The sequence below is a fragment of the Streptomyces sp. NPDC086989 genome, assembly GCF_044745505.1.
In the GTDB taxonomy this organism is placed as follows: domain Bacteria; phylum Actinomycetota; class Actinomycetes; order Streptomycetales; family Streptomycetaceae; genus Streptomyces.
This window is the reverse complement of sequence record NZ_JBIVAL010000023.1, coordinates 1-53,711: the sequence shown is the minus strand read 5'-3', so window position 1 is coordinate 53,711 and position 53,711 is coordinate 1. Positions and strand designations below refer to the sequence as shown.

Here is a 53,711-nt window from a genome sequence, read left to right as displayed (position 1 = left end):
TGGCATGACACCAGCATATAGTCTCTCGATCATTGAGATACTTCAGCATTGAGTAAATGGAGTGATTGTCCGTGACGCGCACGACGCGCTGGGCCCGCTGGCTGCTACCCGTATTGCTGTTGGTGGTGTGGCTGGGCATTGGCGGGACGCTGGGCCCTTACGCGGGAAAGCTCGGAGAGGTCGCCACCAACGACCAGGCGGCGTTCCTGCCGCAGAGTGCCGAGTCCACCCGGGTCCTTGCGGCCAGGAAGGCCTTCGAACGCTCCGAGTCGGTACCCGCGATCATCGTCTGGCAGACATCCGACGCCGGCGCGGTCAGTGAGACGCAGCAACGGGATGCGACCACGGCCGTCGCAGCGCTGGCCAGCAGGAACGGCATCGCAGGAACGCCCTCACCCGCCCTGCGCTCGGAAGACGGCACGGCCCTCGAGGCCGTCGTGCCTCTGGCCCCCGACCTCGGTGAGGAACTGCCGAGCGTCCTGGACGACGTGCGCGCGGCAGCCGAGGCGGTCCCGGCGCTGACCGCGCAGATCGCCGGACCCGCAGCCACCCAGTCCGACCTCGCGGACGCGTTCGCCGGCATCGACGGACTCCTGCTGGGCGTCGCGCTCGGGGCAGTCCTGCTGATCCTGCTCCTCGTCTACCGCAGTCTGCTGCTGCCCTTCGTGATCATCATCAGCGCCGTGTTCGCACTCGGACTCGCCTGCGCCGTCGTCTACGCCTTGGCCGCCCGCGGTGTCGTCCGCGTCGACGGCCAGGTCCAGGGCATCCTCTCCATCCTGGTCATCGGAGCGGCGACCGACTACGCGCTGCTGCTCGCCGCCCGGTTCAGGGAAGAACTTGCGGCCCGGGGCGACCGGATGGCCGCTGCCGCAGCCTCGGTGCGACGCTCCGCCGGGGCGATCACGGCCAGCGCCGCGACCGTGGCCCTCGGCCTCCTCGCGCTCCTCGCGAGCGACCTGACCAACAACAGAGCCCTGGGTCCCGTCGGCGCCATCGGCATCCTCTGCGCGCTCCTGGCCACCCTGACCTTCCTGCCCGCCGTCCTGGCCCTCCTCGGCCGCCTCGCGTTCTGGCCGGCCACCCCCAAGCCCGCCGAGGCCACAGCGGAAGGCCACCGGCTCTGGCGCCGCATCGCCGGCCTCATCGACCGAGGCCCCCGCCGGATCTGGGTCTCGACGACGCTGCTCATGCTGATCCTCGCAGCCTTCGCCCCCGGCCTGTCCTCCCACGGCGTTCCCCTCGACGAGATCTTCGTCAAGGACGCACCCTCCGTCGCCGCCCAGGAAACGCTGGGCAGGCACTTCCCCGGCGGCTCGGGTCAACCCGCCGTGATCATCGCTGACGCCTCCAAGGCCCAGCAGGTGCAGGACGCCGTCCAGAACACGGGCGGTGTCGCCTCCGCCACCGCCGTCACCGCCTCCGGCCGCCCCGGCGGTGAGCCGCTGATCGTCGACGGCCGCATCCGCATCGACGCCACCCTCACTGCGCCTTCCGACAGCGACGAGGCGAAAGCCACCATCCGGAAACTGCGCGCAACCACCCACGCCGTCCCCGGCGCCGACGCCCTCGTCGGCGGCTACAGTGCCCAGACCTACGACACCGAGCAGACGGCGGCCCGCGACCGCACCGTCATCGTCCCCGTCGTCCTCGCCATCATCCTGTTCATCCTCGTCCTGCTCCTGCGCTCCCTGCTGATTCCCGTCCTGCTGGTGGCAACCGTCGCCCTGAACTTCCTGGCCACCCTCGGCGTCTCCGCACTGGTCTTCCAACACCTGCTCGGCTTCAGCGGCACCGACGCCTCCGTCCCCCTCTACGGATTCGTCTTCCTCGTCGCCCTCGGCGTCGACTACAACATCTTCCTCATGTCCCGCGTCCGCGAAGAGTCGCTCACCCATGGCGTCCGCCTCGGCGCGCTGCGCGGCCTGACCACGACGGGTGGCGTCATCACCTCGGCCGGCGTAGTCCTGGCCGCCACCTTCGCAGCCCTGATGGTCATCCCGCTCGCCTTCCTCGTCCAGATCGCCTTCATCGTCGCCTTCGGTGTCCTCCTGGACACCCTGGTCGTCCGCTCGCTCCTGGTCCCCGCCCTCGTCCTCGACATCGGGCCCCGCAGCTGGTGGCCCAGCACACTCTCCCGCCCGAACCCTGCCGGGAGCACCGACGGGCACGCCTGACCCTGACTCGACCGGCAAGCAGCATCGCGCTGGAGTCGGCGGCCGCAGGCGACGGATCGGGGGCTCCCGCGCAGGCGGGAGCCCCCGCACCCGGCCGTCGGCGGATGTCCCGAATACCCCAAGGGGCGGGCAGCGTGTCCGCTGCGACAGCCTTGTTCCCACCCTCGCCTCCATCGAGACGACCACCGCCGCAACGCTCACCTCACTCGTCGAAGACGCCCACCAGCGCCCTGCGATACGGGGAGAACCTGCCTGCCGCGCGGGCCGGCACTGGCAGCGGCGCAGGGCGTGAAACGGCAACCGCCCCGCGACGAGTTCCCGGCGCTCCGGGTTCAGCGTCCGGCCGCGCGGGCTTTGCCTCGCGCCGGAAAGCTGACGCGAAGTCCTTCGAACGCGCCGGGCACGACCACCTCGACCAGGCCACGAAGCCCACGCCCTCGTGACCACCTTCGAGCGCGACGGCAGCCCGGCGTCGCGGCGAACGCGGATCTCACCGACGCCATGGAGGACGCCGAGCGGGCCGTCGACGCGGCGGCGCGCAGCGGCAGGTGACCACCGTCGCACGCGACGCGGCCTCCGACTCCGGCGCCGTCGACGCCCCCGCTGGCTACGACGGCGCGTCGGCACGCAGCTCCGTCTCCTCGCTGATGCTCATGTCCTGGGGAGCCCGTGGCGGCTGCACCGCCACGTTCCATTCCGCTCGTTGCCGACCATGCGGCCCCTGGCAGCGCGCACAGACCGGCTGGCATCCGGGCTCGGCCGAGGCCGCCGGGCTGGAGAACGCCGAGGACATGGGCCTCACCGCCCCCCGACGCACACTGGAAGGGGACTGGCCGGTGTTTGACGCGGGGCGATGTTCCCGTCAAGGACGACTGGGACGGGGACGGCACCGTCAAGACAGCGGGTGGACCGATCGGGAGCCAGGCCGGGTCGGCGGTAACGCGGTAACGCGGTGACTCGCCGACTGGGCAGCGCTGAAGGCGGGGTCGGCTTGGGGGACCACGTCGGTGCTGGGGCCGACCGCCCGACGTGCTTCCCGACCCCGTCATTCCCCCCGCCGCGGAAGGCCTTGAGGTTGACGCACGGTGAAGGCCGCATCGCGCTCCAGCATCCTCATCATCATCTCCGCCGCCCGTACGGACGCGTCGGCACAGCAGTTGTTGAACAGCACGTGGACTGAGGCCGCCCGGTCCGCCATGTCCCGCAGCCGCGGTAGCCACTCGGCCACCTCCGCCTCAGTGTAGGAGTGGCGGTATTTTGCCTCCTTGCCACCCGAACCCCACGCGGGGCTCCTTCCGTGGAAACGCACCACGGCGAGGTCCGGGGAGGTGGCGGACAGGACCGGAGGAACGGACGCGCGCAGTCCCTGGGCCGTGTCGACGGCCACGGTGGCGATGCCGTGTCGCGCCAGGAGCGCGGCGGTTGCCGTCCGCCGCTCCTCCGCCCACCACCCCGGATGGCGCAACTCCACGGCCAGCGGCCAGCCGAGCGCCCGCTCGGCCCACTCCTCCACCACCGCCTCGGCGCGCGCCCCGGGGGCGAGCGAGGCCGGGAACTGGAACAGCAGGGTCCCGAGCCTGCCGGCCTCGCGCAGCGGCACGAGGGCTCCGCTGAAGCGCTCCCATACTTCCTTGCGGAGTGCGCTGTCGGCTCGCACCCAGGTGGGGCCGCTCCCCGCCGGTCGCAGATCGGCGGGGAGGGCGGCCGTGCGCGTGGGCTGGCCGGTGAGTAGGGAAAACGCCTTGACGTCGAACCGGAAGTCCGCCGGGGTCCGTTCGGCCCACAGCCGGCTGTTGCGGGTGCTCGGCAGCCCGTAGTAGGTGGAGTCGACCTCCACGATCGGAAAGCGGGTGGCGTAGTGCCTCAGCCGCCCCTCCGCGTCCCGCCGCCGGGCGGGGTACCACCCGCTGGCGACCAGCGCCGGATCCGTCCAAGAACACGTGCCCACCGAGATGTCACCCATGGGTCGCCGTATACCCCGCCGAACCGCCTCCACCGGTCTTAGTGAATCCGGCTGCGACGGCCGGCCTGGCCTCTGCTACGGGGCCGTTGGACACGGCACCGCCGGTACGCGCACCTGGCCCGGCCGGCCACGGCAAATGCGATGGACGCACCGTGGCCGGGCCGGGCTCCGGGGTCAGTGCCAGACCTGGTTCAGGCCGTTGTTCCCCGGCTCCGTGTAGATCCTGCTGCCGTCGGTGTCCAGGTAGTAGCCCGCAACGTTACCGGCGCCGCGGTGCTGGAGCCTCCAGTTGGAGCCGTCCCACTTCTCCTCCCACTGCTGCCACCAGTTGCCGTCCTGGCAGGTCTCCAGGTAGACAAGGGTGTTGTAGGAAGTCAGACACATGTTCGTCCAGCCTCCGGTGGCGTACCTCGACGGCCGGAACGTCCAGTACTTCCCGTCGACCGAAACTTCCCGCCACTGGGACTCGTCGACCGGGCCCGAGGTGGCGCACTGCCGGAGATTGGAGAGCCGCGCGTTGCCGAACGCGTCGTTCTCCCAGCTGAGGCACTTGCCCGGGAACCTGGCGCTCTCCCAGTGCACGGTATTGGCCGTCGCCGACGCCGTCGCCGACCCCGCGAGTGTCAGAGCGAGCACCGGTGCCGCGGCGGCCACGGCGACAGCCTTCGACATTGCCTTCTTCAACATGTCGTTCTCCTTGCATAGTTGAGGCGCAGAGCCCGTTTCGCTGCCGAATGTATGGCGACCGCCAGGTGTGCCCGTGACGTCTTTGCACGGTGAGGGAGTGCTTCCGGTGCGGGACCGCACAGCGGCCGCAGGCTACTGTTCAGTAACGTCGAATCGATGAGCCTCGGGGAGTGACATGAGCGGGGAATTACGGACTCAACGGGCCGATGACGTACTGGAGATGCAGCGTGCCGCCCGCCAGGGCGGGACAGCACGGTTGTTGCGCTGGCTGACCGCCCGCAGCGGAGCCGACATCCTCCTGATCGACGGCTCCGACAGCGCCGCGTCACCGTGCCTGTCCGCCCTCCCTGCCCCCCGACGAGACCTGCTCCTGCGCGCGGTCCGGGAGGTCGCCGCGCGCGGGCTGCGCTCCGTGGCCCTCGATCATGAGGGCTTCACCTGTCTCGCCCTCCCGCTGGACGGTCCGCCCGGAGTCACCGCCTTCCTCCTCGCCGCTGTCGCATGCCGCCCGGCCCCGCCTGAACTGGCCCGACTCCTCGCCGACGCCACGTACGCACTGAGCCTGAGCGTGGCGGCCGAGCACACTCACGGCCTGCGCGAGCGGCTCGCGACCGCCGAGGCCCGCAACCGGGAAGCGGTTTTGCACCTCTTGATGAACGGCCACACCACCGTGGCCCGCCAGATCTCGGGAGCCCTGCTGCCTGCCCTGCCCGAACACGTCCGCGTGTACGTCATCGAAGGACCGCCCAGCGCCCGAGCACGCGTAGCCCACGAGGTCGCGGAAGAGGACACAGCCGCTTGGATCGTCCCTTGTCCGGTGTACTCCGGGCACATGCTCGTCATCGCACCGGCCCACCCCGGCACCCCACAGGACGCCTGCCCGTCGTGGATGTCCCGCCCCAGCGTGGCGGAGGCCTGCCGCGTGGGCGAGAGCGACGCGGTACCGTTACGGGACACCGCCACCGGCTACGCCCAGGCCTTCCATGCGCTGGCCGCCGCGCGAAGCCGGCGCAGTCCGCGCTCCTCGTTCGCGTCCAGGCCCGAGTTGGCCCTCACGATCGGCCGGCCGGCCGCGACGGCCTGGGCCGCCTCCCTCCTCCTGCCCCTGCACACGTACACGCCCCGGCGGACACAGGATCCGGACCGCGCGGAACTCCTCACCACAGCCGCGTCCTGGCTCTCCTTCGCCGCTCGCGCCACATCCCACCTGAAGATCCACCGCAACACCCTGACCGCGCGCCTCGCCCTCATCCAGGCACTCCTGGGCATAAACCTAGACCGGCTCGCCGACCAGGCCGCCCTCTCCCTGGCCCTGCGCGCGGCCGCCGAACTCACCGATTCCGCCGAAGCCGCAGAGCCCGCCGGCCCCCACGCCCCACCCCCGACGCTGGACGGCCTCCTGCTCTCGCCCGGCGTCGAAGCCTGGGCGCAGGCGCAGTTCCGTCCCGCGCGGACACCGGCCCAGCCGCTCCCGGCGGACCTTGCGGATACCCTCGGCACCTGGCTGCGCCACGATGCGCGCATCGATCCGACGGCCGCCGCGCTCGCGTTGTCGCCTTCCGCCGTACGCAAGCGGCTGACCCGCGTCGAAGCCCTGCTCGAACGCTCGGTGCTGCGGCCGCCCCGCGTCGTATACGACCTGTGGCTCGCACAGCGGGCGCTCGACCTTGGCGCACCCGCTGCCCGGCTCCTGCACACCCCTGTCTCCCCCGAACCGAGAACCTGACCTCCATCGCTCCGCTCACCACACCCGGGCGCGGGCGGCATGTGCCACGGAATGCCGCGCCCATCCCGGCCCGAGCCCGCCAAATGATGGAGGGCCGGTGTGATGTGGCATCGTCTCCGGTCATGCAGAACGGGCAAGAGGCGCGGGCCAGGTTCGGCGCGCCCTCCCGCCGAACTACTGAACAGGCCGAGCCCGCGAGGGCGACGAAGCCATCCGCGACGAGCTGACCCGCCGCGCCGGGGCGTACGTACAGCAGGACATCGACGACTGGCTCGCCCGCGCTCTCGCCGCTCACCGGGGCCACTACGCCGACCCGGCCGTCCGCGAAGCCGCCGCCGGCCTGTTGCCCCCGCCGGTCCTCGCCCACGCCGCGCTGCTCGGCGGAAGGGTCTCCGAGGCGGGGCGGAGTCTCCGTGCGTCATGGAGGTGTCGGCGAGGGGCCTTCCAGAGCGCACAAAGTGGTCAAGCCCTCCAGGTTCAGCCTCAGCCGGTGGCCCGCCCTGGCCGATCGGCAGCCGTATGCGTACCCGGGATTTTGTGGTCATCGGGGGCGGTGTGACGTCCGCGCTTCGGTCCCGGGAACGGCGCGATACGGAAGAAATCTGGCCGGCTTGGGGCGGCTGGGGGCGGTGGGGTCAGGTGGGGGTGACGGGGAAGAGGTCTTCGGCGCCGGTGAGGGCGAGCAAGCGCCGGAATTGGGGTGGGGGGTTGCGCAGGCTGATGCGGCGGCCGTACTCGCCAGCGGTGCGGCGGGCGCTGATGAAGGCGCCCAGGCCGGCGGAGTCGCAGAACGACAGTTCGGTGAGGTCCACGACGATGTCGGCCGGCCCGCTGTCCTGGGTGATGGCGGTGAGCAGGGCGGCGCGGAGTATGGGGGCCCGGTCGATGTCCATTTCGCCGCCGACGTGCACGACAGCCTGCTGGCGACTGTCCTCCGGCCGTGTGCCGGGGTCGTCGTCTCCTTGATCTCCCATGCCGACCACTATGCGATGGGCGGGGCCGTGGTGGCAGGAGTGGATCAAGACTTTGGGGCGTCTGACGTGCGGGGTGCGAGCGGCCCATCGGGTGGCCGCCTGCCCGGTGATGCCCAGTTCCGCGGGCGTTTTCCCTTCGCCTCGGGTTCCCGGTGGCGGTATCAGGAGCCCGAACTGCGGCGTCCAGGGAGTCAAGGGCCAGTGCTGTCCTTGCTCGTGCCCAGATCCGCCGGGCGGGCACTACGGCGAGTTCTTGGATGGCCTCGGCCTCGACGAGCGCCTCCAGGCGCGCTGGCTCCGCTGATCGACCTCAACCACCACTCCTGCGGCACCGTCTATCCTCACGGTATGGGCGAGCTCTCCGACCCCGAGAAGGACCTCTACCTCGTCGGCATGAAGTCCTACGGCCGCGCCCCGACCTTCCTCGCCACGACCGGCTACGAGCAGGTTCGCTCCATCGCCGCCCACCTCGCCAGCGACCAGGAGGCCGCCGAGCGCGTCGAACTGACCCTGCGCGAGACTGGCGTGTGCGGCGGAGCCGGCCTTGGCAGGCCGACGAGTATGTGCGTGCTGCTTCTACGCGACCACTGACTCGAGTGGCTACCGCCAGCCGCCCGCGGGCGGGCTGGTACTGGAGGCGGAGTCGGAAGGGCCTGGGGTGAGGGAGCGGAGCGGACCCGCCCAACGGGCCATAGGCCTGAACTCTGCGAAACGGGGTCATTTGGGCCAGCGGAGCGGGCTGTTCAGGGTGAAGGACAGCAGACCGCCGCCCCGAAGACCCGACCAGAGGCCGTGATCACTGGCTGACACGCAGTTTTCTACGTCGCACCAGCCGACCATGCATGAGCTCGTCAGCCGTGCGTGGGGGCTCTGGGCGAAGGGTATATTCTGTGCGGTTTAGGGCGCACTAGACGTTGTGGGCATGTTGTGGAGCTTCTGGGGGATCACCAGGCCACTGGGTGCCTCGGTGATGCTGTGCGTCATTTTTGCTGCTGCCGGTTGACGTCGGAGCTTGCAGGGTCCACGAGGCGGTGGGCGTCGACCACGTATGGGCCGTACCTGAAGCCCTTGCCCACCTCTTCGAGTCTGCTGTAGTCCTCAGTGGACAGGGAGCAGTCGAAGCGGTCGAGGGCGTGTAGCAGGAATCGGAAGGCCAGCTCCGGGCAGACCTTACTTGCGTAGCTTTCGATGGCTGTGCGTGTGGCAGTGAACGACTCGCCTTGCCTTGATGCTCGTGCACCGTCGAGCAGCCCCGTCAGGTCGAGGACCTGGGGAGCCAGGCGTTGACGTTCCTGTGCGGACGGTTCTGTGCCATTGGGCATGCAGGTGGTCGGGGTGGTCCACAGGGATTCTTCGGCACCTCGGGTCTGGGCGAGCGGTCCGAGGGCTGCCAGTAGTTGGTCCAGCCAGGCCCGTGGGGCTCCGCCGAAGGTGGGGGAGCCGCCCAATGAGTCCCCTGGAGCCTGCCACAGCAGATCCAGTTCGGCATGCGTGAGGGGGGAGCGATCCAGTCGTATGAGGTCCTCAAGTATCAGGACCAGGCCGGTGGGATCGGTGTCTGGGCCCCAGTACGCCAGGGCATGTTCGACAGGTCCGGCCGCGGTCAGTGGCCAGTCGTTGTGGTAGGAGCCGCAGAGGTCGGTTATTCCGAAGTCGGACGTCATCCAGTCGTCGTGAAGGTCTAGATCGTGCATGAGATGGCTCCTCGTCCGGGTAAGGCGATCTTGGTTCAGAAGCTGTCGTCCTTGTATGTCCCGCCGGTCACCATGAGGAAGACGAAGGCTGCTGCGGTGGCCTGGAGGAAAGGTGATGCTGCAACAGCGCGCGGCGGGGTGGGCCGGATTCGAACCGGCGTCTTTCCTCTTAGCTAGAGGGTGCGTCGACCTCTGCGCTACCTTCCCCCGCCGCGCTTGCACAGCCTATGTCAGCCCCGAGCCCCTACTGCTGGCCGGCCGCGGGGTGGGCTGGTCCTGGAGGCGGAGCAGGGGGGCGGAGCGGAGCCCCGTAACGGGCCGCAGAATCAGACCCTGTGAAGCGGGGTCACTCAGGCCTGCGGAGGCAGCGGTTCGGGGGGAGGCGGAGGGGAGCCCCGAACCAACGCGCAGCGGTCTGCCGCCGAGCGCAGCCAGGCGCCTCACTGCCCCGGAGCGAAGCGGAAGGGGTAGGGCATGGGTGGGGCTGTGTGGCATCGGTTGGGTGTCTGGCTTCGTTGATCTCTAGGAACAGCGTTTGTCGATCGGTTCTGGAGGCGGCTGGCGATCACCCGGCTCGCGGATGTCGATGACTAATGGGTTCTGGCACAGATCTTGGGGAGCGGTCGCGGAGGGTTAAGGTGTCGTTCGACTGAAGGGCGCACGGGTCCGAGGTTCGTCAGCGTTCACGCATCCTGGTCCACCACCAGCCGTCCATTGCCCACTCGATGTTGTTTGGCTCCGGCAAGGTGCGGCGCTCGAATACCTCATCGATGCGCGTGATCAGTCGCCCCAAGTCCCTTTTGGCTCCGGGAGGAAGGAGTCGCATCGTCCACTCCAGGACGTCCCGGGCGTCTTCCACCTCTATTCCGGGCGAAACGGCCTCGGAGGCGTTCAGATAGCGTCCAGGCTGCTTGAAGGCCCACTCAAAACGGGAGAGCGCATTAGCGACCGCGTTGGGCCACAGGTGCTGGTCCTCAACCCGGCGGATCGCTGCACGAGTCTGCGCGGAGACACCGCGGACTCTCAGGACCGGGTACTGCCATCGTGGCCGCCACCGCTCTGCACGGACGGCCCTGGGACGCCTACGCGGCATCGCCCTTTCGGATCAACATGAGGTCATACTGCCACGGCTGGGCACCCGCTTGGACCCCTGTTGGCGGTCTGCGTCTGGAGACCGCGGGCGTAGGCTCTTGAGGATGCGGATAGGCGAGCTTGCCAGGCGCACGGGCGTGAGTCCGCGCTCACTGCGGTACTACGAAGACCAGGGACTGCTGACCAGCACACGCTCCCACGCGGGGCAGCGTCACTATCTTGATGCCGCGGTCCAGCGCGTGTCGCTCATCCGGCAGCTGTTCGACGCAGGGCTGTCCAGCCGAGTGATCGCGACTGTGCTGCCGTGTGTTGACGTCCCGGGTGACCTGGGCGTCGCTGAGGAGACGTTCACAGCGATGGTGCGCGAACGCGACCGGATCGACGCCGACATCGCGCACCTGGTCGCGACCCGGGATGCACTCGACGCGCTGATCAGGGGCAACAGCCGGTATCGGGCGAAGCTGTCGGCGGTCGCGGAACCGGTGGCGCAGTCGACCTGATGCTGTGATCTGCGTCTCTGCCGCTTGCCTCTGACATCAATGTCAGAGGTGAGGATGGCGCCAGCGCCCGGAATCACCGGGTCGGCGTACGAGGGGCGGCAGAAGATGGGGCAGGCGTGGGGTTTTGGCAGGTACGGCGGGCCCGAGGTGCAGGAGTTCTTCGATCGGCCCGATCCCGTACCCGGTCGCGGTGAGGTGCTGATCAGGGTCGACGTCGCCGGCGTGAATCCCCTCGATCACATGCTGCGCTCAGGTCTGGTCGCCGGGCTCGACGGCGGGCGTCCGTTTCCCCGCGTGCTGGGCATGGAGGCAGCGGGAACCGTTCTTGCCCGGGGCGAGGACGTCAACGGGCTCGAGGTGGGCGACGCGGTCTTCGGCTTCGCACTGACCGGTGGCGGTACCTACGCCGAGACCACGGTGCTGTCCGCGCCGAACACCGCGCGCATCCCGGCGGGTCTGTCCGCGACCGTGGCGGCAACGCTGCCCGTGGCCGGGACGACCGCGGTGGACGTGCTCGACCAGCTCGGACTCCCGGCCGGTGCCACGATCCTGGTCAACGGGGTCGGGGGCGGCGTCGGCCTCGCCGTCGCCCAGCTGGCCATCGGGCGCGAGCTGCGCGTGATCGGCATCGGGAGTACTTCCAAACGCGAGCACGCAGAGGGCATAGGGGTGCGGTTCATCGACTACACCGCCGAGGACGTCGCCGATGCGGCACGCGAGCAGGTTCCGGTCGGCTTCGACGGGATCGTCGACCTGGTCGGAGGCACCTCGCTGCGGACGGTCGCTCCGCTCGCCCGGGATCCACGCAACGTCATTGCTGTCGGTGATGCGTCTGTGTCCGATCTCGGGGGGCGTTTTGTCGAGCGTCGCATCGACCGCGAGAACCTGGAGCGCTCGGCTCGGCTGGCCCTTGACGGAGTCCTCGCACCCCGAATCACCGCGGTCCATCCGCTCTCCGACGCCGCGGCCGCCCTCGCCGGTGTTGAAAACGGTCACACCTCGGGCAAGGTCGTCATCAAGGTGACCTGAGAAGCGCCCGGCCGGCTAACGCCGGCGCAACCAGGCCCGTTTTCTACCGCCGCCAACCACCAGCTGTGGCTCGACCACGACGGACCATGCGCCCGGCCGGACTCATCGACCGCCCGCTCGTCGAGGGCCGGCGCGTCTTCGACCGCGCCGGGTCGCACGAGCAGACCTCCGACTGCGCCGTCCCTCTGCAGGCCCGAGACGACGTCCTGACATTCACCGGGCTGTATCGGGCGGCCGGATGATGCGAGCAGGGGGCGTCCGGCGTTCACGTGCCCCCTCTTGCAGTGATCTGCGAGGCCAGTGGCTTCGCCTGCCCGTGAGCGGGCTGAACGTGCGCTTGGACGTCGGTGTGTGGCGCTGATGTTCCGGAGGGGTGTCGCTGGTGTCCAAGTGCGTACGGGGCCCGGTTCCTTAGATTTCGATCAGTCCCTTCATCCTTTCTCACACCGGAGCACCATGTCCGAAACCCTGGAGATCACTGACGTCCTCTCCGACGCCGACCTGCTCGACCGGACCGCGGCTGCCGTGCGTGCGGCTGGGCTGGCGCTGGACGAGCGTTTTGGGGAGGTGATCCCCTACGCGAGCCGCGAGGACCTGATGCGCGCGCTGGCCGTCAACGACGACGCGGTCCTCGACATCCTCAGGCCCCGCCTCACCCGGTTGCGCCCGCAGGCCGGCTGGGTGGAGGACGAGCTGGACGGCGGGGCCCTGCCGCCCGGCGAATGGTGGGTCGTTGATCCGGCCGAGGGCAATGTCAACCAGCTGCACGCCCTGCCCGACTGGGCGGTCACCGCCACCCTCGTCCGGGAGAACAAGCCCGTACTGACCGTGGTCCACCTGCCGTTGACCGGCGAGACCTACACCGCGCTGGCCGGCGGGGGCGCCTATCTCGACGGACGACCTGTGCATGTGTCCGGGACCGCGGACCTCGGCCTGGGCATCGTGGCCACCAGCCAGGCCCGGCCGGACGAGAACGACGACGTCGTGCGACGGATCGGTTCCTCGATCACCGCCATGCTCTTCGACGCCCTCGTCGTACGCACCTCGGTGCCCGCGACCCTCCACCTAGCGAACGTCGCAGCCGGCCGGCTCGATGCCTTCTGGCAGTTCGCCGGCGCCCGCGCGGACCTGCTGCCCGGAGCGCTGCTCGTCACCGAGGCCGGCGGACGGATCTCCGATGCCCAGGGACGCCCCTGGAGCCCGCACAGCGAAAGCTTCCTGGCGGCCGCACCGGGCGTTCACGCCGAAGCTGTCGCCACCCTCTCACGCTGACCCGCACCACCACGTGCACGTACGGAAGACCAGATCCTCATGACCGCGATCGCAGTACTCGGAAACGGCCGCGTCGGCGGCAACCTGGCCACGGCCCTGACCCGGGCAGGGCATCAGGTGACGGTGGCAGACAGCGCCCCGGGGGCCGCAGCAGCGGCCGCCCGCGGCGCCCGGGTGGTCGTCAACGCCACCCCGGGCGCCGGCTCCCTGGACCGGCTCACCGCCATGCGCGAGGAGCTGCACGGGAAGATCCTCATCGACGTCTCCAACGCCACCACCGACGGGCCGGACGGCCTCCCCGCCGACCTGCTCTACCCCGGAACCAGCCTGGCCGAGCAACTCCAGGAGGCCCTCCCCGGCACCCACGTCGTCAAGACCCTCAACACCATGCTCTTCCCGGTGATGACCTCCCCGGCCACCCTCAGCCAGCCGCCGACGGTGTTCCTCTCCGGCGAGGACCCCCAGGCCAAGCAGGCCGTCCGCGAACTGCTCGCCGACCTCGGATGGCACCAGGAGTGGATAGCGGACCTGGGCGGGATCCGGACCGCCCGCGCCACGGAGGCCGCGATCCTGTTCGTCCCGCACATCATCCGCGCCTCCGGATTCACTCCCTTCGCGATTTCGATCGCCCGCTGACGCGTGCGCCCGCACCGGCCGCGGACGACCGGCGCCGGTGCCGGCAGTGACGGGTCCCGATGACGGACTCGGCGCATCACCGCCACCCGTGCGAGCCCCGACAGGTGATGTTCCAGCAGCGACCGGCTGGTCATCAGGGAACGCATCTCCTGTAGCCGGACCGGACGAGCCCCCCTCCGCGCCGCGGACTTGGGAGGGGCATCCCTTCCGGCCGATTCGGAAGTATCAGCTCCACCCTCGACCATTGCCATGCCGGCCACTTGTAGGAAGATCTTCCCGGTATCGCATGAGCCGCGACGGCGTCCGTCGGAACACCACCACGGGGCGTTGTCGCAATGCAGACGAGGGAGCGGAGCGGGATGCAGGGGAACGGAGCGCCGGCCGGCGGCGCCCGGGGGGTCTTCACCGTGGACTCGACGGCCCCGGGCGCTGCACCGCAGGGACTCGAGGCGTTCCGGCGCGGGTGGGAGACGCAGATCGGCGACGACGTGTTCCAGCTGCCGGCCTTCAGCCCTGACACGATCGGCGACTTCCGGGTCAAGGGAAACGTGACCAAGGTCGACGGCGCGGCGATCGCCGATCTCCACGCAGCGTCGGCCACCCGCACCGCGGACGTCCCGGGCGGCGACCAGGACCTGGTCGCCATGTACGTGGTGCGGCGCGGCGCCTGGACGCTGGGCAACCCGCCCGGCCACGGCGACCAGACCGTATCGGCCGGGCAGTTCCTCGTCCGCCACCTCGGGAGTCTGACGGCCTTCGAGACGAGCGCCGACCTCACGGCGAAGTTCCTGGTCCTGCCCTCCGACGAGCTCAAACCCCTGCTCGGGAAGCGGGCCGTCACCGGATCCGCCGCCTCGGCCGAGATGCGTCTGCTCACGGCGATGACGGACATGATCCACACGACCATCGGCGAGCTCGGCCCGGCCGGCGTGAGCGCTGCTCAGCGCACCCTGATCGAGTTGACCAAGGCAGTGGCCAAGGGCCGCTTCGACGACGTCGAACCCCGGCTTGCCCCCGCCCTCGCCCAGGCAGCCAAGGACCTTGCCGACCGCCGGCTCGCCGATCCTGGACTCTCCCCGGCGATGCTCGCACGGGAACTCAACGTCTCCGTACGCACCCTGCACCGGGCATTCGCCGCGGTGGACGAGCAGGTGAGCACCTACATCCGCCACCGGCGACTGCACGAGGCCCGACTCGCCCTTACCGCGTCGGCAGGCCGCCCGAGCATCTCGGAACTCGCCGCACACTGGCAGTTCGCGGACAGCAGTCACTTCACCCGGGCCTTCAAGAAGCACTTCGGCCAGACCCCCACCGAGTACGCCCGCTCGACCGCGGCAACCCCTGCCCCACCGGACCGGCACCCGCCGGGCGCCGCCGAGTGCGGCTGACCCCGGGGCACGGCCCGCAGCCCCTCCGGCCCCGCCGCACTCTGCCCTGGCGGCGCACCCGCAGCAGCACCGCGGGCTGACCGCCGAGGCGCATTACGCCGCCGAGCGGCGGTGAGGGCGGAGCCGGACGGCGTGTGGGTGGTCGTCGATGAGGCGGAGCGGGGCCGGCTGCTGGACATTGCGGCCGGCTGTGGCGGCACGAGGCGGAAGCGCATGTCGGCTGCGGCTCGGCGTACGTCTTCGTGCTGGTCGCCATCGTCGAGCAGGCTCAGGAGCACGGTCACCGCCCGTGCCTCGTCCGCGCTGATCAGTTTCAGGCGCGGCTCGCTCACGGAGTCGAGGAGTACGTCGAGCAGGTCCAGGGTCTCGTCCATACCCGAACAACGGCAGGTGACCGGGCGGGTCACCCGCCGGTCGACTCGCACGGCGTTCCCGCTTGTGCCCGCAGGTCAGCCGAGGGCCGGGCCGTCCGCTGGTGCCCCGCGGCGACAAGCAGGGGAACGGTGCCGGGAGGCGCTTGCTCTGCGGTTTTTCGGGGTTGCCGCGACGGCTGGGGGCTGTCTGGTCCGGTAAGTGGGGTCGTTGGGGGCTTTCCCACCCGGCGGGCGGGGGACGCGCGCGGCCTGCGGGCAGGGATCGTGTGCGCCTGCGGGAGCCGGTCGGACCCGAGAACCCCGGCCCCCGCAGCTTCCTGTACAGCGAGGAGGCCGGCAGCGTCGCAGGTCAAGAAGTCGACCGCAGTCAACGTTCCGATGCGCTCCGCGCAGGACCAGTGGACGCTCCCGCAGTTCATGAACGGGGGAATACAGGCCGGGTCGCGCTCTCCTGGCCGCCTCGACGGTTAAGAAATACATAAAGATCGTACGCATGGGCGGCAGGTGTGCGGGCACACGGCGCTTCGGAGGTTGATAACTATGGTTCCCCTGCTTCTTGTTCTCCTGCTCATCCTGGTTCTCTTCGGTGCCGGTTTCGCGGTGAAGATCCTTTGGTGGATCGCCATCGCGGTTCTGGTCCTGTGGCTGATCGGCTTCGTTGCCCGCCCGAAGGGCAGTAGCGGCCGCTGGTACCGCTGGTAGCCCAACGGCACCGGCGCGACGGCCGGGCGACGCACTGGTGGCTTGCATCCTTCCCCCGGGGTGCAAGCCACCGTCTTGTCCCGGCCTTCAAACAGGGAAAGCAGGCCTTCAGTCGGTGGAAGCGGGCCGGCGGGGGGTATCCGTTGCGGCAACCGGGGCGGTCGCCGTGACGCAGCAGGGAACCTGCTCACCTCCAACGATCGGCGCCCGTCCCGGCCCGGCCCCGGTCACCGGTAGGCGTGTACCCCGCTGGAGCCAGTGGCGACTCGGGTGTTGTGGTCTGGAGGCGGCGGGCCGCGTGCGGTCACCGGCCGCGGTGGTCGTCTGTCGGCGAAGACGCCGCCGTCGTGACGGCGTGTCCCCGATCGAGGCGTTGTAGCGCCGGGGCGCCGGTGCACAGGCGCCACCGCCTTTGGCAGCCCGGCGGCCTGCTTCGTCGCGCTCGATTCTGGCGAAGTTGTTCACCCGCGCCCCGAGCGCCCGGGGGACGCTGTGCCCGATGACGACGGACTGGTCAAGGCCCGGGAGTGGCTGGAGACCTGGACCGGCCTGGCCATCAAGCTTCTGAACAGCCCATATCTGGCCCGCTACCGCGGATGGACCAAGATCCGCTGCAGAGACACCACCGAAGCGATCATCGGCGCCGTCACCGGCACCCTGCCCGGCCCCAGCTCCTCGTTCTCGGCCGCCACGACAGAGCGGCCAGCTGCGCGCGGTCGGCTGTGCTCAGCCGCTCCCGTGCGCGGCGCAGCCCGGGTTTCGGCACCCCCTGGGGTCTACGCGGCTGCGCCTGCACGTTCGGACCCAGGAGGTGCACCGTGTCGTTTTCGGCCCGGTTAGGTGTGGAGGCGGCTGTTGGTGCCGTCGTGGTGGTCGGCGGTGGGGTCGTCGAACCAGTAGTCGCCGGCTGCAAGGTAGCGGAAGGAGTGGCTGCTGTGGGTGGGGAGGGCGACGCTGGCGGCGCGGGTGCCGTCGCCGCGGTCCTTCAGGGGGTGGGCGGCGGGGTTCCAGTGGTTGAAGTCTCCGACGACGCTGACCGGTCCTTCGGGGGTGTCCTCGGGGAGGACGAAGGTGATCTGGGTCCGGCTGCCCTGCCGCTTGCGTTCGAGCACGGGGAACTCCATCCGTGAAGGCCGTCGGGGTGCGGGAAGTCTGCTCCGTGCGAGGACCGGCAACCGCAGGACAGGGCCGCGGGCTGCTTGACGCTCACCCGCTTGGATCCCCTGCCTGGGCAGGGCATGACGGGCGGGGGCGTACGTGGCGGGGCCCGGCCGGGGTGGCTTTGTCCGGCCGGGCCCCGCGGTGCGTGGACCTCGCTCTGTCACTGTGCCACGGGCAGGCCTGGCGTGCCAGGTGGGTGCGCCGCCCGGAGGAAGCGCCCCGTGCAGGCGGTGCGCCTCGCGGCAGCCGTGTCTGTGGAGGGGTCCGCTCCGCCGCTACGGGGCCGCGATGTGGGTGAGGGTGGTCTGGATGCGGCGGATGGCTTCTTCGGCGTCGGTGTACTGCTCGGGGGTGGGCTGGACGGTGCCGAAGGCGGGGCCGCCTTCGGGGTTGAGGGCGCGCCATTGCAGGACGGGGGTGAGGGCGGTGGCGGTGGCGCCGAGGAACCAGGCGAGGCGTCCGTGGACGTGGGCGAGAGAGATCGCGAGGGCGGCGAGTGCTGCGCGCAACTGCTCCAGCCGTTCGACCGGGGGCAGGGCCGACTGGGCGTGCGCGGTGCCGATGGCATTGGCGAGGTCGACGGCGGCTTTGCCGGCGATGGCCCGGTCGGTGGGGGTGGGGATCCATGCCTGGTCGCGGATCTGCTCCCTTGCTTCCGTGATCAGCGTCTCGATGGTGGTCCGCATGTCCATGCGAGCACCTTAGGTCTACCCGAGGGTGGGAGAGCGCTGTCGGGGCGGGCTGCGGCGTCCAGGAGAGCTGTGCCGACCGCGGATCGCGGTGGGGGAGTTCAGCGCACGCCCATGACAGCGCAGCGGTGGTCGGAGTACGACCAGGTATGGATCACCTCGGAGTCTTCGCTTGATGTGGACCACATGGTGCCGCTGGCAGAGGCCTGGGACTCTGGGGCGGCTTCGTGGACGGCGGGCCGCCGCGAGGCGTACGCCAACGATCAGGGCGCGCCGAACTCGCTGATCGCGGTCTCCGGCAGTTCAAACAGGTCGAAGGCGGACAAGGATCCGGCGGATTGGCTGCCGGTGAAGGCGGACCAGTGCAAGTACGCCGCGGACTGGGTGGCCGACAAGCTGCGTTGGAAGCTGACCGCGGACCCGGCCGAGCGCGACGCGCTGTCCCGCCTGGCGGAGGACTGCCCGGGCACGGCGGTCTCCTACGAGCAGGTCCCGTTACCAGCCGGGCTGGGCGTCGCGCCTGGCTTGGACGGACCGGGGCTTGGCCGTCAGCTTGGTGGCCGCGGACGTGATCGTGCGGCAATGGGTATCCATGGGGTCGACCAGGCCTGTCGGCTCGGCTGTGGGCTTCTTGGCGGTGGGTTCAGGCCCTGTGGGCGTCTTCCCATACCTGCCGGGCGTCGGGGGGAATCCGGCCGCGTGGGGGGACTTGGTATCCGTTGGCCTGGGCCCAGGTGCGGATGGCGTTGGTGTCGGTGGGGGGCTGGTCCGGGGTGGGGGCGGGCTTGTAGAGGACGGGGTGGGACGTGGTGAACTGCGGTGGCTGCTCGGTCAGGCTCTTGGGGAAGAGGGGGACGTGGGTGCGGCCGGTGAGGGAGGAGGCGAGGAAGCCGGTCAGGTTGTCGTCGCAGTCGAACCAGCCCGGTCCGCGTGCTTCGTTGACGGTGATCCGCCAGCGGGCGGGATCCTCGGCCGGATCGGTGATCCAGCACAGGTACTCGCCGTTGTCGGTGGAGCCGTTCGAGGTGGGGCAGAACCGGGCGGCGATCTGCGCGGAGAGGTAGAAGACGCGCAGGAGGCGGCGGTGGTAGCGGTGTAGTCGTCGCATGTTGTCGCTGATGCGATCGGAGTCCCGTGGGACCGGTGCGAGGCCGGCGACGCCGGCGAGGCGTCCCGTGCTGCCGAAGGCGTCCATGTCGCCGCCGGTGCAGGCGATGAACTCCGCCCCCAGCAACGGGCCTATACCGGGCAGGCTGAGGACCACTTCGGCGTGGCGGTGTTCTCGGAAACGGGCCGCGATCTGCGCGTCGATGGCGGCGATCTCTTCATCCAGAGCCAGCACGGACCGGGCCAGGGCGTTGACCACGGCGGCGGCTGTGCTCTCCCCTGCCACGGCAGTGTGCTGGGCCTGCGCCGCGGCGACGGCTGCATCGGCCATGGCCTGGGCGCCACGGACTTTGCGGTTCTTCAGCCAGGTCGTGAGGGGGCTTGGGCCGAGCCGGCGCAGGCCGGCTGGGGTCTGGTAGCCGGTCAGCAGAATCAGTGCGGCTTTGGACGCGGCGTAGTCGAAGGTCCGTTACAGGGCGGGGAAGTACTCCAGGAGCTGGGCCCGCATCCGATTGATGGCGCGAGTGCGGTCGGCGGCGAGGCCGTGGCGGCGGGCTGTGAGGATCTTCAGGTCCACCGCGATCTCCCGTTCCTGCAGTGGCTGCAGGTCCCGGCGCATCCGTGCCTGGTCGGCGATGACGTGAGCGTCCTTCGCATCGGTCTGGCCGTCCCGGGGGTAGCCACGGGAAGCGTGGTGGACGGTTCGGCCGGGAATGTAAAGCAGCCGCTGACCATGACTGGTCAGCAGGGCGATCAGCAGAGCGCCGCCGCCCGCGTTCAGGTCGACGGCCCAGGTCACCGGGCTGTCCTCAGCCAGTGCGAGGACGTCGCCTACAGCTCCAGGAGCTCGGGCTCGTTGTTGGGAACCCGGCGCGAGAGCACCTTCGTCCCGACCGTGTCGATCACCATGCAGTGATGCGCGGCCTTGCCGGCATCCGTCCCCGCCCAGAGCTCGGGCACCCGAGCCTCCCTCGTCGATCGGTTGACTGGTCCCTGCAGGTCAAAGCCACACCTTCGGCAGGAGCGCCGTCCAGCCACACCCAGGCCCCTGGGTCTCCCGATCGTACGAAGGACCAGAATCAAGCTACCAAGACGGTAAGGAGCGTCGTGGTTGGCCAGGGAGCGCGATAGCTGGCCAGTCTGAGCACTGGCATTCACGGAGGCGTGACTGAGCACGATGGCTGATACCGAGCGCGGCACGCGAGAACCGCCATGCCAACGGTGTTCTCCCGACGCGCGTGTGCGCGGTCAGCAAACAGGCGCGCCCACGTTCGTCATCAGGCCTCGGGCAACGGAATGCTGCGCCACTCCCGGCTCCTCTGCTCGGCCAAAGCCGCCAGGTGCCCGCGCTGTAACTGCTCAAGCGTCACCACCGCGAAGGTGTGCCGCAGCATGTGCGCGTGGCAGGCCAGCCGCACACCCGCCGCCTTGTACCGCCGGTTCGAGGCCGCGAACATCTCCTTCCACGCCGAGACCGACAACGGCTGCCCGCCCTCGCCGAGCCTCAACATCGCCGGCTCCAGCCCCGCCGGACCCTCGACCAACAGCAGACGCCGCTCAAGCCCGCCCAAGTGCTCCAACTTGACGCGGGACGCCGAACCGACCCGGCGCGCCCACGGCCTGCCCGGATCATCCACCACTCAGGGCCTGCGCCACCGCGCGTACCGGCCCGCCGCCTGCGCCTGGGCGACGACCTCCGGCCGGTCCCACCTCTGGTAGTCATCCACATCCCGCAGCACCGCGGCCGGCACGTAGGTCCAGCGCGAGGAGCTGCCCTTCGCCACCGCCTGCGGAAGCCAGAACCTCACATAGGCGCCCGATTCCGGTGACCACCACGGCACCTCGAACACCTCCAGCGCGCACTCCTCGGCCAGCCTGAGCCCGGTGCGGACCATCAGGTCGCAGAACGTCGCGTTGCGCGCCGCCCACCGCGCCCGGAACCCAGGCCGTGGCAAGCCCGCCGCGTCGAAGCGGGGGAGACCGGCTGAGCGCCGAGGTCAGGGTCAGCCTGTCTGGGCGGTGGTGAGTGTGGCCGTGACGGTCTTGCCGTCGTGGTGGATACGGACGCCGGTGGTGGCGAGCTGGTTGACCAGCCGCCATCCGAAGCCGCCGGGTGTATCCGGGGCCCAGGGCTTGATCCGAGGCGGGGCGGTTGAGCGGTCGCGGACCTCGACGGTGACGATGCCGGTCCGGGCGGTGATCTGGAAGGCGGCGGCGCCGCCTGCGTGACGGTCGGCGTTGGAGATCATCTCGGTCACCACGGTCAGCACGTCGTCCACGGCTGCGGCGGGCAGATGTAGGCCGGCCAGGACGGCACGGGCGGTTTCGCGGGCCTGCGCGCAGCTGAGGCCCGCTCCGAGCGGCTCCGGCAGAAGCCGCGATAGCAACGTCGCATCCTCCATATCGTGCGCTTTCCCCCGCTTTCATCCTGTAAGCGACATAGTCGACGTCTCGCGCCGTTCCCCCCACGTGCTCGGACCAGCTGATTTGCCCGCCAACGCTACAGGTTCGGCACCGATAAGCAGCAGTCAGGCTAACGCCGCCGGGCAGGCGCGGGATAGCGCGAGGGCCATGGGCGGGGGGTCGCCGACGAACTCGTCAGGCAGGCGCAGGAGCGCGGCGGCCGCGAACCAGCAACAGCTGTCGGCCGCCTCCGGCCACGTTCCGAGCTGCTCGCGGGGGCCGCCAATCCAAGCCGAGCGGCGGGCCGCAAGCCGCCCCAGGCATGGGTGCGGCGGGAGTGGATATGCGACGACCATGAAACCCATGAGGACACCGGAGCCTGCGGAAGGTCATCAGACGCCCGGCGGTGAGGCGGCGGGTCCGCATCGGCTGGTTGAGGAGCGGGCACCGGATCGGCTCTCTGAGTTGCCCAAGCAATCCTGGAGGGCGGTGCTGCGCGGGACGCTGAGGGAATTCAAGGACGACGAGCTGGCGGACCGGGCGGCGGCGCTGACCTACTTCGGGGTCCTCGCCCTGTTCCCCGCTTTGCTGGTGCTGGTGTCACTGTTGGGTATCGCCGGTGAGTCGGCGACCAAGGAGGTGCTGGACAACCTGCAGCGGCTCACCCCCGGGGCGGCTCGGGACGTGATCAGCAACGCCGTACAGCAGCTGCAGGACAGCGCCGGTATCGGCTCGCTGCTGGCCATCGTGGGTCTGCTGGTGGCGATCTGGTCGGCGTCCGGATACGTGGCCGCGTTCATCCGCGCCTCCAACGCCGTCTACGACATGCCCGAAGGCCGGCCGGTGTGGAAAGTGCTGCCGCTGCGCGTGGGGCTGACCGTCGTGCTCATGATCCTCGCCGTGGCCAGTGCCCTGATCGTGGTGTTCACCGGCGCTCTGGCCCGGCAGGCGGGTTCGGCGCTGGGTGTGGGCGACACCGCGATGACGGTGTGGGCGATCGCGAAGTGGCCCATCCTGCTGGTCCTGGTCACGGCCATGATCGCGTTGCTGTACTGGGCTGCGCCCAACGCGAAGGGCCGCGGCTTCAAGTGGGTGAGCCCGGGCAGCTTCCTGGCACTGCTGATCTGGATGATCGCCTCCGCCGGATTCGCCTTCTATGTCGCGCACTTCGGCTCGTACAACAAGACGTACGGCACGCTCGCAGGCGTGGTCATCTTCCTGGTGTGGTTGTGGATCACCAACCTGGCCGTCCTCCTGGGCCTGGAGTTCGACGCCGAAATGGCCCGTCAGCGCGCGATCGCGGGTGGGCTGCCCCCGCAGAAGGAGCCCTACGTCGAGCCGCGGGACACCCGGGAGTGGAGCGAGGAAGACCATCACCGCCTGGACTGAGCGCCAGACGGCTGCCGACCGAGGGGAGCTGCCGGAGTATGAGAGTGCTGGCCGGCTTGCGGGACCGCGACCACCAGGTGACGCGGCGCATCGCGGCCTTGGATTCCCCGGCGGCGCGCCGACTGCTGCACGCCGTCGGAAAAGCAGCCGAGCACACGAAGCTGTGATGGGCTGCCGCCCTGCCCATGGCGGCCGCAGGTGGCTGGCGTGGCCGCCGGGCCGCCGCAGCCGCAGGGGTGCTGGCGATGACGGTTGCCGAGGTGCTCTCGAACGGGGTCGCCAAGCAGCTCGTGGACGGGCGGCGGCCACCCGCGGAATGGATTGCGTACGACGACGTCGCGGACAGGCCGGACAGCTCGTCGTTCCCCTCCGGGCACACCGCCGCCGCAGTCGCCTTCACCGTCGCCGTTGCGTCGCCTTGGCCGTGGGCCGCGGCCGCGTGCGCGGTCCCCGCCGTGTTGGTGGCCGTCGAGCGGGTCCACAGCGGCGCCCACTACCCCTCCGACGTGGCGGCAGGCGCCGAGATCGGCGGCGCGACCGCGACCTTGGTCCGCCACGCGCCTCCTCTCCTGGTCCGCTGTCGGCGATGATCACGCCTGCCCTGGTGGGTGAGCGGCGAGGCGGCAGGGTATGTGCGGCCCGGGAACCCTGGGAGCGGAGGCAGGTGAATGTGAGCCCTTCAAGGAGTCAGGTGGGGGTGGTGAGCGCCGTTCGCGGACCTGGCCGCGCTCCCCGAGGCGGCCAACCGGGGGCTCAGGATGTGGAGTCGACCTCCCCGTGCCGGGCCCGTCGCCGGTAGTCCTGCGGGGCCAGTACATACAGCTCCGCGACTTCGGGACGGGCCGGGTCGTGTACGTCGGGTTCGTCGAGCAGCGTCATCACCGAGCGCAGCGTGGTCTCGATGGTCTGTCCGGGATCCCACCTTTCGCTCAGGGCGTCCAGGTCGATGCTGCCGCAGGTGCTGACGTTGGGGTGGTGGACCGGCTCGGTGAAGCGCATGTGCGGCCGATCGGCGGGATACGACGAGGGCACGGTGATGTCCACGGGAAATTGCCGACCGGCGAACATTGACGACGTGTCCGGCAACAGCACCGCTTTCCACCGGAACAGATCACCGTCGACGCAGGGGTTGATCAGCATCTCGTCGGCGGGGGGAGGCGACTGTGTCAGCCGCGTCGCTTCCGCCTTCAGCCTGGCCTCAGCAGTGGAATCCACGGGGTGTTCCATCCTTCCGGCGAGGTAGCGGGCCGCCGGTCCCGGATGGTGCGGGGATCCGGTACCAGCTCATTCCGCGTATGCCCAACTCTTCGTACCCCAGCCCGGGCACCGCCGGCACGGCATATGGGTGGAGGGGGCTGCCGCGGCCTGAGCCATGCCTTCCATGGGGAGCAGGGCGGCCAGCGCGACGACGGCACGGCAGTGGTCTTCCTCATGCGGGTTGCCTTTCGTCCGGCGGGAGACGCGAGGGCACGGCCGTGCCGGGTACGTCCCGATGTGTATGGGCCCCCCGCACCGCTGGCCCGGCAGCGAAATCGATCACCATATCCGCCCATACCGGTTACTTGTCGCATCGGGGCGCAGCCCCCCGGATCGCCGCCCGACAGGGGCCGGCGAGGTGCGTTTCAGGGCGGCGCGCAGGAGTTCGTCAGTAGACCGCGCGGGCGAGCGGCGCCGCCAGGTCCTGCCCGGACCCGGGTCCGCGACCACCTGCGCCGCCATTCCGATGCCCTGGTCAGCGGGGCCACCGACGCACCGCGCTCGGTCCAGGTACTCATCGCGTCCCTGGCGGCGGCCGGCATTACCGGGGTGAAGGCGCCGGCCTGTCCGCGCTGCGGCTGCGTGCGGCCGCAGCGGCGGGCGGTGCCGGGCGGCGGTCTGCCGAGGGTACGAAGGGCGTCCTCGCCGCCCGCGGCAACTTGGGTTCTGATCCCGTTCCTCCAGCGCATCAACGCCTACCTGGTGCGCTGGATCCGCAGGAAGTATCGGCGGCTGGCGCCGTTGCGGAAGGCCATCACGAAGCTCCAAGAGATCGCTCAGCGATACCCGCGGATGTTCGCGCATTGGCCGTACACAACACTTGCCGCCATGGCCTGGTGATCAGGATGACAAGAGCGGAGTGACGAGAGATTGTCACGCTCCGTTCTATGGGAGCCCGGGGGTGAGATTCCCCCGGGCGACCCGACTCAGCAGGGTAAGGGGGCCCTTGTTGGTGAGATCCAGAGCCCGCTCCAAGCCGGGGAAAATGCAGGTCAGCTGAGCCCGGAGCCGGTTGACGGTGCGGGTGCGGTCGGCGACCAGGTCCATGCGGCGGCCGGTGAGGATCTTGAGGTCGATGGCGGTTTCGTCGCCGGCGCGTAAGGCGTTGAGGTCGCGGCGGATGCGGACCTGATCGGCGATGACGGCTGCGTCCTTGGCGTCGGTCTTGCCTTCGCCGCGGTAGCTCTCGGAGGCGCGGTGGATGGCGCGGCCGGAGATGTAGTGGCCCGGCTGGTCGTGGTTGAGGAGGATGCTGATGGCCAGGGCGGCTCCGCCGTCGGCCAGGTCGATTCCCCAGGTCACCTCGTCGTCCAGTGCCAGGACGTCGGTGAGCAGTTCGAGGAGTTCAGGCTCGTCGTTGGCGACGCGTCGAGACAGCAGCCGGCGGCCGCTCTCGTCGATCGCGACGCAGTGGTGGTGGGTCTTGCCTGCGTCGATACCGGCCCAGATCGCGGCCATGGTGCCTCCGTGCGGTGGGGTGTGCTGGGTGCCTCCCGACGGACGACCTCGCTGTCGATTCCCTACGGAGCGATCATTCGCAATTCCTAATTGGCAGCCGAGTCGTCGGGGGCGTCGGGCGGCCAATCAATGGAAGCCACAAGCGGCAGAACCTTGAGAGCCACACCCGACGCCCCTGGGTGGGAGAACCATACGAAGGGCTCGCCCGGTCCCGCAGACAACGTAGGGAACCCTGACAGATCTCACGGAACTTGGATCGTTCGACCGCTGGGGGAGTGACGGGACGGACCAGACGTGACGGCGTGCTATTTTTGTGAGCGATCGTTCAACTACGGGGGGTTCGGTGGGCCGCAAGCAGCTCTGGGATCAGGCGGATGTACTGGCCCGCGCCATGCGACTGTTCCGCCGCCGCGGCTACCTCGGGGCCTCGCTGCGGGACATCGAAGAGGCGACCGGAATGCATCCGGGCAGCCTGTACCGGGTCTTTCAGAGCAAGGAGGGCCTGTTCTGCGCCGCACTGGACGCCTACAACGACCAGGTGGTGCAGGGCCGAGTCCGGGCGCATCTCCTGGAATCGCCGGACCCTGTGGCGGGCATCCGGTCGTTCTTCACCTCGACGTTCGAGACCGGGCTCGATCCCGATCCGGGATGTCTGCTCACCAACACCGCGGTGGAGTCCTTCACCGTTCCGCAGGCCGCCGCGGGAGTGCACCGGGGGCTGGAGACGATCGAGTCCGGCTTCGCCGACGCGCTGACGCGCGCCCGCGCTCTGGGCCTGCTGGCGGCGGATCTGGACGTCGAGGTGTCGGCAGCCCGACTGCTGGCGCTCTATCAGGGCCTGTTGGTGCTGGTCCGGGCCGGCACCCCCGTCACGAAACTGAACACCATTACCGATGGCGCAATGGCGTCGATCGGCTCCGACAAAGAAGGACAGCGATGATCGACTCGCAGCAGCTCTGGACGAACTACGCCGCGTGCTGGTCGGCCGACCCCGGCGAGCGGCTTGCCGCACTCGGCGCGGTCGCGGTCGAAGACGTCGCCTATCGGGACCCGGGCACGGAGGTGGGCGGGCTGACGGAGCTGGCCGCCTACATGGCCGGGTTCGCCGGAGCCTTCCCCGGTCACCGGTTCCGTATCGACGAGGTGGTCGAGCACCACGACCGGTCGCTCGCACGGTGGACCCAGCTCGGCGAGCAGGACGAACCCGCCATGGCGGGCGTGAGCACCGCCCTGCACCGCGATGGCCGGCTCGCTGACATCACCGGGTTCTTCCTCCCCGCGTAAGCGGATCCCACAGCCTCGCCGAGTCTGCGCCGACCGGCCGGAGCCGCTCGGCGAGGTCACCCTCCACCGTCACTTCGGTGACACGGACCGAATCAACTGAGACGCCGAGCGAAGCAGACGAGATCGCTTGAGACAGGAAATTGCGGGCGCAGTCCGCAGCCTTCGCAGATAGCAACTCCTTGTGGCCAAAGCCCCATCGACACGGCATGCTGAGTTCTTGCGGTCGAGGGAGGCTCGGCGTGTCGATACATCCGCTGATGCGCCGCACTGGCTAACGGATACCCGAAGGGCACGCATTCCCGGGCGATGTCAGAAGACCAGGATCCGGCGGTGTGGCTGCCGCCGGCGCCGGAGCCGGACCATCCGGCTTACCAGCAGATCATGGCGGTGTTCGCCGCGGCCGACGCGCCGCTGCGGGCGCGGCAGGTGTGCGAGGCGATGGACCTGGAGATCGCGCCCAACAACATCAACAACACCCGCCTGAAGCTCAAGCGGCTGACCGAGCGCGGAATCCTGGCCGAGACCGAGCAGGGCTTGTTCACCCAGCCACGGCCGTAGCCTGCCGGCGACACCGCGCTTGCCCCTTCCGAAAGCGCGGAATGGACATCAACTTACGCACCACCGCTCAGCTCCTGAACTGCGTCGATCACGCTGTCCACCACCTCGGTCACCGGCTTGGATGCATCGATGATCGTCGCGCCACGGCTTTCGTACATCGCTCGCATCCGAGGATTCCACTCCAGGGCCGCTGCGAGCTCTTCGGGATGTTGACCGAATGGGTTCGTAGTGCGGGTCGCGAGCCGGTGGCGGAGCGTGTCCTCGTTGATCACCAGGCACACGATGACGTCGAAAAGATCGCGGACCTCTGCCTCGTTCTCCGCCGACCCACACAAGAACGCGATTCGGAAACGAGACTCCTCGACGAGGGTCTCAACGCGCTCGCGGACGATCGCCCACCCGTATCGATCGAGCCAGCCCTCGGGAACGGGATACGGAGGATCCATCACGACCTCGCCCTTGGCTCGGTCGATCCAGCGACTGAAGCCGTCCTCATCGGCGTCGAGCGCGACGTAGCCACGCGCTCGCAACACCCCGCAGACCGTGGACTTACCAGTCCCTGAATTGCCCGTCACCCACACCACTGTCACGCCGCCAGCGTAGACATACCACCCTGGCCCAGCGACGTAATCGCCGCGATCAGACAAGGTGTCCGGCACAGCCGGTGATTGGCCAAAGCCCCAGCTCAGACACCATGCCACGTGCGTCAAGCACGGGCTCGCCGTCGCCGGCCGGGGCGCGGGCTCAGGCCGCGGCGGGAGCACCCGTGCGGAGGGTCCGGCAGCGGGCGCGCGCCCCCGGGCGGTCACAGATCAACCGGGTCGCCGGTAACCAGTACGTCGGGGGCGTACCGCCGGCCACCCATGCGGGTACCGCGTGGACGTCGAGTTCCGCGAACAGCTGCCTGGATCGGTGATGGTCCGGCCGGTGAGCGCGGGGCTTGTAACGAGCGAGGCGGTCCCTACGGCCGTCGAAGTCGAGCTGCGCCAGCAGCCTCCTTCCGACCGCGGACGCGTGCGCGACCTGGGGGAAGGACACGCCATCGACGACCGGCGGCACGGTGGGCCCGGAGGCGGAGATCACGACGCGGAGGTCGCCGTCGGTGCATCGGGAGGGCGACCAGCTTCGCAGCGCTCGCCGATGCATGTTTCGGCCGTAGCGAGATCCTCCCGTCGGGGGCGCAGTAGTCTGATCTATGCATGGTGCTGGATGACCGGGAAGGGGCGACGTGAGAGCGGCACGGGCTTTGGCGACGCTGGACGAGGTGGACGTCGGTGACCATGTCTGCTGGCTGGTTGACGGGGCTGTTCCCTTCCCTGGTACCGCGCGGGCGTACGTCGCCGACGGCGCCTTGTACGGGGACAAGATCGTGGTGGTCGGAGCGGCCGACGGCGTTGCCGAGGACACGTTCGGAGTCTCGGCCGCGGTGGTGCTGGATTTGCCCTTGGGGGACGCCGACTCGGTTCTGGCGGCGGTGAGGCGTGAAGCCCGTACCGCAGCCCGTGAGGGTTACCGTTCGGTACGGGTACTTGCCGAACGGATGCCGGTCACGGAGCCCGGTGCGGCGCACGACCTCCTGTCCCAGGAGCTCAGGCTCGACGAGTTCGCCTCGGAGTGCGGCGCGATGGTGGTCTGCGCGTTCAGGCCGTCTCAGTGGCAGGCGGATACGCTGGAATACGTGGCGAGTGTGCACCCGCACGAGATGGGCACACGTGCGGAGCGTCCGGCGTTCCGGATGTTCAGCACGGGCGTCGACAGCTGGAGCGTGGACGGTGTGATCGATTCACAGGACGCTGCGGCGTTCAATGCCGCGCTTCGCGCGGCGGTGGGGCATACACCGAGGATGAGGCTGTGTTTCGACCGTCTGGAGATGATCGACGCCGCCGGCATGGGAGCCCTGGTCGAGGCAGCGAACCACCTTCCGGGACGGCACATCGTCGTGGAGGGTGCCAACGAGACCGTGCGGCTGTGTTGGGAACTTGCGGGATACGCCGCGCCCGGTGTGCCGGTGGTGATGGCCGTATGAGCACCACCCAGCCGCCCTCGGCCAACACCCCCGGGTCGGCAGCCCGGGCCGAGGCCCGTTTCCACCACGAGCTGTACCCATACCGAGGTCAGGAACAGTTCATGACCGGCACCCTCGGTTTCATCCGTGAGGCGCTGGAGGCCGACGAAGCGGTGGTCGTCGCCGTCCCCGCGGCCAGGGCATCACTTCTGCAGGGCGAGCTGGCCGGCGAGCCCGCCGTCACCTTCGTCGACACCACGACGGCCGGACCGAATCCGGGGCGGCTCGTCGCTGCCTGGACCGCCTGGCTGGAGGAGAGCGGCGAGGGAGGCCGGCCGGTACGCGGTGTCGGGGAGACCGCCTGGAGCCAGGCTCGCAATGCAGCCCACCTCTCGGAGCTGCGCCATCACGAGTGGCTGCTGAACCAGGCGTTCGCGCACAGCTCCGCATGGTCGATGCTGTGCCCCTACGACGCCACGGACGAGGACCAGGCTGCGCTGCGGTCCGTCTCCCGCTGCCACCCGCTGATCCACGAAGACGGCCGGCACACACCCAACGCAGACTTCCTGGATGACGGACGCTACCCCTTCGAGGTACTGCCCGCCCCGTGCGATCCGTACCAGGAGCTCAGCTACGTGTACGGGGACCTGGCCGCGGTCCGCTCGAAGGTCGCCCAGTGCGCTTCAGACGCGGGCGTGTCCACGGAGCAACAGGCGAAGCTCGCCGTCGCCGTCACCGAGATCGCCACGAACAGCATCCGACACGGCGGGGGCTGCGGAACCCTGCGTACGTGGGCCCAGGACTCGGTGTTCCTGTGCGAGTTCCGGGACGCCGGATACATTGCCGACCCGATGGCCGGCCGCATCAGGCCGTCGGCCCGACAGCTCGGCGGCCGCGGCCTGTGGCTCGCGCACCAGCTCTGCGACCTGGTCGAAATCCGTTCCACCCCCGAACACGGCACCACCGTACGCCTCCACATGGACGTCCAGGCAAAGCAGGCACGCTGACGACCGGGAACCGAAGGCCTGGGCCCGGCCGGGCCTCGGGGTAGGGCCTCTGGCGATCCCGGATCCTCAGCACAGTCGTATGTCCCTGACTCGAGTGCGACGCCGCGTGTGGGAGTCCCTTGGCCGCATGGCTGTCCTGGGGGTTGACGGTGCCGTTTGGGCTGGTAGCCGCCGTGCAGGGACAGCCCGGCGCGGTGGATCCGGCGTCAGCGAAACGAGTTGCCGGGCAAGGCCATCCTCCCCATCGGATGACCCGGCCCTCTGCTGCGCCGCACCCGAGTCGGCTGCCGCTCCTCCGTTTGCCCTATGTGGGACGCGAGGGGGGGCACGGCTTGTGGGACATACGCTCGCGCGTATTCCGTCGTGGTAGGCGACAGGTTCGCCGTGAAGGGCGGTTCATGCCGGTTGGGGTGTTTCCCGGCTGTGGGTGGATGGCAGCGTGAGTACGGCATCGCTTCCGGGCCGGACTGGCCGGTCATACCGTGCCTGGCCCGGAAGGAGGGGGACGAGAGGCGTGTACGTGGTCCCGTTGGGCGGCTGTCGCGGGGGCGAGCCGCTGTAGCCTCAGGCCTCTTGGCGCGCCCTGTCCCCGGCTTTTGCCTCCAGAGCGGTTGTGCGCAGTGCTGCGATGACGGCGGTGGTTGTCGGGTTGGGGCTGTCGGTGTGACGGGTCGCGGCGAACAGGAGGCGTTGGATCGGGTGGTCCGAAAGGGGGGACGAGCGGATTCCGGGTGTGGCCGGGTCGATGGCCATGCGGGGGACGAGGGCGGTGGCGAGGCCGGCTCGTGCGAGAGAGAGCTGGGCGGTGATGTCGGCAGTGATGTAGCGGGGTGTGGGCGTGAAGCCGGCCTGGCTGCAGCCCTGCAGGATGGCTTGCCCGCAGTCCGTGGTCGGCGGTGGGACGGCGAGATCGCGCGAGGCCAGATCCCGCAGGAGGACGGGCCTGTCGCCACCCCGGTCGGCTGCGGTGACGACCACCAGGGGGTCGTTGAGCAGTGGTGAGATGCTGACGCCCCGGGGTGTCGCGTCGGGCAGGTGGCGATAGCGCTGCCCCAGCACCACATCGACGGTGCCGAGGGTGAGTTCGCGTAGCTGAGCCTGATCGGTGACGAGGCAGGTCACGGCGAGCTGCGGATGGCAGGAGGCGAGTGCAGTCAGTGCGGGTGCCACCATCGTGGCGACCGTGGACGGCAGCGCGGCGAGCGTGGCGGTGGCGCCGACCGTGTCCTTGACCGCCGCGACGGCGTTTTCCGCCTCCTCCATGGCGGCGAGGATCCGGTCGGCGTGTTCGAGGAGGACACGGCCGGCCTCTGTCAGCGCGACGGTTCGCCCGTCGGGGCGCAGCAGGTCGACACCCACGTCGTTTCTCAGAGCGGTCAGTTGCTGGGACACGGCACCGGCGGTCAGCTCCAGGGAGCGGGCGGCCGCGGTGATGGAACCTCGGGCGGCGACGGTCTTCAGCATGTACAGGCGGCGAATATCAAGCACGACTCGATAGATTAGCTAAAGGATCGCATCAGAAAAGCAACCCTTGACCTGCCGGGTCGCGGTGGGCGATCTTCACAGGCATGGAAATCTTTCCGTGCATCGCCGCAGTGGCCCGCCCCATCCACGACTTCGGGGACGAGTTCATGTCCGACGAGGCGACCGCCGAGATCGGTCTGCGCGCCGGGTTCGCCCCGGGCCGCGGCTTCTACTGCCGCGGTCGCTTCGGAGTGCTCGGCGAGGCACCGGTCACGGTGGTCCAGGCGGTACAGGGCTTCCTCGGCCCCCAACTGGTAACCAGCGGCTGGCTGGCGGGGCAGCCCGTGATGCCGGCCCAGGAGGCCGCCGCCTGCTACGCGCAAGCCGTCCGCGCCTGGGGACGGGCGCACATCCCCGCCGACGTCGACGTGGAGCACTTCAACCACCTGGCGCGACAACTCATCAGTGCAGCCGACACCGCTGCACTGCCCCTGTTCGCCGGCTGGCGCGCGCAACCGTGCCCCGACGGCGACCCGGTCGGCGCGGCCATGCAGCACATACACGTACTGCGCGAACACCGCGGCGCCTGCCACCTGGCGGCGGTGCGCATGGTCGGGGTGAGTGCCGAAGCCGCCATGGTCATCAATCTGGGAGTCGAGCAGGCAGCCCACTACGGCTGGCCTCAGCCGCAGCCCGTAGGAGCGGCCGGAATCCGGCGACTGCAACGCGCCGAGCGGATCACCGACGAGATGCAGATGCCGCTCTACGCCCAACTGACCCACCGGCAGCGAACCGAGTTCGCGCGACTCGTCGAGACACTGACCGCCCCCTGAGCGGGCCGCCGGGCACCGACCACCACTCGACGCCCGGCATGGACCATGGCGCCACGGGCGACGGCCTGACCTCCGCTGCCACCGAGCTGCCGGCCGGCAAGGACACGGCCTACGCGTTCCGGATCACCGGCCCGGACGGCAAGCCGGTTACCTCCTTCGCCGTCGACCGGACCAAGCGCATGCACCTTCATGCCATCCGCTCCGACCTCACCGGCTTCCAGCACCTGCACCCCTCCATGGCCGTCGACGGCACCTGGACCGCCAGCTGACCGCCCTGACGCCGGGAACCTGGCGGACGTACGCCTCCTTCCCCCCGAGGCTGCTATATCGCGTCAAGCGGTTGGGAGGAGATCGTTGGGGTTCGGTCTGAGCGTTCGAGAATTTTGAACAGCTGACAGCAGATGGCCCGTTTCAGGCAGCGCTGTGCGTCGCGGGACGTCTTGCCTTCGCCCATCCTGCGGGCCACGTACGTCTTCGTGGTTGGGTCCAGCCGCATGCGGATGAGCGTGATGGTATGCAGAGCGCGGTTCAGCTGCCGATCACCACTGCGGTTGATCCGATGGCGCTCGAAACATGTCTTTCGAAAGCCGCTGCGAGTCCACTCCCACAGCGCCGACGGGGAGTCGACATCAACCCAGCCCTTCAGGGATCACTTTGCGGCATGTGAGAGGGAGGAGGTCTTCCTGACCGGCGAGGCACTGCTTCTACAAAGAGTCGCTGACCGACTGTGCACAAGTCGACGCGAAGAGTAGCCGACGACGGGCCCCTGCCCACGCTCTGAGAAGTCCTACGCCGAGGCCGTACATGCCCAGGGCCGCGACACAGGCGAGCACCTTCTCCACAAGCTCAGGAACATGGCCGCTCCGTGGCGAGACCATCCGCACCACCCGGACAACGACACCGAGGGCGGGCACCAGCCCGACGACACCGTGCCGGACGGCCGGCCATGAGGCGGCAGTGGGCCCTTCCGTGCGGCATGATCGCCGCCATGGTGGTGCTCACGCCCACCGTGCTCGACACCCGCAGCAGACCATGGACCACGGGATGGGTCGCCATCCTCCTCGGCGCCCTCGCCGTGCAGTTGCTGCTTGTACTGCTGGACCATCTGGCCCCCGAGGTAGACAGTCCCGAGCGCGAGGGCGTCCCGGATCCTGAACCGTCCTGCCCAGCCGCGACGGGGGTGAAGTCGAGCGTCCGCATGTGCCTGACATGACAGCTGTGAGTGCAGAGGCTGCCTGGCTGCTCCTGGTCGGTCTGGCGGTGTTCGGTGCGATGGTGGCCCTCGCCGACGGACGCCTACGTTGGTATCCGAGGGGTTTGCTGCAGTGGTGATGGTCATCGCCCTGGCGCAGGGTCCGGACGGAATGCTCCTGGCCAGCGGGTTGATCCCGCAGGCCGAGGCTCCGGCCATCCGCATCGTGACGCTGCCGACGTGGATCGCAGGCGTCGGGTTTGCTGTCTGGAAGGGCAAAAGGGCTGTGCTCGGCCGATGGGCGGATCAAGAGCTCGTCCGAATTCTGGGAAGCCTCGTGCTGACCCGCATCACCGCGCTGTATCGCCGCGCCGAGGGCGCGGATGCCCGAGACCTCCCTCTGCAGGAGGCCCGGACGGCGCTGGGCTGTCGCCGCGGCCGTGTTGCCTTGCTGTCCTTCGAAAGGGTCCTTGAACAGATGGAGGCGGAGCACCGATCCACCGAGGAGTGGTCCGAGCTCCGCTCACGGATCCGCGCGCAGGTCAGGAACTTCGTCGGCAGAGCACAGACCGACCAGGCGCCCGCTGGCGCATGATCGATCAGCTCGTCCAGGTCTTGATCTGAGCGGCGACCTCCCGCACCGGGAGGCCGTCCCGGGCCGCGCGGGCCAAGGGAATCACGGTGTCCAGCCCAGGGCTCACCGGAAGGCCGCATGCCGACAGGTAGGCCGCCGTCACCGTGGCCGCGAACAAGAGGTTGCGCACCTCAAGGCTGGGGTTCCTCGCCAGTTCACACAGCAGCGCCGCGGCCTTGTGATGGGGCTCGGGATAGACCTCGTGGTCCAGGACCTCCGCCCGATGACGTGCTTCGGCTGCTACCGGCACGCCGTAATCGACGACCTGGGGATCCCCCGGGATCTGCTGCGCCACCGCCAAGATCCAGGCGAGATCGATGCGGAGATTCACGCGGCGTCCCTCGGCGCGCGCTCGGCCAGCCCTTCCGGAAGTCCGGGGTATCGGTCTTCGCCGACCTCCGCCTCGAACGCGTCCGCGTACTGGGCCAGGAACGTCGCGGCGCCGGCCATGTAGGCGGCACGTGCCTGATTCACATCGGCCTCGATCAAGTCAGCCACGTACCCCTGCAGGGTCAGACCGCGGCGCTTGGCCCGGTCCTCGGCTGCCGCCTTGACGGCTTCGTCCAGTCGGATGTTCGTCTGCTTTGCCATACCCACCACGATAGCTAGGCATTGATACCGTCGGCTAGCAGACAGCCTCACAGGTTCCCGAGCCACGCGCGAGTGGTGATCGTCTACCAGGGGGCCTGGCAGATCGCGGACCCGCGGAAAACCGCCCAAGGCCATGGGCGGGCCTGGAATGATGAATCACCACATCGCACCACATCGGCAAGGGGGCGAATGGGCCTGCACATTTCGCGGATCGAGATACGCAACGTCCGCAACTTCCGGCACCTCGTCATCGACGACTTCGCCGCCCACGCCGTGATCGTCGGTGAGAACGGCGTCGGCAAGTCGAACCTGCTGGAAGCGGTCCGCCTGGTCCTCGACCCGTCCATCTCCGACGCACGGCGCATGCTGCGCGAGGAAGACATCTGGGAAGGACACCCCACAGGCCTGGCTGGCGGAGCCGAGGTGACCATCGTGGTCGAGCTACGAGGCTTCGACGGCGACGCCGACGCCAAGAGCATTCTGTCCAGCGCCGCGGTGGACTTCGACCCCTAGGTAGCCCGGCTGACCTACCGCTTCGCCCCGCGGACGGAGGTGGCAACGGCCGATGGCTCCTGTGTGCAGCCGACCGGCAGGCCTCTGACCACGAAGGACTACGACGTCACCGTCTTCGCCGGCGACCGGGAGACCAACGACGTGCGGGCCATCCGCCGCGAAGTTGCCCTGCGCGTCCTGCCGGCCCTGCGAGACGCCGAGGCAGACCTGCACAACTGGCGGCGCAGTCCTATGAGGGATCTCCTCGAACGACTCCCCCTCGACGACCTCCTAGACCACGAGCCCTTCCCGGCCTCCGTGGCCGATGGCCCTGGCGGTGGACCGGGCACCGGACACCGCCCGCATTCCAGGGGAGCGGGTCCGCGAACCGCCCCGGGCCGACGAGGACCCGGAGCGGCGGCATGTGGCTCTCGCGGCACTGCTGTGGACGTCACCCGATCCCGGGGATCTGCCGTGCCTTGAAGGCGGCACGTACGGCGTCAGCCGCGCTCTTCCCGTACATGCGCTCCGCCGTGGAGATGGTCGTCTGCGCGGCGGCAGCGAAGTCGGTGTCGGAACGGAAGCCGAACTGTGCGTTGACGATGATCCGGTCGGCCGTACGGGCGCCCAGTGCGCCGCGAATGTCGAAGAGTGCCCGCGACCAGATCTCCCCGTCCGCGTGCACCTCCCCGACCCGGTCGGCGTACACCTTGGGACCGTCGATCCGGCGCAGGCAATGCGGGGCCGCGCTGTAGCCGGTCGAGTCCCAGTCGCCGACGCACGCCAGGTCCGTCTTGCGCGGCCACCCGAAGACCTCGTCCGCGTGCGCGCCGACCTCGACCGCGAGGTAATCGCCGAACGCCTCGCCGATCGCGCCCGCCTCCGGAGAGCTGCCGAAGCCGGGGACCTGCGCGTTGTGCACGGCGTGGCCGTACTCGTGGACGATCACCTCGGCGTCCTCGGCATCGTCCACACCGCCCTTGCCGAAGCGGATCTCGGCCTTCTTGTCGGAGAAGAACGAGTTGTCGGCACCCCACTGGTTGATCCGCACCGGCTGCGCGCGGTTGTTGGCTCCCGGCAGTTCGCTCCCGAAGCCGAGCCCCTGGAGGTACTCCTGAGCCTCGTTCACCCAGAAGTAGGCCATGACCTGCTCGAACTGGTCGTCGGCGCGGCTGTACCCGGTGGCGTCAGCGATTCTCGCGGAGCTGCCGGTGTCGGACCGTACATACGCCCACTTTCCGGACAGCGAGCCGCTGCCGTCCAGATTGCGCAGCGCGGCCAGGGTGTAGGCGGTGGCGGGTACGGCACCGGCGCCGTCCTTGCCGTCACTCAGCGCCTGGTCGCCCGACGACTGGACCGGGTTGACCATGAACACACGGCCCAGGGGGAGCGGCGCCTCGGCGGGATTCGCCGAGGGCAGGGCCGAGACGGGACCGGCCAGAGCGAACAGCGCAGCGGCGGCGGTGCCGGCACAGACGAGGCCACGGGGTATGCGGCGAGTCATGAACGTCCTCCTCAGGAAATATGGTTCGCGTGACGAGGTCGCGATCTTCGCTCACGCCGCCTAGGTTGCACCAGAGGTCCGACCAGCCGGGCCGTGACGGTCCCCGTAACTGTGTCTTGGATGACGGGGTCGGCCCAGGGCACGGTCCGTCCGTCGAACGGCTTTCCGCGCACCAGCCCCATCGCCTGTTCCAGGTCTGCGATACCGGAGGTGGGGCCGGCGGCCAGCCCGCGGGCTGCCAGCTGCTGGAAGCGGTCCCAGTCAGAGGTGACGGCCGGGTGGAAGGCGTACCCGAAGCCGGTCTTGGGCCGGGGAAGCAGCGGGTATCCGTCGCGGGTGAGCCCGATGTGGTTACGCAGTTCGGACAGGCGTGAGTGCAGAGTGCGGGTGGACCACGGAGTGACGGGGTCCATGGCCTGGCACAGGTATTCGGTGCTGCGCCCGGGGCGCAGGTGGATCAAAGCGGCGATGACGGCGGTGCGAGGGCTGTGAGCGGATGAGAGGCCGCCGGTGATGCGCAGGGGGCCCAGCATCTGGATGCAGGCGGCGGTGTCTTCGTCGTCTCGTTCGGTTGAGGTCCGGCCCGCAGGGATGGGTTCGGGGGGTTGTCCCGGGCGGCGTGCTCTTTCAGTGTCCCGGCGGCGCCGGGCCGGTCCTGGGTGTCGGCGTCCTTGGAGGCGTCCAGGGCTTCGACCTCGGCGGCCGCGGGGGACTGAATGATGCGAGCCTGCCCCGGGCGCAGCGGGACCGTGCGGCCGACGGGGCGCAGTCGGCCGGTGGTGTCGTGGCGGCGCTCGGCCACCTTGGTGCAGTGCGCCCGCGCGACGGCCCGGGTAACCATCCACCACGCCAGCTCGTTTACCTGCGTGAGCCTGGTCCCTCCAGACCGCATCGCCCGGCCGTCCTCGGGCACGGGCGCTGCCGCCGCGTCATCGTGCAAACCGGTGCTCAGCAAGCCCTGCACCGGGTCCGACAGCGTCGGGACCGGCCCGGCAGAAGCCCTGTAGCCGCCGATGTTTAGAATCGGACAGGCAGCGCATATGCACTTAAAAGGTGTTTCCGTGGTTAAGAGGAAATCATGGGCATCATCGGCTGGGTGGTGCTTGGCCTTCTCGCCGGAATCGTTGCGAAGGTACTGATGCCGGGCCGCGACCCTGGCGGCTTCATCCTCACGATCCTCATCGGCGTCGCCGGCGCTCTCCTGGGCGGATGGCTCGGTAAGGTCATTTTCGGGGTCGACTCCATCGACGGCTTCTTCCAGCTCTCCACCTGGATCGCCGCCATCGTCGGTTCCCTCATTCTGCTGGTCGTCTACCGGCTCGTCGTCGGTCGGAGACACTCGTGAAGGCCGGCTCGCGAGGACACGGACACAAGCGGGGCGGCCGCCGCTGCCTCGCCCGTCGACCCCTCGGCGCCCTCAGGCGCCTGATCCTGCTGCGGCTCACGGTGTGGGGCGTGCGGCTGCCGACAGGGAGTGCGGGACTGGCTCTGCGGCGCGCGCTGCGGATCGCGTTCCGTGCCGCGCTGCCCCGCCGGCTCCGGCTGACGGTGTAGCCCGATTGCGTTTGTCGCCCTCAGTGAGAGAGAGGGGTCGGTCATGAGTGCCGGCGAGAAGATCAAGGCCCGGGCCGAGCAGGTGATCGGCAAGTCGGTGAGAAAAGTGGCGCACGCCGTGGGCAACAGGACCACCGAGGCCAAGGGGGCCGGCCTGGAGGCGCGGGGAAAGGCCCGGCAGGTGAAGGAACGGGCCAAGGACGCCTTCAAGGGCTGACCCGGCCTGCCCCTGAACTTGACGAGGGGCGGTCGGTCAGCCGTGGGTGTCCAGGTCCATTCGCTCGTGATGGTCTGCCGACGGTTTGGGCGAGAGCGAAGAAGTCTTCTCGTCCTGGAGGTAGACCACGATTGCCTGCACGGTGTGAGGGCGAGGAGCCGGCCGCGGAGCTGCTGGCCGTCCGGCAGGGTGAGACGGACTGGGGCCGACGGGAGCGACGCTGCGGTGTCGGGCATGGCCAGGGGCGGGTGACCTGCTCCTGGCAGGCCTGGCGGGCCTGACGGCAAGGTCGGTGGGCTGGGGGCGTGTCCTCCTGTGACTGAGCGGGGTAGTTGGCGGAATTCGCCAACTACCCCCGCTCAGAACTTCGCCCGTCCAGCGCTTGGTAGACGGCGAGCGGCATCCCATGGTCTGCTGCTGCGCTGCCGGTCCGGCCGCTTGCCGGGTGGGGTCACCTGCCGAGTGCGACCGAGCCGAGGTCGGGCGGTAGGTGGCGTACGGCCAGTGCCACGGCCTGGTGCGGTGTGGCGAACAGGCCGAGACCTGGAGTGATTCGCCAAGCGTGGTGAGCCGGTGCAGTGGAAGGTCTACGCACACGATTCCCCCGGTCTGGGCCCTGCACTGATGGCGGTGGGTTTTACTGCCGGCTGGCAGCGCTCCGTGCTGATCGCCGCCACACTGTCGGGAGCGGAGCGCGAAGACATGCCGGAGCCCCGGGACGGTGTGCACGATCTGTACCGGGTGCGGGGGCATGCAGCTCGACCCTGGCGGTGGCCGTCGGATCCCCTGGCCCCCACGCGACGCAGTACGCCGAGACGATCGCGAATGGCTCCTCGGACGAAGGGGACGTCATGATCGAGGTTCTCCTCGAAGACGGCGTGGTCACCGCGGTCGGCTGGGCCCACGGCGACGAGCAGCCCTTCACCGTCGTCGGCGGCCTGACCAGTTACGACCGGGACTTCGTCCGGACCTGCACCGACCGGTGGCGCCGCCGCAGCTGGCTCGGCTGCCCGCTGCTCGCCGAGGCCCATGGTTCCCTGCGCGAGCAGCTCCTGGAGGCCGGTTCCGCGAAGCCACCACCGTCCGCTCCTACCACTGGAACCCGCCCGTGACTCCGGAGCCGTGGCCGCGGCCCTGGCGCTGGGAGCGCAGGGGGTGCTGATGGGGACACGCTTCCTCGCGTCGCAGGAGATGAGCGTGTCGCAGGCGTGGAAGGACCGGATCGTCGCCTCGGATGCCGCGGACACGGTGAAGGCCGTGGGCAGCGAGCGGATCCTGCCGCCCTTCAACCGCCCCGGCAGTGCCGGAGTCCCGCACTGCCTGCGGACCCCCCTGGTCGACGCCCTGCGTGAGGACCCCTCCCAGGTGGACCCGGCGCAGACCGTGCCCCGCGTGATGGCGGCGATCCTGGCCGGCGGCGGCGAGGAGTACCTCCCGTTCACCGGCCAGTCGACCGCCCTCGTCCACGAGGTCCTGCCCGCCGGTGAGATCGTCCGCCGGATGGTGAAAGAAGCCGAAGCGGCGCTGGCGGCAGCAGCCCGCGCGATCGGTCCCAGGCCGTGACGGCCCTCAACCCCAGGGACGTGGAGGCCTGACCTCGCGCGACGCCACCGCCCGGCACAGCTGATCTGTTCCGGCGAAGCCAAGGGTGGCAGACCCCCGCGCACGGCTGCGGGATGCGGCTCTACGACGCCGACCAAGCCGTCGCCTCCATCTCGGCGAACTGCTCACCAAGCAGCAACTGGTCGCGGACGGCGCGCACCTTCGCCTACGGATACAGGGCGCGAACTGCTCGCCGCCGTCGACGTGGAGACCGTCCCGGTCACTGCCCGCGTCTGGGGCGGGATCCCCGATGAGGATCTGGCTGCCGCTGGCCGCGTCCTGGCCCTGGTCGCCGAGCGCGCGAACACGGAGCTTGCGACGCTGACCGCCTGAGTGGCCGCAAACGCGCAGCTCCAGGACCGAAACACGGATTCAGGCTTCGTCTGCTTGCCGACCGGGGTGAACGCTGCCGGGGCCGACCCGCTCGGTGGCGATCTGCGCAAGGGCGTCCTGGAGTCGGCGGACGGCATCTTCCGCCTCCGTGTAGTCCTCAGAGCTCGGCAGGACGGTGCCGAAGGTGCCGCCGCCGTCAGACGGCAGGGCGCGCCAGCGCAGGACCGGTTCGAGTGCGTGGAGAGCGCCGGAGAGAAACCAGGCCATGCGGCCGTGCGTGCGCGCGAGGGAGATGGCCAGGACGGCGAGAGTTTCCCGCAGATGTTCGAGTCGCTTGATCTGCGGCAATGCGTCCTGGACGCCCTGCGGGCCGACAGCGTCGCGCAGGCGGCCCTCGGTCTCACGAGCGACTGCGCGGTCGCTCGGCTCAAGATTCCACACCTGATCCTGGATCTGTTGCTCAGCTTCCTCAGCCAACACCACGACGATTCTCTGCATGTCCATGCGCATCACTCTAAAATGAGCGGATCACGCCACTCGACGCGCCCTTTGCTCTCCGGGAATTGACCGCCACCGGCCCGCACGGAGCCGGCGTCCGGGAGTCGGCTTGTGGAGTGCTCACAGGCAGTCGCCGTGGGCGCCTGCCGTTCCCGGACCGGATGCTGTGGCCGTCTGGGAGTCTCCCTGGCGCTGTCGGGGAGTGCCGGCTGGCCTCTTTCGTCGGCTCTGGACCGTGCGCTGTTCCGCGAGGCCGGGGCGGAGCTGGGCGCGTGGAGTACGAGGAGTTCGAGCCCTGCCCTCTCGCACCGCTCGCGTGCCTCGTCCTGGAGGGCGTCGTCGATCATGTCGGTCGCTGCCATGAGGTGAATGTCGGCACCAAGTCGTCGGCTGAGTTCGACGTCCCGGGCGATCTGGTCATGTTTGGAGAACTCTGCTGCCTTGACTTTCACCTCACCTGCAAGGACCCGGCCCTCGTGGACTCCGAACACGTCGACCTCCTGCTTCCTGTCGTCGTCTCCGACGTACACGTCGACGCCAGGCAGGAGGTAGGTGGAGGGGTCGATGTCCTGGAGGGCGGCGATCACCAGTAGGTGTGGCAGCACACCGTTGTCGACGGCCCGGTCGATGAACGCGTTGAGGCGGTAGACGACCTCGACGGCCTTCTTGTTGTTCTCCCTCTGGTACAGCGCTGGCGCGGAACAGGCGGGGCACACCGCCCTGCCGCCGGACGATTGGAGAGGGATGAAGCTGTGCAGGCGGCACTGGTCGCAGTCCAGGCCCAGACCGCGTTCCACCCAGCCCTGCGCGCACGCGGTCTCCAACCCCGCAGTGACGTCGAGAGCGGTCCATCCGCTCACCACGTTCGTCGCCGAGCGGAACTTGCGATCCTGGCGGCCGCCGAACTCCCGGCAAGCTCCTTGGCCTCTTCCAGCGGAACCCAATCGGGGTGGCGGCCCTCGTTGAGGCGGCGCAGCTCTTTCAGGAAGCGCTCGGTGCGTTCGGTCTTCAGGGCCGACAGGGCCTCGACGACGAGGACATCGAGGAGGGCGCTGATGTCGGACTGCTCCATGACCGTCAGCCCGATCGTTCCCGATACCGACGGCGTGTAGCTCCCAGTGACCTCGTTCAGCAGCTTTGAGACCCCCACCGCCAACGGAACAACTCGGGCTCGAAATCTCGGTCGACCCTGTAAGTGAGGGCCCCTTCGGTTTCTGCGGACCGCACCCCCCAGCGCACATCGGAATCCTCCCCGTCAGCGACCAGGCCGGCGCGGGCAGCCGCGCTGTGCAGCGCTTTGCCCGACAGGCTCCGACTGACCAGAATCACGTCCGGCAGAGCACGCACTGCCGAGCGGATCTGAGCGAAGCGGATGTCGTTGGCGAAGTTGAGCCAGTGCTCCGGAGCCTCTTGGGGAAACAGCAAGATTGGCATGTCGACGTGTGCGTGGGAGCGCATCGCGCGGGCGTTCCAGAACCAGACGCAGTCTGCCAGGGAGTCGGGCTGGGTAACGACGACAGCGACGGGCATCTCGTGCTGGTGCCGGTCGTAAATCGCCCAGTTCTCTTCGAACCCTGTCATGCCCTTCATCAGCACGGTGGCGGGTGAAGCCTGCGCTGTGCCGAGCGCTGTGAGCTGCGTGGGGACTATGGGGGTGTAGCCGGTTGAGTCCTTCGGCGGCTCGTAGACCCCGGCCACGCCTACAGCCCACAGGGGACCAGCGGGATCTGCTCGGTAACACGGATCCACCCCAGCCCCCATGTCCAGAGCGACGGACTCAGGGCGGCTGGTGAACTCCCAGATACCCATGGGACTCGCCGATTCCATGTCGTCGATCGCTACAAGAGGGAGCTTCCAGGCGGCCGCGAGCAGAGAGGCCCGTGAGGGATCCGCGTCGACGTTTACGACGGCCTGCACGTCCGCGATGCGCACCAGCTTCGCGGACGTCTCACTGTCCCCATCAGATCCCACTTCGATGACGGGTTCGGTCATCCCCCCCAACGGAGGTCGGCCATCCGCACCGCAGCGCGGAAGCCATCGGTGCTCCCCTCGGCAATGAGGTAGACGACCCGCGCGGGCAGTACCGAGACCTCGATCAGGCGGTGCCCGACGTACTCCTGATGTGCCATGCGGCCACCCAACCAGAAGACACATCGGGAAGAGACCACAATGCGCCATTATGGCCTGTTGCGAAAGTGGATCAAGAGGTGGGTCCGGCCTCGGAGGATGTCTGATCTGGCCAGCCTCGTGACAGCGCGAGGCGGCCGGATCGGAGGGCCTCGCGTTGTTCTGCGACCCATTGCGCGATCTGGGCTGCGGAGTCCGTGATGGGCTGGTCCGTGGTGTCGATCAGGTGGGTGGACCATCGGCGGTCGTCGGCCGTCCAGTCGGTCCAGCGCCGCCAGGTCATCGCCGGCCAGCTGTCGGCGGTGACGACGTCGGGCCGATATCGGGGGTCCCGCGCGTGCTTGCGGTGCCAGTCGGCCCATCCGAGAAACGCATCGACCGCCGGCGGGTCCCACCGGCCGGGGTCGCGGTGGCTGAGTCTCCTGCGCCGAATCTCGTCGGACACGTCGACCAGACATACCGCGATGCCGTCCAGCAGTGGTGCCGAAGGCACCGCCAGGACCTCCCCGAGCGGTGACTGGCCGGTCAGCAGGAGATCAAGTCCGCGGTCCTGGTACTCCAGCGCGCGACGCACCCACATCTCGGTCATGCGATTGCGCCATTGCCGGTCGGCGCCTTCCGGCACGCCGAGTTCGTCGAAGTCGTGCACGACGGCCTTCTCAAGGCGTTCGCCCACGGCGTTGGCGAGCGTGGTCTTGCCCGAGCAACTGGAGCCGGTCAGTTTGAACAGCATCGTGCCAGGGTGGCAGGCGAGGCAGATCGTCCCCAACTGGATTCTTCTCATGCTTTCTGACGGAGCCCGGACTGGCCAGAGCCATTCGTTGACGGCTGCGACCAGCACGGTCGCTTCGAAGTGGACGGCGAGTTTGTCGTACCGAGTGGCAACGGCCCGGTGCTGCTTGAGCCGGTTGATCCCGCACTCGACCGCGTGCCGCTGCTTGTAGTCGTCCTTGTCGAACTTCGGCGGCCGCGCGATCCGCCCCCGACCAGGTTGCAGACCTGGTCCGCGGGGACGGAGATGGTGGCCTTGATCCCGCGTCTGCACAGGTAGAAGCGGCTGCTGCGGGAGTCGTACGCCTTGTCAGCCCGGACCCGGTCCGGCCGCTTGCGCGGCCTGCCCAGGCCCAGTCTGGGCATTCGGATTGCTTCCAGGACCGGCTCGAACTGCAGGGAGTCGCCCCGCTGCCCTGCCGTGATCACCACCGACAGCGGCTTCCGACGGCGACTGGCGGCGACACCGGAGCACTGGGCGAGCTCACGGTCGTACAGCAGCAGGCCCGCGGCCATCTCCAGGACGCGGTCGCAGCGGTTGGCCAGACCCCCACACAGCAGTAGTCGGACGGTGTGTGCGAGGAGTTCCCGGGCTCCGGATCTTTTCGCAGTGGGGTTGAGGCGCCGCGTACGGGCTGCCCGTTCGGACGGTCAGCGGGCAGCCGCGACGGTGTAGCCCGCCTCGGAAATGGCCTCGCGGATCAGGTGGTCGTCGAGGGAGACGCTGCTGACGGTGACTGCTTCCCCAGCGGGGTCGACGAGGACGCCGTCGACCCCGGGCACCTGGGTGACCTCATCGGATGTGGGTGACGCAGTTGACCGCAGGTCATGCCGGTCACGCGGTAGCGCTGCTCGTCCATGGCTTCTCTCCTTCGTCAGGCCGGCGAGCGATGGGGGCCGGGAGAGCCCCACCCGTGCGAGGTGCCGGATCACCGGACTCTCCCAAGTAGTCGTACCGATGTGCCTTCTGGTTTCCGTCATTTCCCGGCGGCTGGGAGCAGTGGGAGCACAGCACCCGCCGACTGCGCTCCGATCCGGTGCGCGGCCGACGCTTGCCCGCCTCGCCGAACGGGCATTCCCACCACGTCCGGGATACGGGTGGCGGTACGCCATTCCGTGGGCGGACGCGACTACGGAAGGTGCCTGAGATGACCGACACCAATTCCCCAGAACCCGTGGCCACGTTCTGCGGCAAGTGCGACTGCGGCTGCCCGCAGTTGTTCGTCGACGAGTCCGCTCCGGCGGAACGCCGCGTCGTGATCACCGACGACTTCGGGCAGCGCGTGGAGATGAGCGCTGATCAATTCGGTTCCCTCCTAGAGGACGCCAAGGCGGGCAGGCTCGACTCCGTCGCGACTGCCTGACCCGCTCCCGTCGAGAGGAAGCCGGGTTTCTGGCACGGCGCCCCCCAGCCCGGAGTATCGGGGAGTTGGCCGCCAGAGCCGCAATTGCGGGGCGGGCGCGAGACCCTTCACGGCCATCCGACAACATTGCCCGTCGGCGCGTTTGGTGGAAGCACCATGCTTTCCGGTGGCGGCATGGAAGGAACTTCAGTTCTTGCCGAGTGAGGTGGGCTGGTGCGGATTGGTGGGAGAGGGTTATCCGCGAGTCGCGCGGGTTCCGCGCCGTGCCAGAGAGGTTCCGTCCGTGAGCACCACACCCGATGCCCTGCCCGACCGCGCCATGCGCTCGATCCCGTCGGCGCTTGCCTGCGGGGCCGCAGTCGGGGCCTTGGGCGGCATGATCGGTCTGGGTGGGGCGGAGTTCCGTCTGCCGTTGTTGATCAGCGTTTTCGGGTTCACGGCTCTGGCGGCGGTGATCCTCAACAAGGCGACGAGCCTGGTTGTCGTGCTGACCGCGCTGCCGGCCCGTCTGGGCGCGGTCCCGTATTCCGACCTCGGGGCGCACTGGACGATCGCGGCCAACCTGCTCGCCGGAAGCCTACTGGGAGCCTGGGCGGGCGCCTCCTGGGCGGTGCGAATGCGCACCACCACCCTCTACAAAGTCCTCGCGGTACTGATGGTCGCGATGGCCGGTGCACTGGTCTTCACCCACACCGCGGATCTGGGCGGGCTCGGCCTGAACGGCTGGCTGCTCGCCGTGGTGGGTGCGGGGACGGGGTTCGGGATCGGGGTGGTTGCCGCGATCATGGGCGTCGCGGGCGGAGAGCTTTTGATCCCGACGATCGTGCTGCTCTACGGCGTCGACATCAAGATCGCCGGCAGCCTGTCGCTGCTGGTGTCGCTGCCGACCATGCTGGTCGCGTTCGCCCGGTACAGCCGCGATGGCAGCTTTATCGTGCTGCGGGACAACCTTCGTTTTGTCTTGGTCCTCGCGGTGGGCTCGATCGTAGGCGCCCTCCTGGGCGGTCTTTTCCTCGGCGCAGTTCCCGACGTGGCCCTCATTCCGGCACTCGCCGTGATCCTTCTGATCTCGGCGGTCAAGACGGCCCGCCACGCGGTACCCATCAAAAGAGGGACCTGAGCCGTTCCCGGGCCGGTGGTGGGCATGGCGCTTACCTGGTTGCCCTCAGACTCCCCGTGGCTGTTCTCACGTGCCCTGGCCGCGGTGGGCATCAGGTGGCGAACAGGAAGTTGCGGTCTCGGCCTGGTCCCATACCGTCTCAAACGCCAGCCTCAAGCAGGCAGCCAGCGCTGGGTGTGCGATGCTGAGCGCGGTGGTGGCTCCGGTGCCGGCCACGGGGTCGGGCATGTCGCAGAGGACCTGTGAGGCATCAGCGATGATCAGCTTCAGCGGGAGCACCGGTGTGAATCGGGCTTCCTCGCCCGCTTCGCCAAACCTGCGCACGTTCTCCAAGACATCCGTGTCGTCGAGCCCGTCATGGGTGTAGAGGGCGCGGGCGGTGCCCCCGGCCCGCCGTAGCCTGCGGACGGCTTTGATGCCTTCGTTATTGGCCGTTGGCGCGACGAAGGGCGGCTTGCAGAAGCTGAGGAGTTCGTGCGTGGCCTGCCGCTGGATGCTCGCGAAACGGTCCGCGATCGCCTTCGGGTCGCGCAGGACCTCGATGTATTCGAGCGGGTCGGTGTGTGTCTGTCCGGCGGACCAGATCGGCGCCAAGGCAGCGGCGAGCACCGTCGAGGCCTGGTTCAGCCTTTCCAGTGACTCCCTTTGAAGGGTCATCAGACGGGCAAGGGCCAGTTCGGGGGCCACGGCGGAGAAGGCGGCGACCCGTCCAGGACGCGGGATGGCGAGGCGCCTTCGTACGAGCGCGTCCAGTACGTCGTACACACGCTGGCGGGGAACGTCAGCGGCGCGCGCTGCTTCCGCCGCCGTGAAGGACTCGCGCCTGACCAGCGTGAGGTAGACGCGTGCCTCGTACCGGGACAGCCCCAGTGCGACAAGGTCGTTGACTCCGCTGTCATCCAACTCCATGGCGCCACACGGTATACCGGGAGATCACCTACCGAAAGGAAGCCTTTGCCCTAAGGGGGTATTCCCTTGGGCCCGTTCGTCACTACGTTCTGCCGTGGCCACCACTCCACGTGGTGACAGCTCGCACCAATGAACCCGTGCCACTCGCCATCCCGCTTCGACGCCGTTGGACTGGCATGTCATGCACACGCCAATTCACCCGGCATCCCATGTCGCGGGGAGTCAACCCCCCATGGAGGGCCGTTCATTGCAATCGACCATGTCCCAGCACGCCAGACGGCTGACCCGTAGTGGCGCCACCGCCTTACTCTCGGCGGTGGCCCTGATATCGGGCGGCATGCTGGCAGTCGCCTCCCCGTCCGTCGCCTCAACCGCGCCCGCCGCCTCAAGCGCCACGGCCGCGCACACCCAGCGGCTCTGCTCGGAGCCGACGAAGGCCGGCTACATGGCCTGCCACGCGCTGGCCCGCACCGACATCAAGCAGCAACTCAGCCTCGCGCCAAACCTGCTTCCGTCCGGCTACGGGCCCGCTGACCTGCAGAGCGCCTACGCCCTCTCGGCCTCCGCCGGAGCCGGTGCGACAGTCGCCATCATCGACGCGTATGACGACCCGAACGCCGAGTCCGACCTGGCGACGTACCGCTCCCAGTACGGCCTGCCGGCCTGCACCACGGCCAACGGCTGCTTCCGGAAGGTCGACCAGAACGGCGGCACCAACTACCCCAAGGCCGACTCAGGCTGGGCGGGCGAGATCTCCCTCGACGTGGACATGGTCAGCGCCGTCTGCCCGCAGTGCCACATCCTGCTCGTCGAGGCCAACCAGCCGTCCATGGCCGACCTGGGCGCCGCCGTCAACCGCGCGGTGACCATGGGGGCGAAGTACGTCTCCAACAGCTACGGCGGCGGCGAGGACTCCACCGACCCCAGCTCCGACGCCTCGTACTTCAACCACCCCGGCGTCGCGATCACCGTCAGCTCCGGTGACAGCGGCTACGGCGTCGAGTACCCGGCGGCCTCCCAGTACGTCACCTCCGTCGGCGGCACCTCGCTGAACCGCGCGGGCGGCACCACCCGCGGCTGGTCCGAATCGGTCTGGGGCACCAGCGCCGGCGGCAATGGCGCCGGTTCCGGCTGCTCGGCCTACACGACCAAGCCCTCCTGGCAGAGTGACAGCGGCTGCGCCAAGCGCACTGTCTCCGACGTCTCGGCCGTCGCCGACCCGGCCACCGGCCTGGCCGTCTACGACAGCTACCAGGCCAGCGGTTGGAACGTCTACGGTGGCACCAGCGCCTCGGCGCCGATCATCGCCTCCGTCTACGCCCTGGCGGGCACCCCGGCCGCCGGCAGCTACCCGTCGTCGTACCCCTACGCCCACACCTCGTCGCTCAACGACGTGACCAGCGGCGCCAACGGCTCCTGCGGCAGCAGCTACCTGTGCACCGCCAAGTCCGGCTACGACGGCCCGACCGGCCTCGGCACGCCCAACGGCACCGCTGCCTTCGCGGGCGGCTCCACCGGAGGCAACACCGTCACGGTGACCAACCCCGGCAGCCGGTCCACCACCGTCAACACGGCCGCCTCCCTCCAGATCCAGGCCAGCGACTCGGCGAGCGGGCAGACCCTCACGTACAGCGCCACCGGACTCCCGCCCGGCCTCTCGATCAACGCCTCCACCGGCCTGATCAGCGGCACGCCCACCGCCGCCGGCACCTACAACGTGACGGTGACCGCCAAGGACACCACCAACGCGAGCGGCACCACCTCCTTCATCTGGACCGTCACCCCGGTGGGCGGCGACTGCGCCCCGGTACAGCTCCTCGGCAACCAGGGCTTCGAGACCGGCAGCGCCAGTCCGTGGACCGCCTCCGCGGGCGTGGTTGACAACGGCAGCGGGGAGGCGGCGCACTCCGGCTCCTGGAAGGCCTGGCTCGACGGCTACGGCTCCACCCACACCGACTCCCTGTCCCAGTCGGTGACCATTCCCGCGGGGTGCCACGCGACCCTCAGCTACTACGTGCACATCGACACCGCGGAGACGACCACCACCACCGCCTACGACAAGCTGACGGTGCAGGCCAACTCCACGACCCTGGCCTCCTACACCAACCTCAACAAGAACACCGGCTACGCGCAGAAGACCTTCGACCTGTCCTCGTACGCGGGGCAGTCGGTGACCATCAAGTTCACCGGAACCGAGGACTCCAGCCTCCAGACCTCGTTCGTGATCGACGACACCGCGCTCACCATCGGCTGACCGCTCCGTGAAGGACGGGCCCGGACCGCAGGCATCGGTCCGGGCCCGTCCGCCCGTGCGGCGCAGCCCGCGCCGTTCAGCCGACTACCACGGTCACCTGCCAGCGGGACATCGCCGTACAGCTCATCGCGCCGGGTGCAGCGGAGGCGGGACAGCTGCGAACCGTGGCCGTGAGGACCGCCTGGCCGGCCGACACGCCACGGAAGACGTGATCCGAGACGGCGGCGAGCGCCGTCCCCGATAGGGTCACCGGCGCGTCGGCGGAGCCCGCCAGCGACACACGCACCGTGCCGTTCGTGTCCACGCAGACCCGATGGCCGTTGTCGGCCGTCGTGACGACCACCTGTCCGCCGTTCACGCAGCCGGCCCCGGACGACGAACCCGCGCTCGCCGCCCCGGACGCATGATCCACCACGCCCGGAGCGCAACCGGCCGTCACCAGCAGGACAGCGAGAACCACACCTACACGCCCACGCATCCGACGACCTCCCGTACGGAGCAGCCCGGTCGATGCTTGGACGCTGGCGGCAGGGTCCAGGTTCCATCGACCGAGCGTCGTGCTGCGTCCCGGTGAGGCAGCTGCTCTCCACACGGGCTTGACGAACGAGCCACGGAGGCATCGGCCCGGCTGGGGCCGGGCTGGGCGGTGCCGTGTCTGCGAACACCGCCCAGCCCGGAGTCTCAGGCTGCCGCCGGCACAAGTGCGGTGGCGGGCTCGTGCTCGCAGGCGTCCTCCCTGTGACCCCTGAGGGCCCGGCTGCCCGTATTGAGCTGAGCGACGGGTGCGGCTGCTGAGGCTGACTTCAAGGGACGTTACAAGACCCCCGTGCGGACCCAACGGCCGCTGGATGCGCTCGGCAGATGGGTGTGCCGTCGGCGGCCAGTTGACGGTGGAGGGCCTGCGCGCTTACGAAGCCGTCGGTTCGGATAAGCGCCTCGAGGACGACGGAGCGTTGCTGGGTGTGGCGGCCGAGCAGCGTGGCGTCAGGGGGGACTCCGCCGGGTGCGTGCCATCAGCATGCCTCGCTCATGTGCGAGCGGGGACAGCTGTTCGTGTGCGTGGACCGGAGGCGGGTCGTGGTATCAGGAACGTTGCGGCGTAGACGGCGGTGGCGACGGCCGTGATGGCGAAGCTGGGCGGCATCTTCGGCACCGCGTAGGCGGCGAACAGACCCGCCCAGATCTCCAGCACCGCCAGCCCGGCGGACAGGGCGAGCGCCCGGAAGGGCCGGTCGGTGAGCCGGACCGCGGCTCCTCCGGGGCGGCGAGCAGGCCGAGCAGCAGCAGGCAACCGACGGCCTGGGTCGCCTCGACGGCGCAGATCCCGGCGAGGGCGAGGAAGCCGTAGCTGAGGAGGCGGACGGGGATCCCACGTGCGGCGGCGACGGCCTCGTCGAGTGTGGCGAACAGCAGCGGCCGGGCGATCAGCACCACCAGCAGCCCAACCCCGGCGGCCACCGCGGCGGCAACGACCGCGCTGCCGGCGGAGATGCCGAAGATGGAGCCGAACAGCACACTGATGCCGACGGTGCCGTTGGTGGCGCTGCGGGAGGTCGTGTAGAGGGTGATGAAGAAGGCCCCCATGCCCAGGATCCAGGAGAAGACGCTCCCTATGACCACGTCGTCGGGGCGCGCCCGGCGGCCGAGTGCGCCGAAGAGCAGAGCCATGGCGATGGTGGCGGCGAACAGCCCCAGGCGCAGGTCGTAGCCGAAGGCGAGGGCGGCCATCGCGCCGGTGAAAGCGACGTGGCTGAGCGCGTCGCCGGTGAAGACCTGGGCGGGCAGGACCAGGAAGCAGCCGACCAGGCCCGAGGCGGCGGCGATGGCGGTCCCGGCGAGGAAGGCGTGCAGGAAGAACGGATGGGACAGCGGGGAGGCGGCGAGCGCCTGGCGGCTGGCGAGGCCCCGGTCCGGCGGCCGAGCGCCGCGTGTAGCGAGCGCCGGCCCAGGGCGAGCAGATATCCGGCGAAGGCGATCGTGGTCACGAAGAAGCCCAGGGGGTAGGGCGAGTAATAGGTGGCGGTCAGCCCGAGCCAGGTGGCGGCGAACGCCGGCAGGACGGCCAGGACCAGGCTCAAGGCCGGGCGGGCGGTGAGGACCTGTGCGGTGGCGGCCGGGATCACCATGAGGGCGAAGACCAGGAGGGTTCCGGTGATCTGGCTCCCCTCGGCGGTGGCCGCGCCGAGCAGGACGAGGAAGACCACGGACAGCGCCCGGACCGGCACCCCGCGTCCGGCGGCCACCTGCGGGTCGACGGAGGCGAACAGCAACGGCCGTCCGATCGACGCCAGCGCGGCGAGCACCACCGCGGCGACCACCGTCAACACGGTCACCTGCGAGGACGTGATGCCGAGGAAGGTGCCGAAGAGGATCGTCTGCGGCCCCTCCAACAGCCCCCTGTACAGGGCGGTGCACAGGAACCCGGACGCGAGCAGGAACGCCTGCACGGTCCCGGTCAGCGCCGACTCCTCATGCTCACCGGCGCCGCGCAGGGCCGCGATGACCAGCGCGGCGGACACGCACAGCGTGAAGTACCCCTAGACCGCGCTCACTCCGAGCAGGAGCGCCCCGGCCGCGCCGGGAAAGGCGACCGCGGAGACGGTGTGCGTGCGCGGCGAACGTCTGCCGCCGCAGCACCACAAACCACCCCACGACCGCGGCGACCACGGACACGACTGCCCGCGCGGAAGGCGTTGACCATGAAGGGGTACGACCACATCTCCTGGACGTCGGTGAGGAGGTTCCCACGACCAGGCCGGTGCTCCGGCCTCAGCCAGCACCATGACCGCTCCCCGGGGTGTCGTGCCGATCGGTGTGCACCGCGGGAGCCGCTGGCTGGCCCACCACGACGAGCCGCCCGTCCGAAGTCCTCAGCACTTCGACAGGCGTGCCGAACAGCCGGGTCAGCGTCTCGGAGGTGATGACCTCGCTCGGCGTGCCGGCGGCGGCACCGCCCTCGGCCAGGTACACCACCCGGTCCAGGTGGTGGAGTATCGGGTTCACGTCATGGGCAACCATGACCACGGACACGCCCTCCGGGTGGCAGATGCGCCCGATCAGCGCGGCGATCGCGCTCTGGTTGGGCAGGTCGAGGCCGTCCAAGGGTTCGTCCAGCAGGAGGAGGTCGGGCCTGCGGACCAAGGCCTGGGCGATCAGCAGGCGCTGCTGCTCGCCACCGGAGCACTGCCCGGTGGGTCGGTGCGTAGGCCGACGCCCCGACCAGTTCGATCACCTCGTCCACGCGTGCGCGGGCGGCCTGTCGACGTGCGCCGGGGAACGGCAGCGGCACCCCCACCGGTCGCCGTCCAGACCAAGGCGCACCACGTCGACACCGCGGATCGGTGGGCGGGGGCAGGAGATGCCGTTGCCCAGTGGCGTTATGGCACAGGCGACCGCTGCGCGCGATCTAAAGGTCGGCGCTAGCTTCACCGTCAGCCTCGGCCTGCGACTGGGCGAGGTCTACGAGGATCTCGGGGGCGCTTGACGTTCTCCCGGTTGGAGAGTGAAGGAGAGCTGATGAGGGCAGCATGAGGTCGCCGTTGTTGTGTTCTAGGGAGTCTCATGTCCGAACAAATCAAACATATCAGCGATGCTTCATTTGAACAGGACGTGGTCAAGTCGGATAAGAACTCCTAACGGAATGAACCGGTGACCCGCTGTGGGACGCCTTCCCTGAGGGGCGTCGCGTTGACCTGCGCACAGGAGTACCCGACGCGGACG

The 53,711-nt window shown here is 69.4% G+C and carries 59 protein-coding genes, 1 tRNA gene and 7 pseudogenes (1 of these 67 running past the window's edge); 32 read left to right on the top strand and 35 right to left on the bottom strand.

Going from position 1 to position 53,711, the window contains the following annotated elements:
* Positions 1-6, bottom strand: the 5' portion of a protein-coding gene (locus ACIPK4_RS35995) for a MarR family winged helix-turn-helix transcriptional regulator (protein ID WP_402321017.1). The gene continues 489 nt to the left of window position 1, outside the view; the window shows 6 of its 495 coding nt (coding positions 1-6); it begins with the start codon at positions 4-6; its stop codon lies beyond the left edge, outside the window.
* A 65-nt stretch (positions 7-71) separates the two neighbouring features.
* On the opposite strand from ACIPK4_RS35995, the gene ACIPK4_RS35990 reads away from it, so the two are divergent.
* On the top strand, positions 72-2,177 hold the full coding sequence (locus tag ACIPK4_RS35990; protein ID WP_402321015.1) for an MMPL family transporter: 2,106 nt from the start codon (positions 72-74) through the stop codon (positions 2,175-2,177).
* A gap of 1,045 nt (positions 2,178-3,222) precedes the next feature.
* Here ACIPK4_RS35990 and ACIPK4_RS35985 read toward each other — a convergent pair.
* Positions 3,223-4,140, bottom strand: coding sequence for a DUF72 domain-containing protein (locus ACIPK4_RS35985; RefSeq protein WP_402321012.1), 918 nt, complete (start codon positions 4,138-4,140; stop codon positions 3,223-3,225).
* Between the two features lie 174 nt (positions 4,141-4,314).
* Positions 4,315-4,827: a hypothetical protein gene (locus tag ACIPK4_RS35980; protein ID WP_402321010.1), complete on the bottom strand. Its 513-nt coding sequence runs from the start codon at positions 4,825-4,827 to the stop codon at positions 4,315-4,317.
* A 175-nt stretch (positions 4,828-5,002) separates the two neighbouring features.
* Between ACIPK4_RS35980 and ACIPK4_RS35975 the strand changes: the two genes are divergently transcribed.
* Complete coding sequence (locus tag ACIPK4_RS35975) at positions 5,003-6,553, top strand: helix-turn-helix domain-containing protein (protein ID WP_402321007.1); 1,551 nt, start codon at positions 5,003-5,005, stop codon at positions 6,551-6,553.
* A 635-nt stretch (positions 6,554-7,188) separates the two neighbouring features.
* On the opposite strand, the gene ACIPK4_RS35970 is transcribed toward ACIPK4_RS35975, so the two are convergent.
* On the bottom strand, positions 7,189-7,527 hold the full coding sequence (locus ACIPK4_RS35970; RefSeq protein ID WP_402321004.1) for an STAS domain-containing protein: 339 nt from the start codon (positions 7,525-7,527) through the stop codon (positions 7,189-7,191).
* Positions 7,528-7,789: 262 nt separating this feature from the next.
* Here ACIPK4_RS35970 and ACIPK4_RS35965 point away from each other — a divergent pair.
* Positions 7,790-8,073: pseudogene (locus tag ACIPK4_RS35965) on the top strand (flavoprotein); the annotation flags it as partial.
* Positions 8,074-8,507: 434 nt separating this feature from the next.
* Here ACIPK4_RS35965 and ACIPK4_RS35960 read toward each other — a convergent pair.
* On the bottom strand, positions 8,508-9,221 hold the full coding sequence (locus tag ACIPK4_RS35960; protein WP_402321001.1) for a hypothetical protein: 714 nt from the start codon (positions 9,219-9,221) through the stop codon (positions 8,508-8,510).
* Positions 9,222-9,355: 134 nt separating this feature from the next.
* Positions 9,356-9,428: transfer RNA gene (locus tag ACIPK4_RS35955), tRNA-Ser, on the bottom strand.
* Between the two features lie 989 nt (positions 9,429-10,417).
* Here ACIPK4_RS35955 and ACIPK4_RS35950 point away from each other — a divergent pair.
* The 7 genes from ACIPK4_RS35950 to ACIPK4_RS35920 all read left to right on the top strand — a co-directional run bounded on the left by ACIPK4_RS35950 (position 10,418) and on the right by ACIPK4_RS35920 (position 16,214).
* Positions 10,418-10,813, top strand: a complete 396-nt coding sequence (locus ACIPK4_RS35950) for a MerR family transcriptional regulator (protein ID WP_402320999.1) — start codon at positions 10,418-10,420, stop codon at positions 10,811-10,813.
* Positions 10,814-10,960: 147 nt separating this feature from the next.
* Positions 10,961-11,842 carry an NADP-dependent oxidoreductase gene (locus ACIPK4_RS35945; protein ID WP_402320996.1) on the top strand — a complete coding sequence of 294 codons (882 nt, stop codon included), beginning with the start codon at positions 10,961-10,963 and terminating at the stop codon, positions 11,840-11,842.
* Positions 11,843-11,907: 65 nt separating this feature from the next.
* The gene (locus ACIPK4_RS35940; RefSeq protein ID WP_402320993.1) at positions 11,908-12,084 is read left to right on the top strand and encodes a hypothetical protein; all 177 of its coding nucleotides are present in this window, start codon (positions 11,908-11,910) and stop codon (positions 12,082-12,084) included.
* 214 nt (positions 12,085-12,298) lie between these two features.
* A complete protein-coding gene (locus ACIPK4_RS35935; protein ID WP_402320990.1) occupies positions 12,299-13,114 on the top strand; it encodes an inositol monophosphatase family protein in 816 nt (271 codons plus the stop codon).
* A gap of 39 nt (positions 13,115-13,153) precedes the next feature.
* Complete coding sequence (locus ACIPK4_RS35930) at positions 13,154-13,750, top strand: NADPH-dependent F420 reductase (protein ID WP_402320989.1); 597 nt, start codon at positions 13,154-13,156, stop codon at positions 13,748-13,750.
* Between the two features lie 359 nt (positions 13,751-14,109).
* On the top strand, positions 14,110-15,138 hold the full coding sequence (locus tag ACIPK4_RS35925) for a helix-turn-helix domain-containing protein (RefSeq protein WP_402320986.1): 1,029 nt from the start codon (positions 14,110-14,112) through the stop codon (positions 15,136-15,138).
* 914 nt (positions 15,139-16,052) lie between these two features.
* Complete coding sequence (locus ACIPK4_RS35920; RefSeq protein WP_402320985.1) at positions 16,053-16,214, top strand: hydrophobic protein; 162 nt, start codon at positions 16,053-16,055, stop codon at positions 16,212-16,214.
* Positions 16,215-17,050: 836 nt separating this feature from the next.
* Here ACIPK4_RS35920 and ACIPK4_RS35915 read toward each other — a convergent pair.
* Positions 17,051-17,326 carry an isoamylase early set domain-containing protein gene (locus tag ACIPK4_RS35915; protein WP_402320981.1) on the bottom strand — a complete coding sequence of 92 codons (276 nt, stop codon included), beginning with the start codon at positions 17,324-17,326 and terminating at the stop codon, positions 17,051-17,053.
* A 324-nt stretch (positions 17,327-17,650) separates the two neighbouring features.
* A complete protein-coding gene (locus tag ACIPK4_RS35910) occupies positions 17,651-18,067 on the bottom strand; it encodes a hypothetical protein (protein WP_402320979.1) in 417 nt (138 codons plus the stop codon).
* Positions 18,068-18,178: 111 nt separating this feature from the next.
* On the opposite strand from ACIPK4_RS35910, the gene ACIPK4_RS35905 reads away from it, so the two are divergent.
* Positions 18,179-18,877, top strand: a complete 699-nt coding sequence (locus ACIPK4_RS35905; protein ID WP_402320976.1) for an HNH endonuclease family protein — start codon at positions 18,179-18,181, stop codon at positions 18,875-18,877.
* 208 nt (positions 18,878-19,085) lie between these two features.
* Here ACIPK4_RS35905 and ACIPK4_RS35900 read toward each other — a convergent pair.
* The 4 genes and pseudogenes from ACIPK4_RS35900 to ACIPK4_RS35885 all read right to left on the bottom strand — a co-directional run.
* A pseudogene (locus tag ACIPK4_RS35900) lies at positions 19,086-20,080 on the bottom strand (transposase); the annotation flags it as partial.
* A 368-nt stretch (positions 20,081-20,448) separates the two neighbouring features.
* On the bottom strand, positions 20,449-20,742 hold the full coding sequence (locus ACIPK4_RS35895) for a hypothetical protein (protein ID WP_402320973.1): 294 nt from the start codon (positions 20,740-20,742) through the stop codon (positions 20,449-20,451).
* A gap of 69 nt (positions 20,743-20,811) precedes the next feature.
* Positions 20,812-21,126 carry a hypothetical protein gene (locus ACIPK4_RS35890; RefSeq protein ID WP_402320970.1) on the bottom strand — a complete coding sequence of 105 codons (315 nt, stop codon included), beginning with the start codon at positions 21,124-21,126 and terminating at the stop codon, positions 20,812-20,814.
* A 48-nt stretch (positions 21,127-21,174) separates the two neighbouring features.
* A complete protein-coding gene (locus ACIPK4_RS35885) occupies positions 21,175-21,558 on the bottom strand; it encodes an ATP-binding protein (protein ID WP_402320967.1) in 384 nt (127 codons plus the stop codon).
* A gap of 379 nt (positions 21,559-21,937) precedes the next feature.
* Between ACIPK4_RS35885 and ACIPK4_RS35880 the strand changes: the two genes are divergently transcribed.
* The 3 genes from ACIPK4_RS35880 to ACIPK4_RS35870 all read left to right on the top strand — a co-directional run bounded on the left by ACIPK4_RS35880 (position 21,938) and on the right by ACIPK4_RS35870 (position 23,553).
* Positions 21,938-22,963 carry a YihY/virulence factor BrkB family protein gene (locus ACIPK4_RS35880; protein ID WP_402320964.1) on the top strand — a complete coding sequence of 342 codons (1,026 nt, stop codon included), beginning with the start codon at positions 21,938-21,940 and terminating at the stop codon, positions 22,961-22,963.
* A gap of 38 nt (positions 22,964-23,001) precedes the next feature.
* Complete coding sequence (locus tag ACIPK4_RS35875) at positions 23,002-23,130, top strand: hypothetical protein (RefSeq protein ID WP_402320961.1); 129 nt, start codon at positions 23,002-23,004, stop codon at positions 23,128-23,130.
* 78 nt (positions 23,131-23,208) lie between these two features.
* Positions 23,209-23,553, top strand: a complete 345-nt coding sequence (locus ACIPK4_RS35870; RefSeq protein ID WP_402320959.1) for a phosphatase PAP2 family protein — start codon at positions 23,209-23,211, stop codon at positions 23,551-23,553.
* Between the two features lie 163 nt (positions 23,554-23,716).
* On the opposite strand, the gene ACIPK4_RS35865 is transcribed toward ACIPK4_RS35870, so the two are convergent.
* Both ACIPK4_RS35865 and ACIPK4_RS35860 read right to left on the bottom strand, forming a co-directional pair.
* Positions 23,717-24,190 carry a ubiquitin-conjugating enzyme E2 gene (locus ACIPK4_RS35865; protein WP_402320955.1) on the bottom strand — a complete coding sequence of 158 codons (474 nt, stop codon included), beginning with the start codon at positions 24,188-24,190 and terminating at the stop codon, positions 23,717-23,719.
* Positions 24,191-25,144: 954 nt separating this feature from the next.
* Positions 25,145-25,678: pseudogene (locus ACIPK4_RS35860) on the bottom strand (IS110 family transposase); the annotation flags it as partial.
* A 343-nt stretch (positions 25,679-26,021) separates the two neighbouring features.
* Between ACIPK4_RS35860 and ACIPK4_RS35855 the strand changes: the two are divergent.
* The 3 genes from ACIPK4_RS35855 to ACIPK4_RS35845 all read left to right on the top strand — a co-directional run bounded on the left by ACIPK4_RS35855 (position 26,022) and on the right by ACIPK4_RS35845 (position 27,520).
* Entirely contained in the window at positions 26,022-26,618 is a 597-nt protein-coding gene (locus ACIPK4_RS35855; RefSeq protein ID WP_402320953.1) for a TetR/AcrR family transcriptional regulator, read from the top strand.
* Positions 26,615-26,962, top strand: coding sequence for a nuclear transport factor 2 family protein (locus ACIPK4_RS35850; RefSeq protein ID WP_402320950.1), 348 nt, complete (start codon positions 26,615-26,617; stop codon positions 26,960-26,962). Before ACIPK4_RS35855 ends, ACIPK4_RS35850 begins: the two co-directional genes overlap by 4 nt.
* A 306-nt stretch (positions 26,963-27,268) precedes the next feature.
* Positions 27,269-27,520 carry a hypothetical protein gene (locus tag ACIPK4_RS35845; RefSeq protein ID WP_402320947.1) on the top strand — a complete coding sequence of 84 codons (252 nt, stop codon included), beginning with the start codon at positions 27,269-27,271 and terminating at the stop codon, positions 27,518-27,520.
* Positions 27,521-27,573: 53 nt separating this feature from the next.
* Here ACIPK4_RS35845 and ACIPK4_RS35840 read toward each other — a convergent pair whose 3' ends face one another.
* Entirely contained in the window at positions 27,574-28,110 is a 537-nt protein-coding gene (locus ACIPK4_RS35840) for an AAA family ATPase (protein ID WP_402320945.1), read from the bottom strand.
* A 674-nt stretch (positions 28,111-28,784) separates the two neighbouring features.
* Between ACIPK4_RS35840 and ACIPK4_RS35835 the strand changes: the two genes are divergently transcribed.
* Both ACIPK4_RS35835 and ACIPK4_RS35830 read left to right on the top strand, forming a co-directional pair.
* Complete coding sequence (locus ACIPK4_RS35835) at positions 28,785-29,546, top strand: MEDS domain-containing protein (RefSeq protein ID WP_402320943.1); 762 nt, start codon at positions 28,785-28,787, stop codon at positions 29,544-29,546.
* A complete protein-coding gene (locus tag ACIPK4_RS35830) occupies positions 29,543-30,532 on the top strand; it encodes an anti-sigma factor RsbA family regulatory protein (RefSeq protein WP_402320940.1) in 990 nt (329 codons plus the stop codon). The genes ACIPK4_RS35835 and ACIPK4_RS35830 overlap by 4 nt, the downstream gene beginning before the upstream one ends.
* Before the next feature lie 564 nt (positions 30,533-31,096).
* Here the strand turns inward: ACIPK4_RS35830 and ACIPK4_RS35825 are convergent.
* Positions 31,097-32,020, bottom strand: a complete 924-nt coding sequence (locus tag ACIPK4_RS35825) for a LysR family transcriptional regulator (RefSeq protein WP_402320938.1) — start codon at positions 32,018-32,020, stop codon at positions 31,097-31,099.
* A gap of 80 nt (positions 32,021-32,100) precedes the next feature.
* Between ACIPK4_RS35825 and ACIPK4_RS35820 the strand changes: the two genes are divergently transcribed.
* On the top strand, positions 32,101-32,829 hold the full coding sequence (locus ACIPK4_RS35820) for a hypothetical protein (RefSeq protein WP_402320935.1): 729 nt from the start codon (positions 32,101-32,103) through the stop codon (positions 32,827-32,829).
* A gap of 38 nt (positions 32,830-32,867) precedes the next feature.
* Positions 32,868-33,098 (top strand): hypothetical protein, encoded by a 231-nt coding sequence (locus ACIPK4_RS35815; protein ID WP_402320933.1) that lies wholly within the window; start codon positions 32,868-32,870, stop codon positions 33,096-33,098.
* 53 nt (positions 33,099-33,151) lie between these two features.
* On the opposite strand, the gene ACIPK4_RS35810 is transcribed toward ACIPK4_RS35815, so the two are convergent.
* A complete protein-coding gene (locus tag ACIPK4_RS35810; RefSeq protein ID WP_402321051.1) occupies positions 33,152-33,439 on the bottom strand; it encodes a transposase in 288 nt (95 codons plus the stop codon).
* Between the two features lie 378 nt (positions 33,440-33,817).
* On the opposite strand from ACIPK4_RS35810, the gene ACIPK4_RS35805 reads away from it, so the two are divergent.
* Together ACIPK4_RS35805 and ACIPK4_RS35800 are read left to right on the top strand one after the other, a co-directional pair.
* Positions 33,818-34,042 carry a hypothetical protein gene (locus ACIPK4_RS35805; RefSeq protein ID WP_402320930.1) on the top strand — a complete coding sequence of 75 codons (225 nt, stop codon included), beginning with the start codon at positions 33,818-33,820 and terminating at the stop codon, positions 34,040-34,042.
* 112 nt (positions 34,043-34,154) lie between these two features.
* Positions 34,155-34,616 carry a hypothetical protein gene (locus tag ACIPK4_RS35800; protein ID WP_402320927.1) on the top strand — a complete coding sequence of 154 codons (462 nt, stop codon included), beginning with the start codon at positions 34,155-34,157 and terminating at the stop codon, positions 34,614-34,616.
* A gap of 4 nt (positions 34,617-34,620) precedes the next feature.
* On the opposite strand, the gene ACIPK4_RS35795 is transcribed toward ACIPK4_RS35800, so the two are convergent.
* Both ACIPK4_RS35795 and ACIPK4_RS35790 read right to left on the bottom strand, forming a co-directional pair.
* Positions 34,621-34,986 carry a hypothetical protein gene (locus tag ACIPK4_RS35795; RefSeq protein WP_060880727.1) on the bottom strand — a complete coding sequence of 122 codons (366 nt, stop codon included), beginning with the start codon at positions 34,984-34,986 and terminating at the stop codon, positions 34,621-34,623.
* Positions 34,983-35,246 (bottom strand): hypothetical protein, encoded by a 264-nt coding sequence (locus tag ACIPK4_RS35790; protein WP_402320925.1) that lies wholly within the window; start codon positions 35,244-35,246, stop codon positions 34,983-34,985. The genes ACIPK4_RS35795 and ACIPK4_RS35790 overlap by 4 nt, the downstream gene beginning before the upstream one ends.
* A 189-nt stretch (positions 35,247-35,435) precedes the next feature.
* Between ACIPK4_RS35790 and ACIPK4_RS35785 the strand changes: the two genes are divergently transcribed.
* A complete protein-coding gene (locus ACIPK4_RS35785; protein ID WP_402320922.1) occupies positions 35,436-35,759 on the top strand; it encodes an AAA family ATPase in 324 nt (107 codons plus the stop codon).
* Between the two features lie 430 nt (positions 35,760-36,189).
* Here the strand turns inward: ACIPK4_RS35785 and ACIPK4_RS35780 are convergent, their stop codons facing one another.
* Complete coding sequence (locus ACIPK4_RS35780) at positions 36,190-37,242, bottom strand: M4 family metallopeptidase (RefSeq protein ID WP_402320920.1); 1,053 nt, start codon at positions 37,240-37,242, stop codon at positions 36,190-36,192.
* Positions 37,243-37,253: 11 nt separating this feature from the next.
* Positions 37,254-37,775, bottom strand: coding sequence for a hypothetical protein (locus tag ACIPK4_RS35775; RefSeq protein WP_402320917.1), 522 nt, complete (start codon positions 37,773-37,775; stop codon positions 37,254-37,256).
* A gap of 545 nt (positions 37,776-38,320) precedes the next feature.
* On the opposite strand from ACIPK4_RS35775, the gene ACIPK4_RS35770 reads away from it, so the two are divergent.
* The 5 genes and pseudogenes from ACIPK4_RS35770 to ACIPK4_RS35750 all read left to right on the top strand — a co-directional run.
* Complete coding sequence (locus ACIPK4_RS35770) at positions 38,321-38,587, top strand: GlsB/YeaQ/YmgE family stress response membrane protein (protein ID WP_402320914.1); 267 nt, start codon at positions 38,321-38,323, stop codon at positions 38,585-38,587.
* 252 nt (positions 38,588-38,839) lie between these two features.
* The gene (locus tag ACIPK4_RS35765; RefSeq protein WP_402320911.1) at positions 38,840-39,013 is read left to right on the top strand and encodes a hypothetical protein; all 174 of its coding nucleotides are present in this window, start codon (positions 38,840-38,842) and stop codon (positions 39,011-39,013) included.
* 851 nt (positions 39,014-39,864) lie between these two features.
* The gene (locus ACIPK4_RS35760) at positions 39,865-40,125 is read left to right on the top strand and encodes a hypothetical protein (RefSeq protein WP_402320908.1); all 261 of its coding nucleotides are present in this window, start codon (positions 39,865-39,867) and stop codon (positions 40,123-40,125) included.
* Positions 40,043-40,576, top strand: coding sequence for a nitronate monooxygenase (locus ACIPK4_RS35755; protein ID WP_402320905.1), 534 nt, complete (start codon positions 40,043-40,045; stop codon positions 40,574-40,576). The genes ACIPK4_RS35760 and ACIPK4_RS35755 overlap by 83 nt, the downstream gene beginning before the upstream one ends.
* 160 nt (positions 40,577-40,736) lie before the next feature.
* Positions 40,737-40,948: pseudogene (locus ACIPK4_RS35750) on the top strand (MarR family transcriptional regulator); the annotation flags it as partial.
* A 39-nt stretch (positions 40,949-40,987) separates the two neighbouring features.
* On the opposite strand, the gene ACIPK4_RS35745 reads toward ACIPK4_RS35750, so the two are convergent.
* From ACIPK4_RS35745 to ACIPK4_RS35710, 8 genes and pseudogenes are all read right to left on the bottom strand, one after another.
* Positions 40,988-41,452 (bottom strand): hypothetical protein, encoded by a 465-nt coding sequence (locus tag ACIPK4_RS35745; RefSeq protein WP_402320902.1) that lies wholly within the window; start codon positions 41,450-41,452, stop codon positions 40,988-40,990.
* A gap of 5 nt (positions 41,453-41,457) precedes the next feature.
* On the bottom strand, positions 41,458-42,243 hold the full coding sequence (locus ACIPK4_RS35740; RefSeq protein WP_402320900.1) for a hypothetical protein: 786 nt from the start codon (positions 42,241-42,243) through the stop codon (positions 41,458-41,460).
* A 59-nt stretch (positions 42,244-42,302) separates the two neighbouring features.
* The gene (locus ACIPK4_RS35735; RefSeq protein ID WP_402320897.1) at positions 42,303-42,518 is read right to left on the bottom strand and encodes a hypothetical protein; all 216 of its coding nucleotides are present in this window, start codon (positions 42,516-42,518) and stop codon (positions 42,303-42,305) included.
* 56 nt (positions 42,519-42,574) lie between these two features.
* On the bottom strand, positions 42,575-43,438 hold the full coding sequence (locus ACIPK4_RS35730) for a hypothetical protein (protein WP_402320895.1): 864 nt from the start codon (positions 43,436-43,438) through the stop codon (positions 42,575-42,577).
* Positions 43,435-43,575, bottom strand: a complete 141-nt coding sequence (locus tag ACIPK4_RS35725; RefSeq protein ID WP_402320892.1) for a hypothetical protein — start codon at positions 43,573-43,575, stop codon at positions 43,435-43,437. Before ACIPK4_RS35725 ends, ACIPK4_RS35730 begins: the two co-directional genes overlap by 4 nt.
* 71 nt (positions 43,576-43,646) lie before the next feature.
* Positions 43,647-44,618: a hypothetical protein gene (locus ACIPK4_RS35720; protein ID WP_402321056.1), complete on the bottom strand. Its 972-nt coding sequence runs from the start codon at positions 44,616-44,618 to the stop codon at positions 43,647-43,649.
* A gap of 5 nt (positions 44,619-44,623) precedes the next feature.
* A pseudogene (locus ACIPK4_RS35715) lies at positions 44,624-44,860 on the bottom strand (hypothetical protein); the annotation flags it as partial.
* A gap of 135 nt (positions 44,861-44,995) precedes the next feature.
* Positions 44,996-45,127, bottom strand: a complete 132-nt coding sequence (locus ACIPK4_RS35710) for a hypothetical protein (RefSeq protein ID WP_402320889.1) — start codon at positions 45,125-45,127, stop codon at positions 44,996-44,998.
* Between the two features lie 365 nt (positions 45,128-45,492).
* Between ACIPK4_RS35710 and ACIPK4_RS35705 the strand changes: the two genes are divergently transcribed.
* Positions 45,493-45,708 carry a hypothetical protein gene (locus ACIPK4_RS35705; RefSeq protein ID WP_402320886.1) on the top strand — a complete coding sequence of 72 codons (216 nt, stop codon included), beginning with the start codon at positions 45,493-45,495 and terminating at the stop codon, positions 45,706-45,708.
* 283 nt (positions 45,709-45,991) lie between these two features.
* Positions 45,992-46,828, top strand: coding sequence for a sulfite exporter TauE/SafE family protein (locus ACIPK4_RS35700; RefSeq protein WP_402320884.1), 837 nt, complete (start codon positions 45,992-45,994; stop codon positions 46,826-46,828).
* A gap of 66 nt (positions 46,829-46,894) precedes the next feature.
* On the opposite strand, the gene ACIPK4_RS35695 is transcribed toward ACIPK4_RS35700, so the two are convergent.
* The gene (locus tag ACIPK4_RS35695; protein WP_402320881.1) at positions 46,895-47,737 is read right to left on the bottom strand and encodes a TrmB family transcriptional regulator; all 843 of its coding nucleotides are present in this window, start codon (positions 47,735-47,737) and stop codon (positions 46,895-46,897) included.
* A gap of 259 nt (positions 47,738-47,996) precedes the next feature.
* Between ACIPK4_RS35695 and ACIPK4_RS35690 the strand changes: the two genes are divergently transcribed.
* The gene (locus ACIPK4_RS35690; protein WP_402320878.1) at positions 47,997-49,991 is read left to right on the top strand and encodes a putative Ig domain-containing protein; all 1,995 of its coding nucleotides are present in this window, start codon (positions 47,997-47,999) and stop codon (positions 49,989-49,991) included.
* Between the two features lie 76 nt (positions 49,992-50,067).
* Here the strand turns inward: ACIPK4_RS35690 and ACIPK4_RS35685 are convergent, their stop codons facing one another.
* The 5 genes and pseudogenes from ACIPK4_RS35685 to ACIPK4_RS35665 form a co-directional block, all read right to left on the bottom strand.
* Positions 50,068-50,406 (bottom strand): hypothetical protein, encoded by a 339-nt coding sequence (locus ACIPK4_RS35685; protein ID WP_402320875.1) that lies wholly within the window; start codon positions 50,404-50,406, stop codon positions 50,068-50,070.
* 668 nt (positions 50,407-51,074) lie between these two features.
* Positions 51,075-51,797, bottom strand: a complete 723-nt coding sequence (locus ACIPK4_RS35680) for a metal ABC transporter permease (RefSeq protein WP_402321048.1) — start codon at positions 51,795-51,797, stop codon at positions 51,075-51,077.
* 152 nt (positions 51,798-51,949) lie between these two features.
* A pseudogene (locus ACIPK4_RS35675) lies at positions 51,950-52,516 on the bottom strand (metal ABC transporter permease); the annotation flags it as partial.
* 244 nt (positions 52,517-52,760) lie between these two features.
* Positions 52,761-53,093 carry a hypothetical protein gene (locus tag ACIPK4_RS35670; protein WP_402320872.1) on the bottom strand — a complete coding sequence of 111 codons (333 nt, stop codon included), beginning with the start codon at positions 53,091-53,093 and terminating at the stop codon, positions 52,761-52,763.
* Between the two features lie 9 nt (positions 53,094-53,102).
* Positions 53,103-53,186 (bottom strand): annotated as a pseudogene (locus ACIPK4_RS35665) (ATP-binding cassette domain-containing protein); the annotation flags it as partial.
* Positions 53,187-53,711: the final 525 nt, after the last annotated feature.

Bases quoted from the DNA above. Each gene is read 5' to 3' on its own strand.
- ACIPK4_RS35765 (WP_402320911.1), top strand. From the start codon at position 38,840: ATGAGTGCCGGCGAGAAGATCAAGGCCCGGGCCGAGCAGGTGATCGGC.
- ACIPK4_RS35725 (WP_402320892.1), bottom strand. From the start codon at position 43,575: ATGGCACATCAGGAGTACGTCGGGCACCGCCTGATCGAGGTCTCGGTA.
- ACIPK4_RS35960 (WP_402321001.1), bottom strand. From the start codon at position 9,221: ATGCACGATCTAGACCTTCACGACGACTGGATGACGTCCGACTTCGGA.
- ACIPK4_RS35935 (WP_402320990.1), top strand. From the start codon at position 12,299: ATGTCCGAAACCCTGGAGATCACTGACGTCCTCTCCGACGCCGACCTG.
- ACIPK4_RS35975 (WP_402321007.1), top strand. From the start codon at position 5,003: ATGAGCGGGGAATTACGGACTCAACGGGCCGATGACGTACTGGAGATG.
- ACIPK4_RS35820 (WP_402320935.1), top strand. From the start codon at position 32,101: ATGGAAATCTTTCCGTGCATCGCCGCAGTGGCCCGCCCCATCCACGAC.
- ACIPK4_RS35875 (WP_402320961.1), top strand. From the start codon at position 23,002: ATGAGAGTGCTGGCCGGCTTGCGGGACCGCGACCACCAGGTGACGCGG.
- ACIPK4_RS35850 (WP_402320950.1), top strand. From the start codon at position 26,615: ATGATCGACTCGCAGCAGCTCTGGACGAACTACGCCGCGTGCTGGTCG.
- ACIPK4_RS35985 (WP_402321012.1), bottom strand. From the start codon at position 4,140: ATGGGTGACATCTCGGTGGGCACGTGTTCTTGGACGGATCCGGCGCTG.
- ACIPK4_RS35980 (WP_402321010.1), bottom strand. From the start codon at position 4,827: ATGTTGAAGAAGGCAATGTCGAAGGCTGTCGCCGTGGCCGCCGCGGCA.
- ACIPK4_RS35730 (WP_402320895.1), bottom strand. From the start codon at position 43,438: ATGACCGAACCCGTCATCGAAGTGGGATCTGATGGGGACAGTGAGACG.
- ACIPK4_RS35880 (WP_402320964.1), top strand. From the start codon at position 21,938: ATGAGGACACCGGAGCCTGCGGAAGGTCATCAGACGCCCGGCGGTGAG.
- ACIPK4_RS35805 (WP_402320930.1), top strand. From the start codon at position 33,818: ATGGTGGTGCTCACGCCCACCGTGCTCGACACCCGCAGCAGACCATGG.
- ACIPK4_RS35950 (WP_402320999.1), top strand. From the start codon at position 10,418: ATGCGGATAGGCGAGCTTGCCAGGCGCACGGGCGTGAGTCCGCGCTCA.
- ACIPK4_RS35930 (WP_402320989.1), top strand. From the start codon at position 13,154: ATGACCGCGATCGCAGTACTCGGAAACGGCCGCGTCGGCGGCAACCTG.
- ACIPK4_RS35705 (WP_402320886.1), top strand. From the start codon at position 45,493: ATGACCGACACCAATTCCCCAGAACCCGTGGCCACGTTCTGCGGCAAG.
- ACIPK4_RS35815 (WP_402320933.1), top strand. From the start codon at position 32,868: ATGGACCATGGCGCCACGGGCGACGGCCTGACCTCCGCTGCCACCGAG.
- ACIPK4_RS35735 (WP_402320897.1), bottom strand. From the start codon at position 42,518: ATGGAGCAGTCCGACATCAGCGCCCTCCTCGATGTCCTCGTCGTCGAG.
- ACIPK4_RS35695 (WP_402320881.1), bottom strand. From the start codon at position 47,737: ATGGAGTTGGATGACAGCGGAGTCAACGACCTTGTCGCACTGGGGCTG.
- ACIPK4_RS35920 (WP_402320985.1), top strand. From the start codon at position 16,053: ATGGTTCCCCTGCTTCTTGTTCTCCTGCTCATCCTGGTTCTCTTCGGT.
- ACIPK4_RS35910 (WP_402320979.1), bottom strand. From the start codon at position 18,067: ATGGACATGCGGACCACCATCGAGACGCTGATCACGGAAGCAAGGGAG.
- ACIPK4_RS35690 (WP_402320878.1), top strand. From the start codon at position 47,997: ATGTCCCAGCACGCCAGACGGCTGACCCGTAGTGGCGCCACCGCCTTA.
- ACIPK4_RS35865 (WP_402320955.1), bottom strand. From the start codon at position 24,190: ATGGAACACCCCGTGGATTCCACTGCTGAGGCCAGGCTGAAGGCGGAA.
- ACIPK4_RS35925 (WP_402320986.1), top strand. From the start codon at position 14,110: ATGCAGGGGAACGGAGCGCCGGCCGGCGGCGCCCGGGGGGTCTTCACC.
- ACIPK4_RS35780 (WP_402320920.1), bottom strand. From the start codon at position 37,242: ATGACTCGCCGCATACCCCGTGGCCTCGTCTGTGCCGGCACCGCCGCC.
- ACIPK4_RS35785 (WP_402320922.1), top strand. From the start codon at position 35,436: ATGGGCCTGCACATTTCGCGGATCGAGATACGCAACGTCCGCAACTTC.
- ACIPK4_RS35745 (WP_402320902.1), bottom strand. From the start codon at position 41,452: ATGGACATGCAGAGAATCGTCGTGGTGTTGGCTGAGGAAGCTGAGCAA.
- ACIPK4_RS35770 (WP_402320914.1), top strand. From the start codon at position 38,321: ATGGGCATCATCGGCTGGGTGGTGCTTGGCCTTCTCGCCGGAATCGTT.
- ACIPK4_RS35760 (WP_402320908.1), top strand. From the start codon at position 39,865: ATGATCGAGGTTCTCCTCGAAGACGGCGTGGTCACCGCGGTCGGCTGG.
- ACIPK4_RS35870 (WP_402320959.1), top strand. From the start codon at position 23,209: ATGACGGTTGCCGAGGTGCTCTCGAACGGGGTCGCCAAGCAGCTCGTG.
- ACIPK4_RS35845 (WP_402320947.1), top strand. From the start codon at position 27,269: ATGTCAGAAGACCAGGATCCGGCGGTGTGGCTGCCGCCGGCGCCGGAG.
- ACIPK4_RS35905 (WP_402320976.1), top strand. From the start codon at position 18,179: ATGACAGCGCAGCGGTGGTCGGAGTACGACCAGGTATGGATCACCTCG.
- ACIPK4_RS35970 (WP_402321004.1), bottom strand. From the start codon at position 7,527: ATGGGAGATCAAGGAGACGACGACCCCGGCACACGGCCGGAGGACAGT.
- ACIPK4_RS35830 (WP_402320940.1), top strand. From the start codon at position 29,543: ATGAGCACCACCCAGCCGCCCTCGGCCAACACCCCCGGGTCGGCAGCC.
- ACIPK4_RS35790 (WP_402320925.1), bottom strand. From the start codon at position 35,246: ATGGCAAAGCAGACGAACATCCGACTGGACGAAGCCGTCAAGGCGGCA.
- ACIPK4_RS35775 (WP_402320917.1), bottom strand. From the start codon at position 37,775: ATGCTGGGCCCCCTGCGCATCACCGGCGGCCTCTCATCCGCTCACAGC.
- ACIPK4_RS35755 (WP_402320905.1), top strand. From the start codon at position 40,043: ATGGTTCCCTGCGCGAGCAGCTCCTGGAGGCCGGTTCCGCGAAGCCAC.